Genomic DNA, 53,832 nt, shown 5'->3' with positions numbered 1-53,832 from the left:
ACGCCTCATGGTGGATATTTACCTTTAAATGAAAAAAGCGCTATTCGGCGGCTCTTTGCTCCGATCAACACGAGACACAATTACATTTTTTCAGTATCGACAAAATTTGTTTTGACTGAAGACTATCCTGGTGTTAAACTAAGTACAAATAAGAAGAAAGAGCGAACTGGTTGGTGAAGGTTTGCACATCGGGTGCAAACTGAATCCCAGGTTCGCTCTTTTGCTTACTCAATGCCCCTTATACTTTAGAAAATCGTATATTCGAATCAATTTCTTTACCCCTGATTTTGCCTCGCCGTTGGGACCGGTAAGAATATCGGGATTCTCTGTTAATACCTCACGTAAATATGATTCCATCTTTGTGATGTCGATTTGCGACTCTTCGAGTGTTTGAATATAACGAACTTGTCTTGTTAAACTGTCCGGTTCTTTTTCTAAGACTTCATTGATACTTTTGAATTTGAATTTTTCCCGGTTTTTCTTATTTGTCTGAGTAACAAAATCTTCAAAGGTTTGCTCTTCAAATTTTTTGAACTCCGGCGGAAGAGCAGTCGGGTAATTGCTTATATATTTGAATACTGGCAAGCTGTAGGCCACCTGCTTCAATAAAGTCGGTAATGTTTCTTCCACTAGGAGTTTGGGAGTGTAGTTACCTCTATCGAAAACTACATCAAGAAAAATTTTCTCCGCTGGAATTCCTCTGTACCCTTGCCTTGCAACTTCAAGAATACCAAACCCGATTACCACTTCCGGTTCTTCATCCATTTGTTCTTCACTGAGCGGCATAACCATTATTTTTTCTGTAGGTTTATTGGTCAACGCTAATTCATATATTTCTTGTTTTACTTTTCTAAACATCCGTGTCGCATACTTCGCTTTATTCTCCGCAACAACTTTCAGTAATGGCTCAAAGGAATCAGTCCGCACTTTCGTCATGTTTATCGCTTTACCGTGCCCAAAATCACGACTGTGGGTGGAAACTTCCATTTGTTCAGCATTACTATCCCACTGTACAAATATGAGCCTATTTTTCAGTTTTTCAAGATTATCCTCACTGAGACAATCAACAATCGACTTGATTATCGCTTGAATATTTTCATCATCAAGTGAGTATCCCAAGAAAATTATTGGGTGCTCTACAAAAATTGTCATCAACTTTGCCGCTAAGTAGCTATTCTTCCTCTCAAAATCCTCATAATCGCGGCTATTAATTACAATTGAATCCGGTTTAGTACAGCAACCGTGAATCTTATATATCTCACCGATGCCGTATGTCGGAGAAAAAAGTAACTCTTCCTGCCCTACATATACTGAATAATCCGGGTATAGGCTTTGCAAAAAGCAATCGTAATTTGTGCTAATTACTCCAGCGATCGATTTTTTTCCAATTTCCTTTAGCAGAGTTATTTCTGATAAATACTCGGTAGGTATATCGGTGAGATCTATTGATCGGAAGTGTTTTGAAATTTCAAGTTTAAAGGGTGAAATGCCCTGCTTAATTTCTGACTTGAACTCACTCCGGCTTTCCTCGAAGAGTGCACTTTCAAACCAAATAGTATTGAAATCCCTTTCTATTAAATCAGCAGTACAGGTCATTAGATTGTTTTTTGTTTTACTTTTATGTTGTTCCAAGAGCACTTGAGCAGCCTTGGTTTCATATTTTTCATACGCATAATCCGAGGAGTCAATCATCGATGCGAAATGTCTCAATAAATCGGGCCAATTTTCGGTGGACAGATACCTCAAAGGTAAGCCTGATCCAACGAACAAAAAAGGCAGTGATTCAGATTGCTTTAGAATTTCCTCCAACTGTTTGTTTGCATCCATTCTGGCCACCCCTCGTTCTTCAAACCTACTTTATACAATACAGCTTTATGTAAAATTTTGAAAGATAGGAAGTGGATAATGGTTAAATTTACTTAAATGGCCCTCTTTTATTTTTTTCTATTGTAGGAGATTGCAGCATTTTGCAACCGATTGAACAGAGCATTAACAGGTACCCTATATGTATCTCCGAATTTCAATGCAGGGATCTCCCCTTTGGCTGCTTTCCTCAGAACGGTTGAGTAGACCATCGGGCCTAGTTCTGCGTTTAATATCTCCTGGACCTCATACAAATTTACAAACTGGGTAGCCAGATCGATTTCCATTGGATCTACAGTCGTCTTATGTAGCTGCACTACTTTGGAGAGCAAGTATCGATTCAGTTTCTTTATCTCCGGATCAAGCTCAGCATCCTTATGAAGGATATCCAGCATGGTGGAATAATCGACTCGGAAGAGTTTTGAGAGTTGGTCTGCTGTACAGTAAATAGGCGTCATCTGGAAAGCCTCCTCTTCGAAGACTTTCGTCAACCGGTAGTGAGATGCCTGCAAAAAAAGAGGCCGTTTGGCCTCACTTCTTTGTTTTATAAACCGTATTAAGGAAATCTCGAAGAGTTTCGATTTCTCTATGGTTTAAGATAATACATTTGAAGGAACGTACCCTTCTTCTTCTAAACTATCCGCTTCAAAAATAATCACTTTTTGTCCGACATCATATTCATCGATGTAAGTTGCAACTTTTGCACCTTTCCAGGTATCAAGTACAACAGATTTGGAATCCCTTAACACGTGATCCTCTCCTTTCTTCAATCAATACGTTTTATTCAAACTATCCCCTTTTTATGATTCTTCTTGGCTTCTCTCCGCTTTCTTTCCTTCGCCTCCTTTTCCGCTAAAATTTCCTCTCTATTTTTTACCATTGAATACAAACGTACGTTCGGAATATAATACAAAACACACGTTCTTGAATGGGGATGAGAGTGATGAAATGGATTTATGGTCTCATCGACATGCAAAGCTTTTATGCGTCATGTGAGGCAGCTTCCCGGCCTGAATTCGCATGGGCACGCCGCGAGAATGACGACTCGACTGATCCGCCGCTTGTCGTGTCCGGTGACCCGGAGAGAAGATCCGGCATTATTCTGGCGGCAACGCCCACAGCCAAGAGAGCCGGTATCGAAAATGCCATGCGGCTTGGAGAAGCGCTGCAGCGCTGTCCCGGGGTGATCGTTGTCAAACCCCGGATGCAGTTCTATCTTGAAACCAGTGTTCGCATCCAGCAGGTAATTGAATACATGTTTCCGCTGTATGAACAGTTCAGCGTTGATGAAGCGTTTTTTGCTTTCCCCCATCCGTCAGCGCTGTTTCCCGATCCGGTCGACGCTGCCTGTGAATTAAAGGGGGCTATTTGGGATTTGTTTCGGATTCGCTGCCGGATTGGCCTTGCACACAACAAATGGATGGCAAAAATGACAAACAAACAGGCGAAAACACATCCGGACGGGATTGTCTGGTGGACAGAACGGGATGTCCAAACGAATCTCCACAGTTTGTCCGTCTTCGATATGTGGGGACTGAAGCGCCGGGCAGAAGTTCTGTATTACGAATTCGGCGCTCGAACAATTGGAGATGTTGCACAAATCCCGGAAGTTAAACTGCAACGTCGATTTGGGGTGTGGGGGACGGTGATCCACCGATGGAGTCACGGTCAGGATTTTTCTGCGATGAATCCTGATTCCTATGATGTGCCTCATAAGGGAATCTCACATCGCACCACTTTGCCCAGAGATTTTTATAAGCGTACAGAGATCATTATCGTCATTCAAGAACTATTGGATGAGGTCTGTCGCAGAGCGAGATCTGCAGGTCAGAAAGGCCGGCGTGTGGGTCTCGGCTTGACTTATGAATCACTTCAGGGCGGATTTTACAAAGCGAAAACGCTTAACTTTTGTTCCAATGAATCCCATGATCTGTATCCGTTTTTACTGGAGTTACTTGACAAGTGGTGGACCGGTGACGGTGTGCGAGCCGTCAGTGTTTCACTTGATCTTCTGCAAAAGTCGGATGCACTTCAACTGTCGTTGTTTGAAGATGTGATAAAAAGGAACAGTTTGTCCAAAACGGTTGATGACATACGAACAAAATACGGCGAGACCAGCATCATGCGGGCCGTCAGCCTCCAGGAAGCTGGTCAATTGTTAGATCGGAGCAAAAAGATCGGCGGACATTACATGTAGAAAGGAGTCAAACCTAATGCGAATTACCGACGGCAACATTTTTGAAGCGATGAGACTCGTATTGCCAGAACACAGAGAACGGATGGAAACAATGAAACGTGAGCTGCAGCGGCAAGAGAAACCAGTCCTCAGCGAAGACAAACTGGCGGAGATGAGCGTTCTACTCAGCGAAGCAATTCAAGACGATAGGCTCACTATACTGACCGTGTATCACCCATATGGCAATCAAGAGGTTCGGTTGTATCCGCAGCGAGTAGACCAAGTCACCAATCGGCTGATTGGCGTGGATCCCTTCGGCGACCCAGAATCCGTAAAACTTTCGGATATATTGGATGTAACAATGTAACACTATCCTCATGGAAAAAGAAAAACCAAATTCAGGGTGATCTAATGAAGCCGCACGATGTTATAAGGCTTATGGGTCGGTTCACAGACCAAATAATCGAAGAGGATGATTGGCGCTCAACGAAATGGAAGTGCTCCAAGTGCAAAACAGAATATCACTTCGAACAACCGGCTCCTAACCCGGCCCCATGTAGTTGCGGAAGCATCTTCTTTGAAAAGTGGGAATGAGTATGTGTCGTAACGACATTGACCCGCCTGGATATTGATGCAATAAAAAAGCCCCGTCACGCGGACGGGGTCTTTAAATGCTCTAACCTACCCTGTGCCTCTGCTTCGAGCATCGGGATAGGATAGATCGCATGCTTAATGATGTTTTTCTCTTTGTACTGGATACGAACATCCAGCGAACTCCACTCTTCCTCCATAATGAATACCGCATTCGAGTGAAGTTGCCTTTTTATTTGTACCAGTTCTTCCGTTATCCGATCCGCCACCGGTTGGAATAAGCCGTTCGCCCACATCTCCCCCATTGGCAGGCGTTTGATTGTCGGAACATCGTCTAATATCCACTTTAACATGATGGTTCTCAAAAGTTTCTCTCGTATCAACTCGGTTGCACGTACCATATTGACCCTCACACGAACGAATATATGTTCGTATTATAACACAAAACAACCGCCCCGAATACGATCCATAATCAGGGAATGATTGGTTTCATTGATAACCCACCTCAAACTGGTCAAGATATTAAATCAGGAGGTGCCTGTATGGATGAAAGTATCACCGTGGACGGAAGAGAAATTTGTATCAACGATCGGCTGTTGATGATATGGATTTATCCGCACGGTATAAACGATAAGAAAATTGAAAAACGCTTGGTTCCCGAGAGCGCTCCTGATTGGATCACTCAGACTTTCTACAAAGGGAAACAGCGAATCCTGCTGAATGACCGTGCGACACTCGCATGGGTCGGCAGTTATCCGGGACAAGAGATCCACGTTCCTTTTGATCGACATACACAGGATGGTTATCCCACGGAACTGGTATTCGACTTGGACCCACCGGATAGCGATCATTTTGAATTAACATTAGAAGTGGCACTCAAACTCAAAGAAGTATTAGACTCTCTTGGGTTTGTCAGCGTTCCGAAAACATCAGGTGCCACCGGTTTACAAATTTACGTTCCGATCCAGCCGGAGTACACATTCAAGCAAACCAGACACATCAATAAATTTATTGCTGACTATATGTTGCAGCAAATGCCGGAAAAAATCACTCTGGAAAGAGTAGTCGAAAAGCGCGGAAAGAAGCTGTATTTTGACTATTTGCAACTCTGGGCGGGAAGAACCATGGTAGCGCCCTATTCCGTTCGAGCTAGAACCAACGCAACCGTATCGGCCCCGGTGATGTGGGAGGAGCTTCAGCGGGGATTCGATCCGACGGATTTTACTATCATCAATATGCCGGATCGAATAAGGAAAAAAGGAGACTTATTTAGTCTTGTAACCACAGAAAAACTCACTCAAAGCCTGGACGAAATTCTGGGGTTTCTCCAGAGAAGAGGGTGTATTATATGAAAGTAACTATCTAGAAACAAGCCTACGAAGCAGTTATACTTGAGCTTGAAGTGTCTGACCCGCCACCGATGTATTTACAGATACCGTGTCGAGACTGCAAGGATGGTATCTTTTATATAACTGATGAGGATTTTTTTACTTGTCGGGTGTGCCGTGGAACTGCGAGGCTCTGGGCAAGTATGTATTAAAATAAAAAGAGGGCTAACGCCCTCATGAACAGGTCTTTTCTAACGTCTCGATCTGTCGGCATATTTCATGGAGCCAAGCCGTATCATTTGTCATAGAGGCGACCAAGGAAAGGTTTTCGAGCGTGGCAAGCTTCCAAGCCCTCTTTGCGTTCGCCTCTAAGCAAACAATCATCTCTTTTTGCTCCTCGTCCGTGAGGGGCCTCTTTTTTTGTATCGTCCAGAGCTCCGCCATACGTTGGTGAATCCCCAGCATCAGAATCCAAACACCTCCCCGATTGCGGTCGGCAACAAACTGAACACGATCCACACCACTGTTCCAGCACAAAACAGAATTCCGATCAGACTCATAACTTCGCTGATGACCTTACTAACGATCCACAGTTTGACAAGTTCCTTCAATTGATTCACTCCTTTTCGGTTGATGGTATATATGTATGTAGATGATTTCAAAAGTTGCCTGTCCAGTTTCAAAAAGAAATTCATTTATTTCAATTACCTAAATTAAAAAAGAACCCTATCCGGGCTCCTCCAAGTACACGATATCTTCAACCGGCCTGCCGGTTCTTTTTGCAATACGTAACACCCACTCTAAACTCGGTTGCGTTGTTTGGTTCTCCCAACGATTATACAGCTGTCTTGCAGCCCCTATATATTCAGCAAACTCAATCTGATTCATTCTATGGTCATGCCTGATCTCTTTCAATCGATTTCTGACAGCCACATCCCCCACCTCACTCGGGATATTCGATTTCGTGACTGTCGAATCCTTTGGCGAAAAACGGCGAAAATTGTAGGTGTTCACAATTTAATGTGGACAACATGTGGATACGATGTGGAAAAAGAAACCGGACCATCAGCTTCAAGAAGCAGATGAATCCGGCGTCGTATAGGCGTCAAGTATCTCGCTCAATTCATTGTATTTCTTTTCTAGCTCTTTATATTGCAGCAATAGTTCTTCGTAGGGATTCAGTGGTTTATCGAAGAATTTTAGACCTCCAAATCTTTGATCAGGGTACAAGTTATGATGCGGGTCCAACCACACGACATAAAACCTGTTTTCAATCATAAATCCGTGTACTCTTCCGCCGGAGGAAGAAAGGCGGAATTGGATGCATTTATCCTCTCCCAACTGTTCCAGCATACCTTCGGGAAGATCGTAGATATAAGCTGTTTTCTTCCAATCATGCGGATGCACATCGTAGTGCTGCCTTTGTTGAACCACGAACTCATTTCTGCTTAAACGTGATATCTCCCTGAGGTTCTCAAAAAGATGAAGGAACCAACCACGATCGGTTCCTCCACAATTAAACGCCTGATGTTGGAGATCCAAATAATGATAGTTGAACCAAATTTGGCCCTCATGTAATTTGGATATCTCTTGTTTTCGCTCTTCCGCTAAGAAGTTATGTTTCTTTTTTACGGAAGATTGGGATTGGGCCTTTGGGATTCTACTCAATTTGCCCATTTTCGAGCTCCTTGAGATAGTAATCTTTTATAACCTCGTCTTTGATTCGGTTATTGCACGGAACGTATTCAGGAATACTACCACGAGCCTCCATCCAAGGATCTTCCTTGTGAGTCAGAAATTCCAACTCGTCACCGTCAAGATGACCATAGGAGTCATACACTTCCTGTATGAACTCCATCAGTTCTCCTTCTATCGGAGACTGATCTTCTTGAGGAATTGTCTGCCAGCCAAAGTGCTTGTATTCGCTATATAACCCCGGGTCAACCGGTCCGTGAATCCATGCTTCAAAATTATTTCTAAAGAGACGTTCGCCCTGAAGGGTCAGATGCCACGAATAAGCATAGTAGCAGAGTTTTTGAAGTTTTTTATGTGTCATAGCCTCAAGAGACAGAAACGCCTTGGCTACTTCAAAGATTGTTGTTTTTCCCATTTCCCTCTCCGCCTTCTTGCTTATAAAATCGAAAATCTTCGCCATCTGAGCTCACCGCCTTTTATCTGTGTACCTTATCCTATTAACCAATATAGCCAACAGATGACAGGTCAGATTCATCAGATGTGAAATTTTGTTCGGTATTCATCATACATGAACCCGAACAAATTTTCCATATTGAAATGTTGTTAATATCTTGAGTTTACATATTCGATAAAGATTCATGTTTTTTCCTTCTCGATAGAGATAATACTTTTCTCTTTTATATGACAATATTCGACAGCTGCGAGAGGATGCCTACGTCATAATAACTTGGCCATATGCTCCAACCTTCCCTGTGCCTCCGCTTCGAGCATTGCCATCATAAATACAACTTCGCGTTCATAACCGTTCTCTTTATACTTGATATAAACATCGAGCGGCCGCCATTCTTCCTCCACAATAAAAAAAGCGTTCGAATTGAGGGCGCGCTTTATCTCCACCATCTCATTTGTAAGCTTTTCATGCAGCGGCTGAAGCAATCCTTTCGTCCACATTTCACCCCGCGGGAGCGTTTGCTTGATCTCTTTAGCGTCCTCCAAAATCCACCTTAGCATGATGGTGCGGAGTAACTTCTCGCGCATTAACTCGGTTGCTCTCATGATGATACCTCACAAATACGAATATATGTTCGATTTTGCCACAAAATAAAAAAACCTCCCACCCCGAAGGGCAGGAGGAAAATTCCGTATTATTCGCAAGCAACACCGTCTCCGTCACGATCCAGTGCAGTTCGATAGCCCGGATCACCTCTATGCAAGGGTGCAGCACCGGCTGCTCTTGCTTCCGAGCAGTTTTTATAATAAACATTGCTTGGCTGCGGTTGCGGAGCTGGTGCAGGCTGTGGAGCTGGTTGTGGTTGCTGTTGTGTTTTCGTTGGTTCTTGAGTCGGTTGAGTAGTCGGTCTCTGTACCTCCGGGTGATACCCGTCATCCCGAGCGTAATTCTCGATTGACCAAATACCAACCCCGGCTTTTCGAGCCTTATCCTGGATCGCACGATATTGGTCTACGTACTTCACGTCCGGTGGGTAAACCGCAACTCGCGCAAGCCCTTTTTCTAAAAGTTGCTCCTGAACGGACTTTCCGTCAACATACACATAGAAAAGGAGCCGACCATATTTGTCCCGTTCGGAAACATCTTTCTCCAGTTCTACTTCCTTTCCTGTCAACAGCTCGGAAGAGAATTTCGAGGCTTCTGGCCCAAACGGTTGAACAGGTTTATCAGGATGTTTGGTTTCCGGTGTGTCCACCAGAATCATCCGAACGGTCTCCTCTTTCCCATTTAAGTTTATTTTAAAAGTATCCCCGTCGGTCACCGACAATACTTTCGCTTTAAGTCGGGCAGGATTAACCACAGGAGCACTGGTCTGTGCTTGTGGTGTATTATCGATTGCAGTTGGCTTCGCACTAACTTGCTCTTTTTTCGACTCCACGTTCGCAGTTTGTTTTTCTGTCGGCTGCTCGGAATCATTGACCGCGCCAATAAAAAACAGAATAAACGCTACTAACGAGGCTAACCAGGCTTTTTTGGCTCGGCCATTCTTTTTCACAAGACAAATAAAGCCGTAGACCGCAAGAACAATGAACGCCAAGAAAGATAAAATTCCTAAAGTCATCCACATTTTCTACACTTCCCCCTATCTCATTTATGACAATTCAATCCTATTCGCGATCAATATTGAAATTCCTTCCAAAGAAAAAAGCCCCAGCCGAAGCCGGGGTATACATTATTGTCCCAATGTGTTTTTGGTGCCGCTATGGATTCCCACAGCAATGGCAGCATACAAGAGACCGATTAAACCAGCTCCTACATATCCGTGCTGTTGGGTGTAAAACACGATTCCAAGCGCGATCCCCACACTTGCAATTACCGTTGGTATCCACTTAGTCGGAAACCCTCCGCTTTTGAGCATCAGTCCCAAAAAGATAAGAGCCGGCACAATACCGACTCTTGGGTCTGCAATCACTGCAGCGATATCAAATTCAATCATTTTTTCCACTCTCCTTAATATTTCTTGTCATAGTACCAACCTTTAGACCGCATGAACGTTTCAAACTCTTGTGATGCTTTGCTACCTTCACCAAATCCACCCGTAACGTAGTAGCAAATTTTCGGTTTGGTTGCTTCTTGCTTCGGTTCCATTCCGAAACCGGCACATATGGCGCGGTAATGGTAGCGGGCAAGTTTTTCCCGTTCTTCCGAAGTATCAAAGTGCTGGATGTCGGAGGCGGAGTCAATGAAGCAGGATTCCGTGATAATAGCTGGACACTTGGTCTCCCGAATCACTGCAAAGGTGCTATGCGTGGCTTTCACTCCGCGGTCATACAGCCCTTCTTCTGCTTCGAGGATGTCAACGAAGGTCTGCCCTACTACCCGACCAATGCCAGTTCCATTGTAGTCCAACACTTCTGTTCCGTATGCTTTTCCGTTGAAGGCATTGAAATGAATTGAGACAAAGAAATCACAGTTTTCCCGATTCGCGATCCTGGCCCGTTCAGACAGATCCACGAATACATCTGATGTTCTTGTCATTACAACTTGAAATCGATCGTCAGACAAAAGAATGTCACGCAGTTTCAAAGCTACATTCAGCGTAAGATCACATTCTCTCAAGCCATTCCCGACCGCCCCCGGATCACTTCCGCCATGTCCAGGATCGATACATACTTTCATTTCGATTCTCCTTTCTCTCCCGATTGATGTCGCTGCATTGCTCGGTTCATCTTTGCCTGTAGCTCCGATTCAACTGATTTGAAAATGAACTCCGGGATCCACTTCCCCCAACCGGCTCTGATCGAGTTCGCCGCGAAACTTTGCCACGTGTGGTAAATCAAAGCCAATGTGATTCCGTAAAAAATAACGCCTGGAGTCTGGAATGCCTTATCAAGTAGATTCGCAAATGCTGGGAGGAAAAGCATTACAATGGTTCGTATCACACCATCGATGCCATATTCGGACGAATAGGTGCCGTCTTTTTTAGCGGCCCGGGTTCCAGAAAGCCAATCGAAACCAATCGCACCCGCCAAAATAAGGATCATCAATAAATGATTTGGCCCGTACAATACTTCAATCAATCCTCCTAGTCCGCCACCAATCAAAGCTGCCACCCCCGTTTCGAATTTAAAAATATTGTCCAGGTTTAAAGCCTTCAACATAAAATCACTCCCCTAAATGATTTTGCCTAAGATAGCCCAGCCGTTCCCAACTCTGCCCAATAGAACTTTGTCGTTTGCGGCTGGGGTGTAGCTGGACAAGTAAGGATACTTTCGAGAACTTGCTGTTGTCTCACCATCGAATAGAACTGTTGGACGGCCAGAAGTATATCCGGTTGGGATTGTTCCCAAACGAAAAGCAGGGAAGGTATTCCCCTGCTTGTCATCTGGGTTGAGAATATTAAACAGATCATCGGCATCACTCATATGGTAATCACCCGCCTAATCCGGTGTTTCATTGGAGCTGTAGCTCGAAACTCAAACTCCCATGATACCTCAGAGAATTTCGCTGAAATCCCCAGCTTGGTGTGCTCCAACGTGAATACATCAGAGTCGCTATGAAAAGGCATAATCCCCGTTTCAAACTCCACCGCCTCATACACCTGTGACGCTTCGAACGCTTCCCTCTGTACTAAAGTATCCAACGTCGTCTGATCAGCCGCATCCACTTGTTTTGGATCGGCCATAATTATCCGTCCTCTTGAAACAGTACTCGTTGGGCTGTTGGCATTTGTATTGGTATAAACTGATCGAAGCGGGGACCGATCCGCTTCCGACACGTACAGAACCCATTTATTTGGAATCTTGAACAAATCCAATTCATGCTCGGCACCCGGAAGAATCACACTTTCCTTATCCGTCTTATAGGTGTACTCACTGGCCCGGACGGTTGGGGAGACATACGGCTGTGCAATCGCAAAACCATCATCATCAAACCAAAGGGAGCGATAGTTGATCGCTCCCAATAAGTCATTGATAATTTGAAGTTTTGAAGTTCCGGGCTCCCAGTCACGGTCAGCAGGAAGTGTTTTATCGGTAGCAGTTAGGTTCTGCAGTGTAATTCCGGCATTGTCAAGAAGCGTTTTGACGCGCGTGATATAGTTTGTTCCTGCAACAATTGTGTACCGATCTTCGACTTTATCATCCTTAAGAACCTGTAGCTGGTCGTAAGCTTCGATATTACGGAAGACGGAACTGGTTGCCCCGGCTGATCTTTTGGGGGTGGACAGAAGAAAGACACCTTTCGGAAACTCCGCCCACCCTCCTGACATCCGGAGAAGAACCCAAGGCTTAATTCGATCACTGAGGAAGTTTATACTTCCATCATCTCTGATCTGGAATGTGGCCGTTCGTTTAATCTCGTTGAACACGTTATAAGCGACCTTACTTCCAGGCATGACATTGGTTAGCCAGGCTTTATGCTTGTTCGTATTGTCCAACAGTTCGTATTTGAAAGCCAATTGCCGATTGGCAGCGTGAAGGGCTTTCTTTACGTCATCAGCAGTGTACCCGTTCCTGGAAAGTGAGAGCATCAGACCGCCTCCTCATGATCGATCGCATCGACACGAATCGTGGTCTTTCGTCCCCACATTTGGTCATTCTCAGGAAGTTCAAACACAACCCCAAAGATCTTACGCCCGTTTCCATCTCGGTAGCAGAGGGTCCCAAGTCCGAAAATCAGAGTTTGAAGTTTTGCGTAATCAGAATCCTCTTTACGAAGATCCAGTTGAACCGTTGCCGACTGTTCAGTCATGGTTCCAAACTCCGCAACCGGCAGATCCCGTCCGTCATACTTCATCAGTCCGCCTTCGGGTTTCCAGGTTGAGCTTCTTCCGTCGCCGTCCCACTGGAAGTTGTACAGTGTGCCCACCGGATCCGCAACGTCATGCAGCCACACTCCGGTCAGCGTAATGCTGGAACTTGCAGTCGTGCTATCGGTGTAGGTCGTGTTACTTCCCTGAGCTCTCACATAGTACTCATAAGTGACACCCGAAGCGACCGCATAATCGTTGTAAGTTCCGTTGTTTGCAACTCCCGTTTTGATTCGGGTCCAGGCCGTGTCCCCGACTTTCCTCCGGTAAACATCGTTTCCGGAAACCGTTGGCTGAGCGCCGGTCGGAGTTGGGTTTGTGATTGCGATAGCAATGTATCCGGTCTGTGCAGTGGCCGTGATCGTAGGAGTTGCAGGCGGCGTAAAGGACACCGTGAAAGTATTCGTCACGTAATCGCTCCAAAGACCGTCTGCATTCTTGATTCTCAGGTTCGCAGTGTATGTCGTGTTGTTTGAAAGGTCTGTCCCTACCGTCACCGCTTTATTGGTGCTTACTACGTACCCGGAATCCCACACAACGGTAGACCCTTGTTTGATCTGCAACTGGTAGTTTGTTTGTCCGGAACTAGACCATTGCACCGTTGGTCTTGCTATAGCGACCGTTCCGTTATTTGCCGGGTCCGTGATCGTCGGGTTAGCTGGCTTATCTCCGGCAAAGAAGGTTTGCTGTGCTGAATATGGACCGGAAAGCCCGGCTTGGTCATACGTCCGAACTTGCCATTCAATGGTTCCCCTCGGGAATGTATTGGCCGGAGCGTCCCAATACTGATTCGTCGTTACTTGCGTGACGGTGTTCCATGGATTAGCGGGCGTTGCCTGTAATCTCCACTGGAGATCGAACTTACTCTGTGGGTCCGGTGCGTTCGGGTCGTTGTGTTGCCAAGAAAGACGTTGAACCAATGCCCTGTCAACCGGTGTTCCGTTCGCCGGAGCGAGGTTCGTCGGCGCTGTGGGTGCCGTGTTATGGATAATAGAGAACACGCCGTTGCTTTGATCCCAAGCTCCATAAGCCGATCCGTCATATGCCCGAATCCGTATTAATGCGGTCGAGGTTTGCGGTTTGCTCGTAAAATCGTAGGTGTAACTCGTCGCGCCCGCCGCCGTTAATGCCACAATGTCCGACCAGGTTGCCCCGTTATCCCCTGAATATTGGATTTGGTATTGCAATTGACTTGGTGATTTTGTTGCAAAATTTAATCTTGCACGGAGCGTAGAGTTAACTATTGATCCATAGGAGCCATTGTAATAACGCACTGTACTGCCTGTTTTATCCGCTTGTGAAAGCGAAATGCTGTTGTACGGTGATATATAACCAAAACTTAACGCATACTTTGCGCCCGCTGTTAAGCTAATGCCTACCGAAAGCGGCGGTGGCGTTCCTGTTTGTGCGTGTGATTGGTTAATTCCCCAAACCTCCGTTGTTACATTGTCGTTTGCATCTACGTTATAAATAGACACCCTGTACTGGTCGGGTGAAGTGTATCCGTTCAATTTCCACTCAACGCTATCCAAATAAGTTGAATCGGAAGGAACGGTAAATACTTGCCAAATTTTAGTTACAGTACTAGACAGTCCATTATAAGTAGATTGTGCCAATGTGTATCCCAAATCAACTTCGGGACTTGATTGGTCTGTCGCCCCATTCCATGTAATTGTGTGACTTGCGTTCCACGTTTCGCCGCCGTTTGGTGCGGTTACGGTTGGGGCGGTTGGAGCAGGATTGTACACAACTGTCAGAGTTGGGTAGTAAGTCGAGCTAGTAGAATACTCTTTTGACGCGAAATAGACAGATTGTGATTCCCCCGTGACAGTCCCTACTCTTAAGGCAAATCCGCCGTTAGATGCTTGCCCCCACCATTTATTCACATATCCTTCGAGTCCGTTGAATCGAACCTTTCCGCCACCCGTACCGAAAATCGCCGTGTTGGTGTTTAGATATGTCATTGTGGGCTTATTCCCATTGCTTAATGTTGACTCCGTCCAGTCCGAATTGACGACATAATGATAAATAGTGAAAGAAACAGACGTTTGCGAAAATCGATAGATATCCGCATAGGCGGACGATGCCGGTCCCGTAATAGAAGACAAGTCGAAAGAATAATAAACAGTGGTTACTCCGGAAGTGTTCGCGGACGTACCCAACAGCAATTGTGTATCCGATCCGTGATTTGTCGTACTTGCATCATAATCATTTAAATAAGAATCTTTTCCAACCCCTGTGCCTACGGAACCTATAGTGACAGTTGGGTCAATCATGATTGGATACGTCAGTCCGGTTACATCGGCAACCATATCGATGTATGTTTTCTCATTTTCCCGGCGAATCACTTGGGAAACGTCTCGCCTAGTCCCGTTCGCGTCCTCCAACCATGCAGGCTGTAACTTCAACATTCCTGCTGTCAGATCATCCGCAAGATTCCCGACCACTTCAAATGTGAACTTCGTCGGGGCTTTGTTAGTTTTAAGGTGAAGAGTTTCCTTGATTCCTCGATCGGTAATCTCAAGGCAAACATCTGTATCGTTCCACGGGTCTTGATACACAACACAATTTGTTTTATCCGGCTCCCGATATCCCTGAGAAGGAGAAGTCCCGACCGGCTTGAATGTCAGCTTGTCGGGGCCTTTTCCTATGGTGTATCCTTTTCGGAAGTTCCGGGGGATTGAAGCTGAAAACGGAACTTTCAGGGCGTGGAAGTCCATTAACGCACGATCAAGGGAGTTCTTCTTCTTCAGATCACGAACTTTTGCTTTCTTCTCCCGGAATTCCTGAACCTTACCTTTGTAAACCGGATCTTCGATCTGGTCAAAGTCAGCTTCATCGAACAGATCTGTGTTGATGTTGTGAAGATTCCCTGCCTCGTCCTCATAATGGATGTCGCCTGAATAAATCACAGCTTGATAGGAACCGTCCACGAGAAGGTAATGCTTAGAATTTTTGGTGCGTTTATTCAGGGCTTCACCTATGATTGTTTGGTTCGTTGGCAATTATCTCACCCCCCTAGCTCGTGCCGGTTGTCTGAGTTGATTCTTTAGGATCGGAACAACTGATTCTTGAATAACTTCCTTCACCTGGTCTTTGAAATCAGAGAGTCCATACACAGGTTGATTGAAGGTTATCGGAATCGTAATATGAATACTTTGTCCCGTTTTATCCAATGGGACAACAGAAGCGCCGCGGGGAAGATTCAATAGTTCAGGTCCTTCCTCACCGACAAGGACCGTTCCGGGCTTCGTAACTGTTCCACCGGTTGCCAGGCCTGGGATATCCCGCAGCAGTGCCCCGCTGTCTGGGTCGTAGTCGATGCCCGCCCTAAGTCCCGCCGCTTCCCGTGCTGCGTTTGCCTGGTCGTGAATGGCATCCCTTGCTGCTTGGTCGGTCGTTGCATTCCATTGCTCTCCCAAAGTCTCCAAGGTGGACGAAAGTGAAGACATTGTTGCTGACTGGATGGAAGATCTAATACTCGCCACTATCGATTCAACCTGTGATTTAATGCTGCCAAGTTTTGCGAGTAGTGCAGGAGTTTGGTCATCCAAGGCCTGACCTAGAGATAACATGAACTCAGTACCGCCCTCTTTTGCCTTCTCGACAAGTTCCTGCATTGACTTGACCAATTCGGCTACGATCTCGGCGTTCTTTTTGTCCCACTCTTCCTTGTACTGAGTAAGTTGAACCTGAGTGTTGGCAATTAGTTCACTGATCTTTTGGGCGGTTTGTTCTTTCAGACTCTCCAACTCAGCAGTTGCTTCAGTCGTGGCGAGGGCTTGTTTTTCCTGCCACAAAGTGGCATACTCTGATAACTGTTCATTCGTCAAAGAATTGAGAGCCGTGATCTCTGCTCCAGCACTTGGCCCCATTTGTCGAAGCTGTTCAAGAAGTCCGCCGCTGATTCCACGTTTAGCAAGTTCGGCAATGTTTTTCGCCCAATTTTTGAAAGCATCCAGTTGGCTCCGGAGGTTACTTAACAACCCTTCACCGGAAACGTTTTTCTTTCCGACCGAATCAAACAAGCCAACAAAGTTCGCAAGACTCTTGGAGCGATCCGCCACCGCTTTTTGATACTGATCGTTGAGGTCTCGTATCCCATCAGCAAGCTTCTTATTGGCTTCAGACACCTTCTTTTCGTAATCCTCTTGTGCCTGGGCCAAATCTCTGTTGAACTTGGTCACTACATCGGCAACCTCTTGCTGGAGAGCTCGCATTTGTTTCTTTTGATCTTCAATGGCCTTGTTCGTATCTTCGATCTTATTTTTCAGTTCGACCTGAGCTGCCTGTTCTTTCACGATCTGAAGATACAAATCTTTTGCCTCTTGCGAGTGCTCGCCCAACTCATATGCAACGTCGTTGTGAGCCTGCTTCAGCAATACCAGCCGGTTATTGGAGATTTCCATCTCTTTGTTGAATCTCTGTAGTTCACCCTGCAGCTTGACCAGTTTTGAGATGTTGTTCGCTCCGAACGTCGCCGCGAACTCTGCATTCATTATTTCTAAGTCTGTATTGATTCGTTGCAGTACTTTTCCGACTGCATCTGTTATCGCTTTTGCCATGAGAATGGCAGAGCTGACTGGATTATCTTTGTTTTCCTCCATCCCTTTGGCGAGACCTTCGGCAATATACCGACCATATTCAGCCATAAGACGCGAAGGCGATTTGATTTTGAAGAAGTTCTTTACTGCGTCTGCTACATCTTGGGCAAAGTTATAGGCCATCGTCTTCGCATATTCCCACTTCTCTTGGAATCCTCGAACGATCCCCATGATAAAGTCTCTACCCATTCTTAAGGCGTCGTCTACCCATATAGCGACTCCTACATCGATTTTTTCTTGGATTCTTTTTAAAGAGTCATAAATTTGCTTGGGACCATGGTTCCCAATGGACATCCCAAGATTTCGCATCCATTCAAGTCCTTTTTTATATAAATCGTCACCTGTGCCCTTGATTCCATCGAGAGCTTTATTGATCACACCTTTAAGTGTGGGAAGTAGATCTCCGCCTTTCCAACCTACCGCCTGTTTTAATCCATCCATAAGAGCCCCGCCAAAATCCTTGAACATTTGCCCGGCCTTATCTTTTATCCACGACCCGATATCGATTATTTTTTTGAGAAGCCACTCTGTCATGGTACCGACGAATGGTATCTTACCCAAGGCTTGAGCTATCTTCATTGTCCACTTTGCAGGAGCGAACATGATAGTAATCAGGAGACCCAAGATAACATCCCAGTTCTGCGCAAATATCTCGATCCAAAGAAACGGATCAAGTAGACCTTCTACGAATCCTAGAACGAACCCTGTAGTATATACAACCGCCTTTCTCCCGACTTCCGCCCACTTCACTTGACTGAGTTGATTCGTAAGCCAATCTTCAAACTTTTGGCCAAAGTCGGAAAGGGATTGAAAAGCGCCGCTGATGGTCAGACCAATCTGACGGCCAATATCCTCCCAATCCCCCTGCTCAAGATTCGCCCTGAGTTCGCTGACGTAATCCTTCACTTCCTCCAGCCGGTCTTTCATACTGTCTGGAATCATAGCGGCGAGGGCCCCACTGACACCAGAGGTTTCAATATTCTTTTTAAACTCATCGGTAAAAGCGATTACTGCAGGCATGGCGCTTTTCAGAGATTCGAACAATGGTTGAGTGAGTGCTCCCAGGGTCATGTTCATATTGTCCCGGATCGTACTCATCATCCCGGTAAAAGTCTTGCTCTGCTTGTCCATGGCCCCCGCAAACTTCGTTCCCATTCCCTCAATCAATGCAGGAAGAGCAACGTCCGCCATGAGTTTGCCTTCCTCGGCCATCTTCATGAGCTCCTGCTTGGATTTGCCCAGCTTCTGAGACATGATATCCCAAGCACCGATCCCGCGCTCTGCCAGCTGGTTCATTTCCTCAGCGGACACTTTTCCTTTGGTCAGCATTTGACCGAGAGCCATTGTCACACCTTGGAGAGTTTCCTCGTTCCCGCCAATGGCCGCTACAGCATCCCCAACCGCTTTCAGGTTGGGCATAATCTGTTCAGCGTTAAAGCCCATGGCAAGCATTAACTTGGCAGAATCCTGAATACCCGGGAACTCGAACGGTGTAGTAGCCGCAAACTTTTGGAGGTCGCCAACCATCTTCTTGGCTTTATCCGCGCTTCCGAGCAACGTTTCGAAAGATATCAACGCTTGTTCCATGTTGGCATTAAACTGCACGCCTGTTTTGGCACCCACTGCAGCCAATCCAGTAAGTGCAGCCCCGGCAACTGCAGCCCCGTTCGCCACAACTTGCATTGCCTTTTGTGATGCATCCGAAAATTTGCTGAATACCCGGTCTGCAATGGAACTCGCTTTATCCTGAGCCCTGATGACGATTTCAACGCTATTCTTACTCGCCAATTCCACGACCTCCCCTCATTTGGGCTTCGTACTGCAGTTCGATATCTTGGATAATAAAAAAAGCCGACATAATCTTTGCCGGTTGATCCAGAACCCCTCCCTCATGTGGTAAAGAATTGAACTTCCTGCACATGAGGTAGAGGTCTATATATTCATTCTCGAATTGGCGACCGTTTTTCCAAAAGACGACCGCCTGACTTAGTTTTTTCGTTCAGCTGGTGTTAGGTTGTTCAGTGTGGCAACCTCTTTGTCTATTTTGGTGAATACATCATCGGCAAGTTCCTTTACGGTCTCAACTGAAATCTCCACGGCGTCCTCGCTCCAGGATGTGATAGAAGCGGTAATCATTCGGTATTCAATGTCCTTCAGCTTTTGGAGTACTTCCGGCGGGAACATGCCGTCTTTCGGAACCATTTTCCCATCCCTGTCCTCGTACTCCACGCCTTTCATGAGCTGCATGGTTTCCGTTTCGAATGCATCTTTTTCACCTTTTGAGAGAGTCCGTACATCTACCCAAAGACCGCCCTCAAATTCAATCCGCTTTGCATTCCGTTTCTTCGCAAACAAACTCGACATGTACAACACTCCTTGTGGTATTTTTAGGTAAATAGATTTAAAATATTTACAAGATAAGGGGGTATTAAAATGCAATACTGCAATCATTGTCAAAAAGAAGTTAAAACCAAAGAAAGCTATGGTTGGCAAACTTGGTTGATTGGTTTAGCAACATGGTTAATTGCAGGGCTGTATTTTAAACACGGCGGATGGAGTTTGGCCATTGCGTTTTTAGTTGCCGGCATATCAAGCCGAATATTTAAGGTTCGGCAATGTACTGAGTGCCAAAATAAAATCGGGAAATCCACCTCGGTCGCCGAATTAAATGAAGCCCAAGTATCCGCTAGTTCCGAAATCCTTTTAGATCAACAAAATTCTCAATCTGAAACTACTAAACCAACCACGTTGATTGGCGCTTTTAAAAAGGGTTACGATGAAGCAAAAAATAAACCTCGTTCGGAACAGGAGATTCAAAAAGATCTTACTCAGTTCGAAAAAGAATGGCGAGCTATCTACAAGGAAGATCCGCCTGAAGTTGGAAGACAGTTTATTCTTGAAGGCGGAAAACTCTACGAAGCCCATAAAATTGCTAGAAAAGAAACAGGCAAACCTGCGTCGGCATTAGGATACACGTTACGCAATGCCTTGAAAAACCAATCTGAAAGCAAAGACGAAAGGCACCCCTCGTAATGGGGGGTGCTTTCATCTTTAGTACGTATTCTTCGTGTTGATCAGAGTCACCTTCATTGCGTGAGCAGCAGTGGCATCATACTTCGCCGCACCGTTTACTTGTGCGGTGATTGCTCCTGCACCACCCGCGTTAATCGGGAACGTGGTGTATCGAAGTTTCGGGATGTCGATCGTTAGTTTGTAGTTGTATGTGCCGCTGATGAGTGCACCTACAAGTTCGATCTTTGCAGTTACTTCGTTTTGGTTCCGGAATCGGTTATACTCCGTCAAGTCTTTCGGATCAAATGTGAAGTTGACCGGGAATGAGCGTTTGCCGTTCCTCCAGATTCGATTGATTTCTTTGGTTCCATCTAAGGTTGCCCGGCCTTCCATATTGTTTTCGATACCAAACTCTAAAGTCTGAACGTCCGAATTGGCAGCCGCATTGATCGTGACTGTTGCCTGATGCCACAGGAACGGGTTTGTCGTTTCAAAACTTGGCGTTGTCTTTGCAATCAATGCAAGTTTCTTGGCAATAACATTCATGACTGCCTGCATGATCTTGGTGTCCGTTCCGAACGAGAACATTAAACTGTTCGCCACGGCACCTGCATATTGAAACGCGTTCTCCAGATCCCGGTGAACCTCAAACGTGTAGGGTGGCAAAGCGCAAACGTTGGAGAAGTTAGTCTGGACCGGAGTAAATACATGCTGATACACAGTCGGATTCCCGACTGCATCCGGTTGCGTAGTAACCGGAGCCCCCCAGGCCATACGCAAAATATGACCCAGCACATTCGGGTACACGTCAAAGGAAACGTCACCAGAAATGGTATGAAGCCCCTCAAAAGATGCTCCTTCATCAAACTTCGCGTCCAACGCTTCGGAAATAACTTGTTCGATCTCCTCGGTAAGACTTTCAGAAACAAATTTCAGATAATCCGTAGCTGCTACCGCAGTTCCCCAAGTCGTTTCTTTCCCGAGTCCTACATGAGACAGAGATCCATACGGCATTACTTGTCACCGTCCTTTTCTTTGGATTTCTTTTCAATCACATCAAAAAGCCCGGATTCATGCAGGGATTTGTTAAAATCCACTACATCACCAGGTTTAAAAACTCCGTATCCGGGGATTTCTCGTTCCTCATCCCCTATAAACGTCATTTTTTTCGTCATCAATATGCCTCCTTCACCGTAGCATGTAAGCTTACTTCGGCCATCATGAGAGGGTTGTTTTGGTTTGTCACGGCAAAAATTTCGCCGGTTGCAACGTTTTGAAACAAAACAGTTCCCCCGAGTGTTGGATTGTTTCGAAAGGCTGTTAAGGTACTAACCAAAAGGGTTTTGATATCCGTTTGTGCCTTTTCCGCATCTTGAAGGGGGACATATAAACGGACGATCCACTTCCAAGTAACCTCTTTCCTTCGCGTGGCGTTATCTTCTTGTTCAAACCCATCGAGAAATAGGGTAGCAGCTGGGAGTTGGGTGATGGTTTTTGGCTCGTTGCCGAAGGTTTTCTTAAGCCCTGTGACTGTTTGCAAAGTAGAGACGATATTGGTTTCAATCGCTGTAAGATCTGCCATTTACACCCTCCTTTCTAAAACTTCTCGATGGCTTGACGGACTCCGGCGGCAAAGAGACTTTCGATTTTCCCGCTACTTTGCATACGTTCGATGGTCCCTCGCATATACCGTTTTTCTTTGATGGTGACTTTTTTGGCGAACACCCATTTGCTAATCTTCTTCGGATTTTTCAGGCGCTTGCCACTCTTCCCGACGATCTGACTTCCGGATTGCACTTGGAAAGCAAGCATCTTCGCGCGCTTCGGTTTAATCACGCCGCCGTATTCGTGAATCGCTGCGTATTTCACATCAGAACCTATGATTCCTTTTTTTCCATCTGGACTGATCTCACCCATGATGCTTGCCCGAAGCCGTCCTTTGTCTATTAATTCAATGTCGGTGATCGTTTTCTTGACCTCACCGACAGCTTCTGTGACAACGGCATCCAGACCCATTTTAATTGCCCTTGGAGCTAATTCTTTATGTTGCCGAAGTAATCGGAGGGTGCCAGCATCAGGACGGATCTCAAGATCGATCGGTGCCCTTGCTTTTGTCACCATCAGATCAACACCTTCCTGTGAGGCGATAACAAGGCTTTCACCTGACGCGGCCAATCCTCGGGTCTCATTACAAATCCTTCTCCGAAAGTGGTGGAGAAGTCGGCGATTTCCGTTTTGAAGTAGAACTTCACCAGATGCTTACAAGCAAGTTCCACATCCGAAGGAATCGCGGCATAACCTGCTTGGTAGGTTACTTTGAGATTCAGAATGCCTTTGTCCCACATGGCATTCATCCGCACGACAATACCGGATTCTTTTCGGGTTTTGTATTCCGTTGCGGCGACTACAACATCGTCAATCTTGATCGATGTGATGGAGGAAATCGGATACTGCTTGAGATACAAGTTCTGGCTTCCCGTTCCGTCGTATTCCTCATCTGTGTAGGTAGCCTGTTTCATCTTCCGACGACAGTATTTTTCAATCGCTTCCGATGCCGCGTTAATAAGAAATTCGATAATCGAATCCTTGCTGGTATCGGTCGTGTCAATATCGAGGTAAGATTTGGTCGACGCCAGATCCGTGAGCGCATTTGCGTTAAGGGGCATTTATATCCCTTCTTTCAGATACAAAGGGCCAAGTCAAAAGACTCAGCCCATGTCTGTTTACTTCGTTTCTTCTGGTCCCTGATCCGCTTTGTTTTCGGGAACTGGTTTCTTTTTGGTTTCCTTTGCCCAGCCTTCGTCTAAAAAGACTTTGGCAAGACTTTCCGGCATTTCAGGAGAGGGAACTTCGAAGATATCCCCTTTTTTATAATCATTCACTCGAATGCCGTCAGGAGAACCTGGCATTGACTGGACAATTTCAATCCGCTTTTCACTCACTTGAGATTACCCCCTTACACCGGCATATGCCGTGCATGGCCACGAACCACAACCGCGCTCATCGGAAGGCTTGCGCCAGTTCCAGCAATGGAAGACACAATCACACGGACAAATTTCTTCGATCCGATATATCCCCGCTTATAAACAGTCTCATCGTTCGTGGTGTCAATTGTTGCAGGAAGAGCCCCACCGAGCAGATCGGCAGCTGCCACATCCGTATAGGTCGCATCGTCACTCGATTCTTGGATTTTGATTGTCGCGGTCGGAGTCGTTCCTGCGAACGTACCAAGATCGATAAGGATAGTAGCGCTCTCATATCCTGAGAGATTGACCCCGGTTCCGTTGAGAACGGCAGCTACTGCTTGCGCTCGAATAGATTGAGCAGGAGACACGTTGTTATACAAATCTTTCGTTGCCATTTAGATCACTCCTTAAAGTTAAGTAAATGAAGGGGCCAATAAGGCCCCATTGTTATACAGCTACCTTCAGTTTCTTAATTGCTTCTGCCAGTACCACTTGACCGCCAACGCGCTTCCAACCGAGGAATCCGATCTGACCGCTTGCCGCATGAAGCTCGTTTAAGCGTTGAATTGTGATTTGGATCCGGTCGATGATGGTATATCCTCGACGGAAATCACCGAACACCACCGGATAAGCGTTTGCCGCTACAGCAGGCATGTCTACGCACTCCTCATACGGACGATCCAGGATGGTTGCAGGGGTTGCGGCTCCTGCAATACCCGGCTGCCAAAGGTAGTTGCCTTGACTATCTTTGAACTGACGGACCTTTTTCAGCGTGGAGCGCTTCATGAGCCAAGACGCATTCCGTGCATACGCATCTTTCAGCTCGAAGTACAGAGAAATTAGACTGTCTGCGGTAATGTCCGATGCATTTCCGCTTACAATTTCCCCTATGCTTGTATTGGTAAGAACCCCCTCTGGCTGCCCGATTCCGGAACCGGTGATAAACGCAGTTCCTTCCGCTACGCCAAACTGTTCCTGCATTTCCATCTTAATTTCGGATTCCAGATCGAACACTGCATCTTCTAAAGATTGACGGCTGATTCGGATGTCTGCATACATTTCGTGGGTTGGGATATCTTCCAATCCGTATTTAGTGCCGGTCGTTTCAGTACGAGTTCCACGTTCGGATGTCCATTGTGCGGAATGTGTACCTGTGCGCACCGGGATTTGCACACTCTTTGAAGTCGTTTGACGAACTCGCGCGAGATTGCGGAGGGGCGAGAATTCAACCACACCTTTGATAATCTCACGGATGTACTCCGGAGTGACCAGGTAACCCGCTTGGGTGTCGTTGTCCGTTGCCAATGCCTTAAGTTCAGGCGTCCAAAGGGAACGGTCGATCAGATACTTCTTTTGATCAGGGGTTAGGTCGTTCCCGAGACCGAGATTCTTCAACCCGCCAAAAAGGGCGTTCTTGTACTCGGCATGGAACTCGTTTTCCTGTTCTTTCGCTTCACCGCCGCCAAACACACGGGAACGGGCCAGCTTTTTCTCAATCTCCTGGCCTTTTTTCTCGATTTCATCCAACTTCGTGTTGATATTATCGAGCTGTTCTTTGGTTTCCTGAGTGGCGGCACCAAACTTCTTAATTTCCTCGTCGTGGCGCTTGTCCACTTCTTGGAACTGGGTCCACACGGATTTCATTTCGTCTAACGCTTGTTTTAATTCTGCAGTCATAGTCATTATCGACTCACTCCTTGTTTTTTCATTTGGTCAAGCAGATCCTTCACGAACTGGATTGTTTCCGGGTTCGTTTCGGTAGTGGCGGCTCCATTCGAGTTGAAGTGGTTGCCCGGCTTCAGATCGGCAAGGAGTGCCTTTATAGCAGAAACAGCCTCATCATCCTCTTGGGACGGGGCCGTTGTGCTTTGATTCTTTTTGTCGTCATTGGGGTCTGCTGCATCGAGCAATGATTGTAACGCCGAAATCGCATCTTGCACCAATTTCTTATTTTTGTCACTCAGCACCCGGCCGGCTTTCAGTTCTTTTGAAAGCCATTCAACACTTTTCAAAGCGGGACTGAGATCATCCAAGGTTTGATCCTGTGGTGTTTGGTTTTTCTTTTCTTGTTCGAATTCAGCTCTAGCGGTTTCAAGCTTCTGCAATCCTTCCTTGGTGAACACTCCTGACTCAACGGCTCGCGTCACCCAATCCCGAATCGTTTCTTTGTATGCGTCAATGTCGGTAGCAATGGCATCCTGCTTCGCAGTGATGTTTGTATCCTGCAAGATCCTCCAAATCTCACTTTGCAAGATGTCGTTGTACATCCAGAAGTCACGAAATATGGAGACGCGCTGCAGTTTTCCGTAAAAATCTTTTCTTTCCGTGTTCACGGTGATCACCTCTCTTTCAGGTTCCTTAAGGCTTTTGACGGCCTCCTGCCACTGTTTTAATTCATGTTCCAAGGCAAGGATCAGATCTTCCGATTGCAGCTCCCCTTTTCGGAGGATACGTTCGACCTGTTCCATCCGCTTGGCCAGTTGGTCCGTCGTTTCGAGTGACTTGATACTGGTGACTGGGGTTTCAGAATTCATTCCAAGCGTGACCAAAGAATATTCAAATACTTTCAGTTCTTTCAAGAAACGGCCGCCCTTCTTGTCAGGCTCCGCTTTAATCGTGGCATATCCGAAGGAATGCTCCGTGATGACCTTTTCCTCGATCAGGACCAAAACATCTTTCCCCGTTGTCGTTGGTGCCACTTTGGTTTCGTGATATGCTCCGTAGCTATCTTCCTTTAGTACTAACGGTTTCCCGATCGGATAGAACATATCATGTTGGTAGAGACACTTTATCCGGTTTTTCCCACTCGGTCCCCACTCATTAAAGGACTTCTGAAAAGCTCCGGCTAATACCGTGTCCCCGCCGGAATCCTTGACGTTGAACGAAGAGAAATATCCGGTGAAGATCCCCTGCTTTTGGTCGATATCTTTGACCTCGAAGGGGATGGATTTATATTCGCGGTTCATTGGATCACCTCACAGTCTTGTAAGTTTGGGTACATCTGCACTGCACCAGATTGTCAGCAGACGCTCCATTTGTGCTATCTCCCGGGAAAATGAGTTTTTCACCTTTCACCACAAACGGCTCGTCCAATTTCTTTCGTTGACCATTGGCTTTCTTATGCCACTCCCTCGTCCGTTTTCCGGGAGTAGCCAACCAGTCTTTTTCGAGCTTCAATTCTGTTTGTTCAGCTGCGAAATGGGAACCTGCATTCGAACTGGATATGACTTCCGTTCGGGCTATGAGGGTTGATCGATAGCCCTGAAACTCGTCGTACAGGTCGCTAATTCTCTCTGCGATTTCATCAATGGTTTCGCCTTCCTCAATCGCCTCGTCCACCTCTTGCTTCAGGGCTTCTAAGGTCGTGTCCAAAAGTAAAGGAATTTTACTTCCAACATTTTCTGCTATCCAGGATTTTACCCCTGAAGCAAACACATCGAATTCTTTCGTTTCGCGGAAGACAAATTCGGACTTAAACCCTTCACTCACCCGTTTTCCAAAGTCGGTAATAACATCCACATTGACCTGGGTCATAAACTTTGCCCAAGGTTTCTCTTGCTTCTTGACCACAGAAGAAAGGCGATCTAGCAAACCATCGGTACTGCTTCCGACAGCTTTCAAAATCGCCTTTTTCTCGTCTTTGAACCGTTTTTTAGTTCGTTTTTCAACTGCTTTATACCAACCCGTCCGCGCACGTTCAAAGGCCTTCCAATGTTCCGCGTGCTGCTCGGCAGTTTGCAAGTTGAACACCTTCAAAGACATAGGACCTATAGATTTCGGCTCGTCCTCTTCTGGTTCAGGATTTCCACCAGCTTCACCCTCATCATCTTCCTGATTCATCGGCACCATGCCTGCGGGTATCCATTGGATATCCGCATCCGGTACATCATCCATTCCGAGTTCCAACCGTTCATTAATTTTGGAGAAGGGAACGCCCATCTGCCAGAGAGTTTGCCCTGCTTTCACCTTATCCTCAAACTTCTCTTGCAGGGCTGGAACGTCAGACAAATCCGGCTCCACCCAAAGGTTATCTCCGAACCGCGGTGTAATATCGTGATTAATTCGAGCGCAATCGTCTTCCAATTCAGGGATAAGTGTATCTTCCCATAATGCCTGCTTTGCAGTTTGGTAATTGTTGTAGCTGGAGTATTCATTGAACCCAATTAAGATCGGATCAACTCCAAAGGCGGAACAGACTTCCACCACCCCAAACTTCATGGAAAGCAGAAAGTCCATTTCAACAGGTGTCATGGCAAACGACTGCCACTTAAGTCCCGCTTCCATCAACACTGGCTTTCTCGCATTCGGTGACCCGCTGATCTTCTCTTTGATTTCTTCTTTCAAGCGATCAAACTGCGGATCCGACAAATTGGAATCTGTAGAAAATCCACCTGGAGGAACCGCGCGATTTTCCATCGCGTTTTTGTTCCAATCCCGCGCTTCGTTTAAGGTGTCCACCGTTTTCGCAGCTGCTTGAAGTGGACCCATGCCTAGAAAATCATCACCTGGATCGAACCGTGTAAAGTGGACGATTTCTTCCGGTTCAAACCTTTGAGTTGCTCCGTCGATCGTATACTCATATCCAGAGATAAAATCCGTTCTCGATGGAATAGGTGCAACACGATCTGGACGCAGGGGCCAAATCTCGACAGGTCGTCCTCCTACCTCTACCACGTACCAAAAGTTGTTTCCCGACAGATTCAAATACGTCATGCGGGATTTCGTTAAATAAGTTCCAGGCATTTTGGGGTTCGGTCGCTGCAACAACAGTTCAAGCGGATGCTCATGCACACGTTGCCACTCAACTTTTCGGATCCCGACTTTTTTCCATACCACCAAAGGAACCGAAGCCACTTGGTCAGCTTTTTTCCTTACACACGCATACACCCATGTACATGCTTTATATCCTTCGCGTACCGCCTTATCGGTACTCCAGCTGTTGTAATGCGGCATGCCGTGTTGTGCACCAACTAAAAAAACAGCCCCACGAGAAGCTGCCTTCAGTAACCATTGTGCAATTCGTTCTCGGATCAAACTCTCACCTCCTAACCCAGTTCGCGGATTCTTGGTTTCGGACCAAACACGTCGTTATAGAGTGAGTATCGTTTTGCGTCTTGCGTATGATTGTCTTTATCCTCCGGTTCTTCCTGATGTTGTCCGTCTTTGTTTTGTTTGAAACGGTAGTTTTCGGTTTCCTTAATGGTGTTAGAGGCAGAACGGGCAATGTACAAATTAGGCCGTCCGGTATCGCCTTTCACTTTATATAGAGAATCCACATGACGAATTCCCGGACCTATCGCATTATCCGCAGGTAAAACAGGCAAGTGATAACGTTGATATGTCGATATATCCTCCGGTTCGGACGGGTCCGCCCAGATCTCGGACATTGGATACTTTGTGTTCAGCTCTACGTACCGTTTCACTAAACAGTCCTGCAAATGACCTTGGTTATCGACCACCAAAACATTTTTATGTTGCAGGTAACTTTCCTCAATAATGTAATAATCCTCGTTGGTGCATCCTACCACCAAGAGAACCGCTGGGTCATTCCATCCGTGGTCCATGCCTCCGATGTACCGCTTAAAAATCACTTGTTTTTCCGTACCATCCGGATAACGGACTTTAAAAAGTCGCTTGGCCAGATCGATCGGCTCAATGTCGACCACATGAACATTTCGGTCGAACTCGTCATAGACCTGCCCGTGGAACACGTTGAACTTCGCGAATATCTCCCGTTTGACGTAACGTTCGGGGTACGTTTCGATCATACGCTGGATGTTTTTCTGAAGCTCCGGAATTGGGTTATCAATCGATGTCCAGTAAAAGTTCCGCCATTCAGGATCATTTTGATACCGGTCCTCTTCCAATCCGGCATCGATAAACTGACCCCGCAATACGATGTCTTCCGCAAACCAATTGATTCCCTCCGGTGTAGTCGTCCAGATCGTCCAACCGCCTTTGTCAGCGAGTGAGTAGGACAAATACCCTGACCACACTTCCGGTTTCATCTTGGACGCTTCGTCGAGCCACACACCGGCAAGACCACGACCAACCAGCTTCTTCGGGTTTTCTGCCGATTTGAACCGAATCAGGATGTACCCTTTCAGCCAGATAAAGTTTCCTGACGCGTTCCAGTCTTCGATCATTTCTTCAGGAATCACCAGGGAGAGTTCTTCCTGTTGGATCTCGGACATGTTGTAGTCAGGAGCCACACACCAGTATTCCAAACGCGGTTTTGGCTTTTTAACCTTCTTTCGGTTTTTCGGAGGCTTGTACGGTAGACCTTTACCAGCCTCGATGTCAGCCAGAATATTGTCAAAGAATTTGCGAGCTCCTACATTGGTTTTTCCACCACGTCGACCGCAGTTCATGACCACGTTTCGAGCGTCACATTCCATGACCTCAATTTGTTTGGCATGCGGTGTCCAGTCGGCAAAGGGGTCAACTTGAAGTACTGCCGTCACGTGACCACCTCCGGACGACTACCTGAGTCGGCTGCTTCTCTTTGTCTTCCTGCAACTCTTGGATTTCCAGTTTGGTCTTTTCGATATCAAGCTGCATTTGTTGGATCTTGAGTCGTCGTTCGTCATCTTCCCTGCTCATTTCAAGGAACTGCCGAATGAGAGAACGCAGTTCGGATATCGCCCGGGATTGAGCATTCAGATAAGTGGCGTACTTATCCCAAGGCATTTGGTATTCCCACTCTTCTTCGAGGTAGGTTACTTGAAGATCCACGCCATCACCGTTTCGAACCAATTCCCCATCGGACTTTCTCTTTTTGAGAACCTTCGTGATGTCGTCCTGGTCTCGAACGTACATGATCTTTAAGGCCCGAATGATGGCCATATACTTGATTTCGATCATGTCCCAGATCATATCCGCAGGGGATCGTTCTCCAACCTGGTCGATTATTTCTCTCATTTCGTCATCGTCAGGTAGGTATTTACGAAAGAAGCCATGTGTTACGGCTTTATCATTTCGTGGAGGTCCACCCGGGCCGCCCGAGTTTCCAACGGCATTTTTGTTTCCTCTGGGAGCTCCGCCGCGCTTCTTGTTTGTTGTACAACTTTCCTCTGATTGTTGTACAACATTCCATTTGTCACGTTGCTTCCAAACGGCCACAACCTTTTCGTTTTCGCCAATCATGTCAGCGATTTGCCGGTTGGTGATGTTGCCGCCATGTTCCAGCCAGATTTGATAGGCTTTGTCTCGGTTTGGATTTCGCTGTCGGGGCATTACATCATCACCCACCTCCGTTGTTTGTGTTGGTTTTGTCGAAATCTTTTTGTCCCTTCGACAGAAAAACTGAACATTGATAGACTGATAATATAAAGGAGTTGATTAAATGAAGGTATCTTACCGACAAGCGTACGGCGATTACACAATCGTTGTGCAGGAAATTGTACAAGGCCGCTTCGATCTGTTTGTGTTATTCAACCCACCATATTCTCACAATCAAACCCGATGCGACCTTGAAAGTTACGAGAACGAATTCACTGCAAAACGTGCAGCCGAACAGTTCCCGGCGATGTACGATGTCGCAAAACAAGAAGGATTCCGGTTGATATACGGCGAATTCAGACATCCTGACGGAAGAGAAGTCCATGTTTCATATTCTTTGGATTTAGACCGATCTCCTGACAACTTCAGGCGATTTCTCCAAGGTAAGACCCTATAGCCACCTCGCCGGTGGTTCTTTTTTATGCAAAATAAAAAGCACCCGAAGGTGCTTCTCAAAATTCATTATTCGATTCCACAAAGTCAATTCCGCTAGCGGTAATTTTTGCTTGGTAGGCTGATTTGTGGTAAACCTTGAATTCAGCCAATCCTTTGTCTTTAAGGTATTCATATGCTAATACATGTTCGCTATCCTCATTTGGTTCACGCGGTATTACCTTCGGTTCACCTTTGTGAGTAAAATGGTGTTCATATAGATCCTTGAGCAGTGCTAGTCGTAATTCTTTTCTTTTATCTCCTACATCCATTTTTATCATCCTCCCCCTTACTCATTCTGTAAGTTGGAAAGGAATTCCTTCTAATCCTTCAACATCCTCCGAAAATGCCTATACCTCTCATCCACATGACGATTTGCCTTTTCCATGTGACGGTAATTTCCGTATTTCTCATAAAGAATTCGGTAATAGTTCGCCCGTCTTTCATGCCATTCGTACCAGAAGTTACTCCAGGCTTTCAAAAAGGATTTCATTTCCTTACCACGCTCCACCCTTTATCCCTGACACACCGCAGAAAAGGACATACAACTTTTGTGCCAGCCTCGCTCTTCCAAATGCATCCGGCGCAGGGATGCGACTTCTTTTGTGGTTGAGAAAACACGCTCTCCCACATGCGAAATTGTTCATCAGGAGATAACCTCGCGAACTCTCCATCTTCATGGATCATTTGCTTTTTCCATTCGGAATACTTCACGGGTAGACCCCCTTTTTAAACGCCATCAAAAAGGCCCTCCGACCATTCCGAGGATTCCCTCGATATGATAGAGAGCCGATTTCATGGCGCTTATTATTCGTTACGAGCAATTGCAGCGTTTGCCCAAAACACAACCTGTTCTAAGTTCGTAATGGCAAGCGACTTTTCGCGAGAATTAACGCATAACTCGTCAATGAGATATGCAAACTCTTTCGCTTTTTCTCGGAGAGCCGAATACTTTTCTGGCTGTCCAGGTTTCGGCGCATGATAGGTGAAATTGTTTTCGATTTGCTGGTTCATTCATTGTTTCCCCTCTCAAAATAAAGTGGCCGCCTGCTCCACCTACGCAGACGACCGCGACGGCCACAATTGCCGCCCTTCCTTATATGTAGTATGCGCACCACCGATCCGCTCAAATGCTTGCCGACAGCGGCAAATTACTTGATTGTTTGCCCTCACTCCTTAAAAAGTGAAGGCACCCGGGTAAAGGTGCCTTCGATGTGGGGGTAGGGGGATTCCAAAAGGGTCAATGGGAAACCTTTTGGTCAATTTGCAGGTCATCCCTGCCGTTCGCACCCCGACTCACTCTAAAACCCTGTTGTAAAACAAGGCGTCAACAAGAATGTCAGAGTACCAACGCCGGACCGAACCAGCGGGAAAGGAATCAGGATGACGAATCAGATTTTCACTGGCTGCCCTACTACGATAGTATCACGCTCACAAACAAATGTTCTGCCATTATCCTGCCAAAAGTCTGCCATTTTTTTGCCACAATTTTAAGTTTGATCTGGTTCTTTTATCACTTCCAACTTCAGAGCAAACGCGAGTTTATAGAAGGCCCTTCCCTTGATTCGGTAATACGTCCTCTCACTCATATGCAATCCGTGGTACGTTTCATAGTCTGTCATGTCCGGATCCGTGAGGTATCGCTTCTCAATCACCTCTCGTTCTTTTCGGCCAAGTCGGTATACAGCAAGACGAACCTTCTTCACATGCAACTGGCGGTGCAATTCGGTGTCAACGTTCTTTTGAGCTACATCTTCCGTAGAGCTATGAAAAGCGTTAGTATTCGATGGTGGCGTTTCAGAGTATCCTGGTGTTACTTTCGCCTCATGACCCGGATGAAAACCGATTTGTTCATACAAAAGACACGTTTCCAGTGCCTCCTCTACCCTCTTCCTTGTAGCTTCCCGATCTATTTCCGGCAATTTGAAAGCCAGTTGTCCCATTAAAGCACCACCTTTCCCAGTGTCATTTTCGCCGATCTGTAGCCCATCCCCGTGTCTTGACGCACCTTTGAAACGGACATACAATCACAGTGGCTTGTTCGGAAGCCCACATGCACCCGGAGCAGGGGTGCTTGGTTTCGGGCTTTTTTCTTTTCTTTGCTGGAATCGTAGGGTGTGAGAGTTCCGCGGTGATCGTTATGGCAGATCAGCATTAAGGTGGTTTGTTTCATCACGTTCTCCCTCGCATTCTTGGCATCGGTTTATCAATCGCCGTTCCTCGTCTCCTTCGAAGAAATCCCAACAATCAAGGCAGACGAATTGCAAACTCACGTTTTCTCTCCACTTTCGAACGAATAAATTCTTTCAGCTGTTCGGTGTCTGGGTGGCGTTCGATAAATTTGTTTAGCTGTGCATCCAAGCTATCTTCCGGACAATAGATTCGGGCGAAGTCTTCAAAAGCGGTTACTAGATATCCGATCTCTGGGGTCATCGTTTGACCTCCCCTTTTTTCCCGCCCCAATAACCGTCGTAAACCGTAATCGTATCATCGGTAGCAGGCTCTTTTTGTTTACAGGCAATCGCGTTTTTGGTGATTTTCTTACCATACTTTCCGCCGCCTTGGGCGTAGCAGAAGAACAATGTCCGATGTGAAAACCTAATCGCCTGTATAAATTTACATTCGGAGCAGGTTCCGTTCGGATGGTCCTTTCCCTTTACAAGAGTTTCGGGGAAAAACTCCTCTTGAATCATAACGACCCCTCCTACCACGGCCATGCGGTTCCCATTATCGCTGCAATGACAGCCGTTAAGATCACCGTCATCGCCGCAATTTGAACCCGTTCGATTGTTTTCCGATTCATGCGCTCTTCCCCTTTCCATTTCCCTTCTTTAATTCTGTAAAGCCTCTTGCGAAAACGGATAATACTTTTCTCGCGCTTGTGCTACCACCGCTTTCGCCTCTTGCAAATCGTCAAAATATCCAAGGTGCTTTTCTTTTCCGTTGAGTTTCACTCGTGCCTGCCATTTTCCAACGTCCTTACGCCACATAACCCCTTGTACTCCACTTTTACTGCTTTTATAGGCCCCTTTTAGATTTTGTCTATTCTGCGCCGAAGTCAGGATTCTTAAGTTCGCTTTTCGATTATCAAGAGTGTCATGATTTATGTGATCCACAACCTGACCTTTGCTTGGATTCATCAACAATCTGTGCAATTGGAAGTGTTTTATCTTTCCGTTTTCGAATCTATAACCTCGTACATAGTAAGACTGAGTATGATTGTCAAAGCAGGCATACCAGTTGACAGAGCTGGTTTTCACCAGATCTAAATCATCGGTATCGATTTTTGCTATCAAGCACTCATTAGACCTCTTTCGTTCTAGGAAAATAATCGTGATATCACCATGGATTTCGAAATGGTTTTTCACTCTATTACCTCCTGAGGAAGTTTTTTCGGTTGCAAAAGTTTGTCTATAATCGATAAGTAGTCTACAGGAACTCCGCGGGTTGATGGGATAACGTGACATGTATAATTCAATTCCTCGAAAGATATAGACTTAGGGCCACCTTCTTTTGCTTTATCCCAGGCTTGCACAATCATTTTTGCGGGAACGAAGAATCGAATGTCATGTCTTACAAACTCAATTATCGAAAAGGCGATTGCCCCTTGCTCTAAACAGTCATTCAGATGTTTCACTTGATGTTCATGAAAATTATTAAGTGGGAATCTGTTGACTTCTTTAGTCGATTTTGATTCAAACTGGAGAGCCCGGGCGCGATACACACCCTCATAGTCCACGGTGCTGGCTTTCTCCAAGTGCCCTTCAACTCTGCCATTTCGATGTGTACGAAGAATCTTGACTGGGGTCGGTCGTTTGTTTACGACCGCCCAGCGTTTTTGTCGATACACCGTGTTGGTGTATTCGATCAGGTTTTCCAGACCCATTCCACGGTTAGCTTGGCTCATTCTGCCGCCACCTCCGATTCCGGGATCTCTTCCATCTCCCCGTGCCCAACTGTCGCCAGGTAGTCATCGTCCAGACAAACTGGGCAGCAAACAGCGCTTTGATCCTCATAAGCCTGCTCGACCGCAAAGGTCACGCAGCAATCTTCGCATTCGTATATGTGATACGATCTTTTCATTGGTACACGACCTCCGATTCACTATGATCATCTTCCGGCATAACCCAAATTTCTTCTGCCGACATCAACCAATCGCCCAACAGGTTGGCCATGAGTGTGGTAAGGATGGTTTCTGCAATCGCCCGAGCTGCTGCCGGTGGTACGGCGTTTCCGATCCACTCCCTGCATTTGGCGTCGCTGCCTCCTTCCAGTTGAAACGGCCGTCCGTCTGACAAATGGGTAGGAAATCCTTGAAGCATCGCCAGCTCGTATGTTGTTAGCGGTCGGTGCCAGGTTCCGTCCTCTGCAATAATCACCCAAACGCCGTTTTCGGTATCTTGTGGAATTCTCGGATCGGCGACCGCCGTTGCTCCTGCGTGAATATCCCCTGCACCTATGACAGTCTTCGCTGGCTCGTCCCATGATTGAACGCCGTATGAGCCGGAACGAGGTCTACAGTCGAGTCGAGGATCGGCTACACAAAGGCCTCCAGAACTGGGTCCTGTCCCGCTTGCCACTGTACCGGATACTTCGTTCCAATTTGTTATTTTAAAGGCGTGGTTAAATTTCGGCCCGTTCTCCCCGACCCTTGGGTCATTAATACAAGGTGCCCCATTGTTTGGTCTATGTGCGCCCGTTACGGTATTAGCCGATTCCTCCCATTTGCTTACCCGGTAGATCGCCCCATGGGTCCCTTCCTTGAATCCGGTTCGTGGATCGGCAATCGATACCGGAGCATTCATGATCCTCCCCGCAGACCGGATTGTCTGTGAAGGTTGATCCCACCCCTGTACCCCGTATCCACTCGGGTACATCGACTCCAGGGTAAGGCGCGGATCTGAAACTGCTGCAACACCATTGCTTCCACCGAACCTTGCACTCCCTGTGACCGCCCCGCTCGGTTGATTCCAGTCTGCGACACCCAATGCTCCGACCCTTGGAACGTGAGTGATCCGGTACTTTTGCCATTCCACTTTTTCAAGGTCCCGCCAATCTCCCTCAGCTGGTATCAGGGCCAGGCGTACCCAAGTTTTCCACTGCAACCGGGGCAATCGGTGCATCGGCCCGCCTGCAGGATCGTCTGGTAACGGCAGCGGTCCCAAAACCTCCCCGATGGTACGGACCCGCTTTTTAGGAGGTTTATAGACAAACGGCATCACTTTACGCTCATTACGCGCTATCAGCAGATACCGCTTTCTATGTTGCGCCAGTCCTCCGATCTCCCCGCAATCATGGCTGCCTTCGTGTACTGCGTACCCGTAAGATTTCAGCAGGGACTTTATTTCATCCAGCAATTCGGCTCCCCTGGTCGTGATCCTAGTCACGTTCTCGAGCAGAAAAAGTGCTGGAAGATCATGTTCGAAAGCGTCCAGGCACAACTTGATACCTCTCACTGTCAGTTTGTTCAACGCCTGATACTTTTTCGTTTTTGCCGACTTCTCTGGAAGAAGTCCACTGAATCCTTTGCAAGGAGGGCTGGTAAACACTACATCCGGGGCCACCCCGTTACAAGCCCGCCAGATATCGTATGGCTCGACTTCTCTCCAATCGGCCGGCGGCTCTATCCCGTGGAAGTCGATATATTGCTCCCTGGAGAACAGATCCATGCACGCTGCCGGGGAACCCGTGATAGTTTCATAGTTTCGGCAAACATCGGGGTCAGCATCAATGCCGAGGACGTTTTCAATCTCCCCGACTATTCCCCGATACTCTTGTTTTGCCTGTTTGAATCCCAAAGACCCACCGCCTATTCCGCAAAATAAATGCAGTGCTTTAAACTTCATTCCACCAACTCCTTTGCAAACAACGTCAACTGTATCGGCTCTGGATCAGCTTCGCGCACCCAACCGCTATCAATCCAACTCTTGAAGATGTGTTTTCGGAACTGCGGGAATACTGGTTGACCGGCTTTACGGTGATTATCGCTCCATATCCAGTGAGTCTTGGCCTCAACCATTTCTACGGAGGGATCAATATAGACTCTGCCCATCCCACTGCTCACACCCCGCACATCCCTTCACATTCGTTCACGAATAGGTCCAGTTCCAATTGATCTTCCTGGAGATCCACTTCATCTAGCGGTTTCCCCGACCGGTGCAAATATGCCTCTCCTTTGAATCTAGGCAACTTACGAATCGCATTATCTATTTTCACTGCATCCGACCATGCTTCAGGATCTCTTCGTTTCATATCTAACCATTGGCGGTCACTATGGAATGGACACCCAATACAGGATGACTTTGGCGGTTCCGGGTATCCGTTTTTTCTCATCCAGGCGAGACAATCAGACCGCGTCATCCTCTGATCGATCAGTGGGTATCGATGTATGATCCAAGGGACCCGACTTGGCTTCATGCGTTGCACTTCGTCCAGCGAAATTCCCATGTGGAGATTGACTTTTTCCTTGATTCGTTGCCGAGGATAGTATCCCAAACGTTCCCGAATTTCCTTGTGGATCGGTTCAATCTTGTATTCCTTTGTGCATTGCCTGCGGGACATTCCGATTTCGCCGTCTTGGTTCCGAACATAGATGGGAATAGATACAAATCGCGCTCTTTTGCCTTCGACCGATAGGAGTATGTCCTCTCGGATGTTGCCCTTCATGGTTCGATAGACCGGGATTCCGTGCTTTTCAGATTCGGCCACCAGCCACCGAAGGTGATTGTAGACACTCTCTGGCTCCCACCCGGTATCCGAAAAAACTGCAAAGTCAGGTTTGAAGTCTAACTCCCCCTTGCAGGCCATTAGGAGTAGCGTCGTGCTTTGTACTCCGGCGCCCAAACTGATAACGTTCACTCCCACCTTACCACCTGACGTATTCTCAGTTTCTTGATCCACTGATACAGAGCAAATTTCTGAATACCTAACAGTTGCGCCACCACATCCATGCTGGTGTGATTCCGGTTCAACTCCTCAACGACAATCTCTCGGATTGGCTTGCCATGGATCTTTTCTAACAAGGCCATCTTGGGCGGTTTGGCTTGATAGCAATCAGCGCTGCAGTATCCCTGCTTACGCTTGTACCCGTGCCCCCGCGGAAGACGTGTTCCGCAGTTCAAGCAGTTTTTTGACTCCAAGAGCATTTGCCTGATGACTTCCCTTTCGTCTGCGGTATTTAGGCGATAGCCATGAAAGTGAATTTTAGGTGTAGCTCCCATTGCTCACCCTCCCCTCTCGAATCGCATACAGAACCCGGTACAATTCCTCAAGTGTGGAATTCCGGTCTTTGATCACATACATGGCTTGGGCGTAGGTCATGAAGCAACATCACTCCCCATTCCTCTAAGTTCCCTGATGAGACGCTCCAAACGGTTGTATAACTTGATGGCACTCCGGAACTCCCCAGACTCAGAATTCAATTTCTCGATCTTCTCTGCACCTCTTACAAGACGTTCGAGTAGACCTGCGTATTCAAGTGGGGTCACATACTTCATGGTGACTTCCATCACCTTGTTGATCTCGGCCACATTCATCTGTCCGATTTCTCTTTTGTCGCCCAAAGCGTAAATGATTCGCTCGTCGATTTGCTTAGGCTTATACTCGAGCAAGGCGAAAAGTTCGATCAGCTGCATGCGAAGCGTTTTGATATCCGCGCTCATTTCAACCCCGCCTTTCGGAGTTTATCAAGGTATTCTGATTTCACCTTTTTTTGTTTTGGCCGAAACAGCGGTTTTTGCTCTCCTGTTTCAGGTTTGTTATTGGCTTGGGCCTGCAGATCCCGCCTGTAATCGGCAATGGTTTTAATATTTCGGACTGTCCAAGCATCGAGGATACGCCAAAGGTATTTGGGGTATTCAGCCTGATTGTTCCGTGCATCCTCAAGAGCTAGGAGAATTAACTCAATCTCCATTCCCTCATCGAGATAGCTGCCTATCATCTCAAAATGGGACTGTTTCATCGTTGTGCAAAATGTTTGTTCGAATTCTTGGCGAATTGTTTCCCAAGCATCCGGAATTGACTCCCGCGCGCGCGCGTTTAACTTACCTTCTAGCTTACTAACTAACTTACTAACATTAGTGTCAGGGAAGTTGTCAGGCAGGTTGTCGGTGAAGTTGTCGGCAAACCTGTCAGGGAAGTTGTCGGGAAAGTTGTCAGCCACGCTGACAGGTTCCTTGACAACCCTTTTTTGAATAGCAGAAACTAAGTCGAATTCTAAGGTGTATATGCCTTCCGACTTCCCTCGTGATGGAGGCTTGTAATGAAAGAGTCCTGCCTGAGAAACTTTGTGCCTTACATTGTTTAGGGATTCCCGATTCTTGAAGCCTGCTTTGTAGATGAGCTCGGTATTGGTCATCACGAATGTTCTTGCCCAGGCCAGCTTCATACTTTTGCGCCACAGTGCTAAAAGCAGGGTTAGTCCTTCAGGCCCGAACATTTCGAGTCCACCAATATTCTCAAGCTGATCTAACAGGTCTTCCAAGGTTGGTTGCTTACCGATGGGAATCCCCTCCTTTCTCAGTTATTTGTTCGTTAATTTAATCTGGTTGTAAGTCGGATTTATGGTACCAATCATGCCCAAACACTTTTCGGCAAAGAATGTTGACTGCCTCACGAGCACATGTATAAGGGCTTTTCCAAATCTCGCTGCCAGCAAATCTTAGAACGGCAAAACCTTCAGATTGCAAAAAACGATCTCTTGGTTTGTCTCTCTTTGCTTGATCTTTCGTTTTCTCGTGAAAATCATGACCATCGCATTCTACGATTACGCTTGCTATCTTTTTGACCGGGTACTCACTGCGATCGACGATGTGCAACATAAAGTCCACACGATAGTCTCCAATTTGTACTTGTTTCTCAAACCAAAGCGGAAGATCCGGATTGCAACGAACCTCTTCCATCAAAGCTAAAACCATAAGCTGTTCAATTGGGGACTCGCATCCCTGCAACTGAGAGTACAGCGTCCACTTATAAAACATCACCAGATCATTTAACATATCGGATACTTTGGGATCTAGCTCTCCGATACGCTCCATTTCCTGTTGTAACAAACGGGAAAAATATGAACTCAAGGCAACTTCGACTCCTTCGCCGTTTCTTTATGAGAAGTAACCCGCCCGCCATATGTACGGGCGGATTATGTTTTGAGTGGTTAAGCAATAATCACAAGCTTTCTAGATTGAATTTCCGTTTCCAACTGACGTTCTAGATACGCCTTTATATTTTTCATTGCCTGGAGTTTCCACGCGCCGCCATCCGCTTCAAACAGTGCACATTTCGGGCCGGATTGCATACGGAAGATGAACTCGCTTTCCGGTTGATCCACTTCGACGAATGTTCGATAAGGCTTTAAAACGACGGGATTCGGAACTACTACGTTTGCTACAGTGGCCACTCCAGTTTTGGCAACCACTGATTGAGAAACGCCATTATCGCCAATCGTGCTGACAGCTTCCTCTTTGATGTTTCCGACAACCTTTAACATGATGTCGCGGTCTTCGTTTTTCACGAAGCAAGACTGAAGTTTGATGTTGAAGTCCTCTGTGTCATACCACCGATCAAACGAGAAAGAAGGAAGCATCGCACTCGCTTTAATAAACTCATCCCTATTGCTGTCACGATTGATTGAGGTGAAAGCAATAACTTCTGTCGGGCTTTTTATATGTACCATCAGCGGGTAGTCGCCATCAAACTTCGACTGAAGATAATCGAACAATCCAGAAAGACTATGGACTTGAATGGTTGCTGGAGTAGGTTCCTCAACTGCGTAAATCTTTTGAGTAGAGAAAATACGATTCCCCACATTTTCAATCCGCGTATTACCAAGGCCAATCAAATACTCAAGAGCTTCTCTAATCATCGAAAATCCCTCCTAGATTTGTAGTTATTATTTGAAGCGGACGACCTTGTTCCCCTTGTCATCAGCTACTTCACCATCAGCATCGATAAACATCTGCCCTTTGACTCCGGATTTCAATTCGGCCCCCACGACAGATCCAGTGTTGTCGTAGTCCATAACGATCTTTGTTTCGATTTCTCTGGCAGGTGCAACGACCGTTTTTGTTTGAATGCTTACATTGGCAATGTCGCGCTTTTCATCTGCTTTCACTGTTACCGTGAGTGTAATTTTTCTTGCCTTTTTGGGGTCTGTGTTCGGGTCTGCGATGTTTTCAAGAACCTTTTTCAGTTCAAGGTTGAATCTTTCAGCAACTGCACCATCCGCAAAATTGGTCAAATCGATCATCAGTACCATCCTCCTTGTATTTGATAGGTATACACTCGGACAAATTGACATAGCTTATAATGGGAAGTCCGTTTGTCGGATAAAAAAATTATTTCACCCCCTCCGGTTTCTCCCTTATAAATCTCCCTAATTTCAGGGTTGTTCTGAAATCCTGGTCACAGTTCCAACACTCCACCAATTGGGTCACTACGAACTCCTTCTCCCTCTGATCGGGAACCAATTGAGGAAACGAACAATGGGGGCAAAATAGGAGCAAGGTGCCTGTATTATTCATCCGGCTCCCCCTCATTCGCTTGACTTTCAATGAGCTTTTTACCGCAACCCCGACATTTCAGGTGTGATTAGGTATCCCGGCAGACCTGGTAGCTCTACAGCTTTTGCCAACCTTACTTTCATCGCTGTGATACGCGGATCGCTCATTCGGAATCACCTTCCACCGGCTCCATATCAACCGGATAGTCATAACAACTTTGGCAAACACCAGGTGTATCGCTTTCTCGCAATGGTTCGCTAAATGGATTCATAAATAGCTCCGATTTCTAGCCCACAGCAGATACATTCTTTCATCACTCATTCCCCTTCCCTTCACACTTTCAATCGTTCTCTAACCTCACGAAGGTATTTAGCAAGGTCTCTCAATTGATCCTCAACATCTCCGCAGTCTTCCGTATCCGCAATATGTTCCAATTCGCTTGCAGCCGACCAAATACACTCCTCAATCTGACTTACTTCTCTTTTGATTTCGCTGATTTGATTTATGAGATCTTGAAGTTCATCTTCCATTTCAAAAAGATCTTGGTATAAACTCGTTCTTGCCATCTATAACCCTCGCTTTCGTTATTGACGTTTCGCAACAAAAACCTGCTTCCCGGTCAGCCCTGACCGGAGTGTTAAACGCCTCCTCAACAGTCCATCCTCGTTTTAATCTGTGTTGCAGAGCGTAATAACTCATACCCAAATCTTCCGCCCAATGCTTTAGAATTTTCGTTTCGCCTTGATACGAAATGAACTTGCACTTTCTGGTGTTCTCAGACTGCTTACTTTTAGGTATCCATTTGCAATTGGATGGTTCATAGTTTCCGTCAACATCTATCCGTTCTAATGTAAGCCCTTCTTCATATCCGTTCTCGTAGGCCCATTTGTGAAACGCTTCGAATTTTAGCCAATCATCGCATACCGAAATTCCTCGACCGCCATAATTACAATAGGACGGATCGTCCTCCGAAAGGCACCTACGTTTCATGGAACTCCACACTTTATACAACTTTGTAAGATACTGACCGTGTGTCCTACGCCCTTTTCCGAGGTTACTTGAACAACCACAACTCGTTCTTTTACCAGATTTCAATTCATATCCGCTAACAGGTTTTTCTTTGATTTTTCCGCAGTCACATCTACATACCCAAAGATTCCCGTTATTAGATTTAACAACCGAAATCACCGTCAACTTACCGAACTTTTGACCAATAAGGTTGAGTGGAGCTGGCATATAAATCACCTCTCATGTGCAACGTAGACAACTTTGCCGGTCAACGCCTGGATTTCTCGCTTGAACATTTCTTCGTTGGAGTTGGTGCTAGATAAATGCAAAAGCCATATTTCCTGCACCTTTGACAGATCGTTCGCCAAGAGGAAGTCTTTCACATGCTCCAGACTGAAATGCGATTTCAGTAGCCGTGGTTTCAACGATGCAGGAACACGTCCTGCAGCTATGTTCTCGTTCAGGATCTGGATGCTGTAGTTGCACTCCACCATAATGTGAGTTAATCCCGGGAACCGATATCGAATGTAATAGGTGTCCGTTGCGAAGAGTAGTTTCTCCCCGGCCTGATTCAAAAGCAGAAACCCAAGCGGCTCCGCTGCATCGTGCTCAACGTCAAACGGCATGACCGTCCACGTTCCAAGTTTGAACTGCTTTTTGGCCTCTATCCGCTTTACACGGTGGCCGGAAAGTCCAATAGCAGTAAACGTTCCATGGGAAGCGTATACGTAGATTCCGGCCTTCATCACTTCCCCAGCGGCCTTGCTGTGGTCTAGATGTTCATGGGACAGCAATACGCCAGCTAGACCAGACACACGGAAACCCATCGCCTGTCGAATTTTTTTTAGTGGAAGTCCACACTCGATAGCCACTGTAGTTGTCCCATCGCTAATGGTGTAAAAGTTGCCGCTGCTCCCGCTTGCGTGACTCACAATCTCAATCACGTCTACAGACCTCCATCGGAGTGTTAAAAGCTCTTTCAACAGACCAACCAATCCGCAGTCGGCTTCGTAGCGTGTAATAATTAAGTCCAAGTTCTCTAGCCCATTCAGCAAGACTCTGCCTTTTACCACGATAAGTCGCCATTTTGGATCTACGCGTGTTGTTGGTTTGTTTGAGTTGAGTCACCCATCGGCAGTTATTCGGTTCGTAGTTTCCGTTATTGTCAATGCGATCGATGCTGTGACCCTCCTTATAACCATTGGCCAACGCCCATTTGTAAAAGCACTCGAAATCGGACCACTCATCGCAAACAGTGATTCCCCTACCGCCATAATGGTGATAATGCTCATGGTTTTGGTTTGTACAGCGCTGCCGCATCTCAATCCAGATGTAGTGGAGTTTAGTTCCAGATTGTCCGTGAGTGCTTTTGTTCCTGGCTGCCTGGTCTCGCTTGTAGCAGCCGCAACTCTTTGTATTTCCGCTTTCAAGATGCGAAAACCGGACCTCTTTCCTTTCCCCACAATCACACTCACAGAGTACGTAGCGCCCTGGCCTCGTCGTTTTGGCTTCACCAATAACGACATATCGCCCATACCGTTTTCCCGGTTCAATTGTGGTCAACTTACCCACAACTCCACCCCCATGGTATAATCTCGATCATCAGAATCCAGGGCCTCCGGCGGATGTTGAAACCGGTTCTTTGTCGAATATTGTCTGTTGCGATCCGGTTGTATCGTCATCAACGAATTCATAGTCCGCATCGATCAGTTCGCTGTTCGCATTTTCCGCGATTTCTGCTTCGACTTCCGCTTCAGCAATCACATCGTCTTGGCGGTTAAAGTGACGCATGATCAGGCTGCTGTCATCGCTTGAATTGAGATACCTTTTGCAGGCTCGGTTAATGACCGTTTTCTTTGCCATCTCTTGCCTGAACTCGTCGTGGGTACTTCCTTGTTTCTCTACTTCCTGATCTTTGCCCCACATCTGAGACTTTGACCAAGCCTTACGGATTTCATTCATTGTCATAAGTTCGTAGTAAACCTCTCCATCCGAAAGAACAATGGTTGCATAGGCCCCGATGATCTTATCTTTGTCGATATTCCCGAATTTTTGTTTGTGTCTAAGATTTGTGATACGGCCATTGAGAATCTCGTAATCTACTTCATCACCTTCGTAAATCACAGCAGCATCGATGCTCTTGGCTCCTGTCACCCGTTTCGTAACGGCCATCGTTCCAAAATAGCTACGTTGAAAGACAAGCTGCTTTCCATAAGCGATGAAGTATCCTTGCTTTTTCATTGGGTTAAGCCCTTGAACAACCATATCCAGCAACGCATTCGCAATACTATCCTTTGTGCAAGTCTGCAATACAGGTCTTTTGTCCCGGTCTAATGTACTTTGCAGAATCAACCAAGCGCTTTTCATCGCGTTATCCGGGCTGTAGTTGGCGGGGAAGTGGATTTCCCCTCGTTCCTGAAACTCCCGAACTTTTGCCGCCACGACATCGACGGTGTCCTTTTTTACCAAAGCAAGTTGATTGCTCATTTATAAAGCCTCCTATTCCGCCTTCTTTGTGCCAGAGATAATATTTTCAAGACCAATTTCCTTGACGAGCTTTTCACCGATGGATGCTTTGACTGAGTCGTTGATATATTTCTTGATCTCATCATTGACCTTTTTCACAATGTCGTCGGACATTCGCTTGGTTTCCTTATCAAGACGCTGATCAATAAACCAATCCAACCGAGTGTATCTTTCGCCCCAAGAGTTTCTATCTGTTGGTCTTCCTTCTTTGTCCACGACTTGAGTAAGCCACTTATCAGCTTTCTTCTTGATCAAATCAAGGATATTAATGTTTTCTATGACGGTATCGCCCCACTCATCGGTGATAGTCACTCCCTTTTCAAGGAAGTTTTCATAAGTCTCAGTTACCAGTGAATCTATCTTCTGTTCGATGATCTTTTCTGTTTTTTCCGCAATAGACTGCATTGTTTCTTCCGAAATTCTCTCGACAACCGCATCCACAATCCTTTCTTTGATCTCATCATCAATGGAGTTGTCATGCAGCCAATCTATATCGACTGAGATATTGAACTTCATTAAACTGCCTCCCTCATGGTTTGATTTGAAGTTTCCACCCGCAACTGCTTGTCCTTCTCACTGACAACCAGCGAGATTACCTGACAACTCATCTCCGGCAACCTCACCACGGATTCTCGGTTATCAATCCAGACCGGGGCAGACATTCCGTAAAACCCCTGTAAAGTCGAAATGACATCCATGCCAACTTGAATCTTCCCTGCTGAATTGAGGCTGCTATATGGGACTCCATTCACAAGAACCTCGCAGCAGTCCTCAATCCCTCCGTTTATGAGTTGATTGAACAATTTAAAGCGAGCGTAACGGAATTTGCTATTGATCTTCTCTTCAAGCAGGTTGACCTTCGTCCGGATGAATTCTTCCGTGAGATAAAGCTCCTGATCAAGACGCTCATATTCAGAAGCGAGTGCTTTCTCCTGTTTTTTGAGCTCATCAATCCGTTGCTCAATTGTTCGAACCTGGGCGAATTTCGCTTTTTCTTGCTCCATGGATTCGGCTTTTGCTCTCAGTTCGGCGATTTCTTCTTGGACTCTTGCGACCGCCTCCTGCACCGATGCGCGGAGTTGTCGGATTTCCTGCTCGATAGCCGCCGCTTCTTGCTTCATGGCGATGTAGGATGGATCAGCTTCGACATCCGATATGCCTGCTTGCAAATCGTTCAGTTCAGATTCGGCCGTGCGAAGTTCTGATTCTTTGGCTGCCTGTTGTTGCTTCAGCATGTCGATCTGTTTCGAAAGGTTTTCATTTTCCTCTTCCAGACGCTTCTTTTCTGTTGCGGCCGCCTTCCCTTTAGTTGTGATCTGCTCCAAACGTTCCGCTTTGCGACGATTAAAGTCGGCCAGTGCTTTATCATGAGCCACTCTGACCTGCTCTTCTGGCAGTGCTTGACCGCATGTTGGGCAGTTCGTGTCATGATGGTGTTCAAAGGTTTTACCATTTACTTCATGCCATTGCTGACGGAGACTGTCTGCTTCAAATCGATAGTCACCAATACGTTGACTGTTCCGGTCGATTGTCCAGAGTTTGTCGCTGATTTGCCGTTCCAGATCGCTGTATTGACCTTTGAGAGTGGATACTTCTTGCCGTTTGGCGGCAACCATCTCCAATGTATCCGCCTGCAGCCGGTTCTTGATCTCCAGCAGTTCCCCTTCAATCTCGCGCAGCCGCTTCTCCTTCACCGCGATCTGACCGCCGGAACGTACACGGAACGCTTCAGCTTCTTTGCTGGAGATTATGTCTCGCAGTTCACCAATGCTGGCTTCAAAAAACCGTTCCCCTTCATCCGGAAGTTCTGGCATCGACCGCTGGACCTCGTCGATCCGCACCGGAATTTTCTCCAGTTCTTTGTTGATCTCGGCACGTTTAGCCGCAATTATCTTCCGATGATCCTCGATGCTTCGGCCATTCAAGATGTCCGGCAACCTTGTTAGTTCGTTGTTACTGGAGATTACTTCATCATCGGAAATGTCGCCACAGACCTGGAGCAGAATCTTTCGGCGGTCCTGCCATTTCAAAACTTCGTTAAAATAGGTCGGGCTGGTCAGGAGCTTGAAAACATCCTCGCTGACGATCTCATCCACACGATCTTTATACTCTTTTTGCTTAACTGGCACCCCATCAACGAAGTAATCCGTGGTGTGCCCAGAGAATTCAGAGGTTGCGGATCCGCGTTTTTTGGTCCACTTCTCGCTAAACACTTTGCGTAATGTGACCTGCCGTCCGTCAACCGACAGAACGCCCTCGACCTCATGCTCCAGTCCATGCAAGACGTTCCCGTCTTTGTCCAGTGTCTTAATTTCGAAGTCCTTTCGATTGGAGCTGTCTTTGTCGAACAGGAGCCATGTAAAAGCATCAAAGAGTGTCGTTTTTCCAACCGCATTGTCACCGTAGATGGTGACATTGCCGCCGTTCGTTTCCAGTGTGAATTCGCGAATCCCTTTGAAGACTCGGAGAGAAAGGTCTAACAGACTAATTGATTTCACGGTTATACCCCCGTTTGAATTGAAATTCGATTTCGTGCTATACTTTCTTAAAGTGATTTTTTCACTGGGCCTTTTCAATTGTCGGGATCAAAAGGCCTTTTCCTTTTCCATCTGCTCCAGCACAAGCCGTTGCCGCCATGCTTCCATCGGACACAAAGTACAAATGGTTCTCTCTTCACTGGCGTAAATTCCGCATCGGCTGCATGCCAGGTTCAAAAGTTCGATCCGTTCGTCCACTCATTTCCCTCCTTGTCTTTGGATCTGATGCATTCGAAGTTCCGCTTGCAGTCGGACCCTACGTTCTTCTTTCGGCAGTGAACGCCACCACATTCTGAGATCGATACTCATTTTCCTCACGCTCCCACATGCATTTCTTCTAAGAATTGATCTAATTTCATTACCCGGTGCCATCCCTTACCTGCTACATACATGCCGATAAATTCTTTGGAATCGGTCAGCTCTGCAATCTTAAGTACTTCTAAAAAGCTTGGTTCTTCTTTCCCGGTCTCAATACGAGAAATCCGAGAGCGATCGACGATTAAATGATCAGCGACATCTTGTTGACTCAACCCCTTTGTCTCCCGGCACATCCGTAACAACGCGCCGATATTGCTTGCTTGCAACTTTTTCCACCCCCTATGTGTGTATTTCTCACAAGAACCCCACTTTTTTGTGGTTCATTTGCTTGCTATGATTCAGATGTACCCCGCAACACCACCCCTTCTGAAAGATCGATCTTACCTTAATGCCATCTGGCAAACCTCTCTTGTCAGGTGGCACATTCCTCTCACCAAACCTTTGGCCAGTCATTGATATACTCGATGCACTGTTCTTCCGTATCGCAAGAATGTACCACGACATCTCCGATCAATACGAGCCAGCCAAGTACGGGATCGTTTGTATACCGGATAGGCATTACACATATCTCCTTTCCGCACCAAGTTTTTTCATGGTGAAATCTTCCCAGCAGTCTTCGTGGATGCATTCCCCTTCTTTTGTACGGAAGTACATCTCCTCCACGTAAATCTCGTCTTTGCAGTGATCACATCCGCCTGTGATTTGCGATGGCCGTGGGTCATTTGGCAATAGCCACTTGTCATGTGCGCTAAGCATTTAAACATCACCCCCTTGTCAGGCTTGTCCCCTCCCGCCAACCGGCGGTTACTTACGATTGAAAAACTCTACTAGCATTTGAATCAGATCCGAACTGAGAAAGCATCTGTTGAAATGACGTCGGCTGCCAGTCTTGTAAATGAACTCCTCTACGACTTCTGCAGTGTATTTGTTCGCAAGGATGGCTTTTCGAACGAAAAAGCTGTCGAGTTCGTAAATTTGATCGTAGAGCACTTCATCAAGACGAGACTTGTTTTCGATTACCCATTGCACATCTTGGAACTCTTCCTGCTTCGGCAATGCGATTGTTTGGTTCATGCGCTTTTACCACCTTTCAAATGATTTCGATTACGAAGCCTGCTCTTTTTTCTGTAGCTCAGCATTCTGCTTCAGTTTGTTGGCAGCCGGAACGAAAACTGTCAGAAGCAGTTTTTTCACTTGTTCCACAGACTTTTGCATAGACTCTTACCTCCCCCTTTACCGTGATCCGGTTTACTGTATGGCAACGGAGAAGAAGTTTCTTGCACTCTACACAACGGATATCAACCATTTCACCCCCTCCTCTCATGCGTAGAGAAAAACTCTATGCGGAATCGTGTTCCACTGAAGCTTCGACTTCTTTTTCATTGGAGCCACTTGGCGATTCCAGAACAATCCGTAAAGCCTGAACCATCTTTTCCATATCCGGCTCGTAGATTTCTTGGAATTTGATTCCGGGCGGGTCTTTAGGCATTTAGATCACCTCACTTAACTCTGTAGAGTTTGGGCTGTTTCGGTTCTGGCGGTTCACCCTCGTTTTCGATAAACAAATCCACAATCAATCCCACGCAGGAGTCGCACAGAAAGATTTGTTTGCCGCATCCATTGTTTCGAAACGTCGTGTCCGCCGTATTCTCGCAAAGTAAGCATTCTTGCATTCTTTTCCCACCTTTTAAGAACTCTTTACTTTCAAAGAACCAATCGACAGTTCCTTAACGATGGTTGTGTAAATCTCTTTCAGGCGCGGATCGGATTCAATAACATCCATCCTTGTTGTGTTGTCGATCTTGGTTTTCGTCGCTCCGCTTTCTTCGAGCCTCACCTTCAGGTTGCGGAGACGAGTATTCAGATCGCAGCGCCCGCGTTCTTCAAGTAACCGGTAACTTTCATTTCGTAAATCTTGGTAGTTTCCACCTAACCGGAAAGCCGCACCATTAAGTAAAGAGTTAATTGATTTGCGCCAATCGTCGTCGCGTTGGAGGAATGTTTCTTGGATGGTTTCAACCGTCGTCTTCACCTCTGCCAGTTCCTCTTTGGTCTTAGCTGCTTCGATCTCCAAATTTGCAACAGCCTGCCCAATGTAGTGGAACATCTGCATTTGCGGACTGAGCCGGGAAACGTCGATCATTTGTGCCTTGTAATCTTTCTCAACCTTGATGAAATATTTCCGGGCCTTACGACCCTGTTCGTTGTTCTCGACCATGCAGAATTCTTTTGCGACATCCAATTTGATGATGTATTCAGTTGTCGGGCGGCCTCCGGTACTTTTTCCCGAAATTGTGAAAAAGTCTTCACCGTTAACAAAGCCATATTTTTCAATGCGTCTTTCTATCCATTGAGAGAATTTGTCGCCAACTTCCAAGAACTCATGAAGTTCTCGACCGTCTACAACTTTATTCCCCAAATCTGTTTCATAAACCGGAATCAGTTCGTTGGTGATCAGCTTCATCGAAATCATTCCCTTCAAGGAATTTCCACCTTCTGTATTGAATTGGTTATAAGTCCAACCATCAAAGGAGGTATTGAATTGTCAGAACAAAAAATCCCAAAAACACTTGAAGGTCGTAAAGATTTAAAAGCATTAACCATTAATTTGTTTGGAGGACTCATGAAGTCCATTCAAAACGGTACAGAATCATTGCCTGCACACCCAGACCATTCAGCGATAATCGTTACGAATTTCGGAATTATCACTGCTGATGTTGAGCACATCGACACCGAAGAACTCGGTACACCAGTCGGTGCAGATCAGATGAAGCTCAATACGATCAACATGCTAGTGAAATTCCGGGACGAAGCTCTTAAAGAATGGGAAAATGAGATCGGTCCCGAAAACGCAAGATTGACCAATGATACTTCGATTGTTTTGTTAAAGAACGCGACGCTTAGACCATTCGCAAACCCTGAAGCGCGGTTTGATTTTGATCAATTAGCTCTATTCGCAGACCAAATCGTTGGTTTTACCGGTGGCGAAAGTTCTGAGTGATCTTTGAATTGTTTCTAGACTTTCTTCATTTACATGTATTGGTGGTTGGACAAAAGTGATTTCCTTAGCCGTCGTTGCAGCGGCGGCTTCCTTTCCAAAAACCTTCATTACCCTCTCCGCTTTCTCCAAAATCCGATCCAGCTGCGCTTCGATTTCATTCAGTTGCGATTTGAACTGGTCCGCGTCCAAATGTAAAGTCACTTTCAGTTCGCCCGCTTTGTTTTCCATCCAATTCACCCCCTAGGCCGATGTGGCGGATTGTTCGTCGTATTTTGCTAAATCAGCAAAATTTTTTTCAAAAAAAAGGTCATCGATACTGCAATTGATTTCTCTTGCTAAGATTGGCAGATGATCTGCTTTGAATGCATAGTCGCCTTTCTCGTATTTCATATACGTAGATGCGTTTTTAAACCCTAGCGCATCCGCCAGATCCTGCAACGTCTTGTTCAATTCATTTCTTCGGTTGGCAATATAAGACAGGTTTATCTTTCTCACTAGATGCCCTCCTTTCTTTGCTGATTCAGCAAACCTTCTGTCTAAAATATACTTTGCTGTTTCAGAAAAGTCAATACGTTTTTTGTTGTTTTAGCAAAAATATTTTTTCTGTTGCAGAAAAGTGGTATGATTTTGCTAATATGGAAAGTTGGTGAACTGGCCTGTGTTAATCGGTGAGAAAATAAAAAACTTAAGAGAAGCACGTGGTTGGACGCAGATATATTTGGCAGAAAAAATCGGGATGAATAACAGCGTTCTTTCCCGGATTGAAGCAGGCAAACGACCTGTTGAAGATCACGAGATTAAACAGTTTGCCGATGTCTTTGAAGTATCTACCGACTATCTGCTTGGCCGCACTACCGAAATAGCTCGTGAGGATCGAACGAATTACACCCTTGGACAACCTTCCGACCTCTCTCCTGAAGACCTCGAGATACTCGAAATGATTAAAAATGACCCGGAAATCGATTTGTTCTTTAAGGATTTCAAAGACGCTCCAGACGAGCACAAGCGGGACCTCATCAAGATATGGAAAGCACTCCACGGAGAGAAAAAGTAACCGACTTTGTACGCCTTCCATGATTTGACCCGAACTAAGGGGACTGAAAAGAGGAACATCAACGGGATCTGATTAAGATTTGGAAGGCTTTGCATGGGAAGGAACAAAAGTAAAATATAACAAAAACCGTATTAAGTAGGTTTTTATAATATTTTGTATTTGTTCAGTAATTTTTGAGAAGAGTCGAAAACCAAGGCAGTAATAGGGGAGAATTTTTTTAGGAGGACAAGCTGTCGCATGCAAATTGTTACGGCGAACAGAGCCATAGGCGAAATTAGAAACGGTTGTACTAAACCATACAATGTTTTATGCGGCGGAGAAACTTTCGTGGTTAAGTTCATGCAGAACCCGGAAGGGGTTCGTGTACTTGCTAATGAATTTATTTGCTCAAAGCTTGCAGAAATGCTTCAACTCCCGATCCCTACCCCTGCCATAATTGAAGTAAGACAAACCTTTATTGAAGATCATGGAAACGAAGTCGCAAATCATGTGGGCGAGTCGATAACCGCGGGTAATCACTTTGGAACCAAAAGACTGAAAAAAGCATATCAAGTAACCAGCGCTGAAATGTTACACATGGCAAAAAATATACATGTAGTACCTGAAATTTTATTGTTTGATCACTGGATTCATAATTCCGATCGAGATCGAAACGGTGGCAACCTACTGTTTGACGCAGTCCGAATGGAGGTTGTCATTATTGATCATACTCACGCGTTTGATTTGGGTCCTCTTTGGAATGCGACTCAACTAAAACAAAGATTGAATGATCAATTCTCAATATTTGATACTTCTGGATACGTATATAAAAAGTTGGTCCCTTATATTCGTGGTAATCGACCATTTCATTCCATTCTCGACAAAATGTCACGACTGACAAGAGACGATTTGTGGAATATTATAAAGAGTGTACCCGAAGAATGGAATGTCTCCGAAGAAGACAAAATTGCTCTTCATTCATATCTTTGGAACCGCTTAAATAGAATCGAACAGGTATTGCCACTGTTAAAACCGGTACTACCTTACTGGAAAGGAGGGACATGAAGTGGAACGCCTATGTAAGTTCGCTGTTCTCCGGTATATTCCTGATGAGATCCGTGAAGAGTTTATAAATATTGGTTTAGTGTATCATTCGCCCGAAGACGGTTTTATGGAGCTCGCTTTAACATCAAACTTCTCTAGACTTACTAACTTTGATGACGAAGTCGATCTTAAGTTCTTAAAGTTAGTTTTAGAAGGTGTAAAGAGTGAATTCTCGCAAACGACCGTTGACGGACCGTCCCTTCGTGAAGTAAACGATTGGAATTACCTTGAAAAAGCAACTTCAATATATGTTAACCAACTTCAGTTCTCGCCGATCCAGGTAATTAGAAGTAATGATATACAAAAGGATTTCCGTGATCTCTTTAGGACATACGTGTATTTTGATGTTCATAAAAAGAAGAGAATAACAGAAGATGAAGTTAAGAGTATAATGAACCGTGTTTTAAGGGAAAAAGATGTATTTTCAAAGCTTCAAAGATCGGTAAAAGTTGAAATTGGATCAGAGGAAGTCGAACTTGATTACACCTACCAAGCACACAATAGAACAAAATTAATTAAAGCATTCTCCTTTGACTATACTCCTAAAGGCAGCTCAAATGCTCCACTTACAGCAAAAGAATGGGTTTACAACTTTAATAG

74 protein-coding genes (1 of these 74 cut by a window edge) are annotated in these 53,832 nt (G+C 46.0%); 9 read left to right on the top strand and 65 right to left on the bottom strand.

Annotation, left to right across the window (positions count from 1 at the left end; translation table 11 throughout):
- Positions 1-228 precede the first annotated feature (228 nt).
- The 3 genes from ACFO8Q_RS15450 to ACFO8Q_RS15440 all read right to left on the bottom strand — a co-directional run bounded on the left by ACFO8Q_RS15450 (position 229) and on the right by ACFO8Q_RS15440 (position 2,612).
- A complete protein-coding gene (locus tag ACFO8Q_RS15450) occupies positions 229-1,827 on the bottom strand; it encodes an SIR2 family protein (protein ID WP_380026709.1) in 1,599 nt (532 codons plus the stop codon).
- A 107-nt stretch (positions 1,828-1,934) separates the two neighbouring features.
- The gene (locus ACFO8Q_RS15445) at positions 1,935-2,321 is read right to left on the bottom strand and encodes a DNA-binding protein (RefSeq protein WP_380026708.1); all 387 of its coding nucleotides are present in this window, start codon (positions 2,319-2,321) and stop codon (positions 1,935-1,937) included.
- A gap of 135 nt (positions 2,322-2,456) precedes the next feature.
- The gene (locus ACFO8Q_RS15440; RefSeq protein ID WP_380026707.1) at positions 2,457-2,612 is read right to left on the bottom strand and encodes a hypothetical protein; all 156 of its coding nucleotides are present in this window, start codon (positions 2,610-2,612) and stop codon (positions 2,457-2,459) included.
- Positions 2,613-2,806: 194 nt separating this feature from the next.
- On the opposite strand from ACFO8Q_RS15440, the gene ACFO8Q_RS15435 reads away from it, so the two are divergent.
- Together ACFO8Q_RS15435 and ACFO8Q_RS15430 are read left to right on the top strand one after the other, a co-directional pair.
- Positions 2,807-4,060 carry a DNA polymerase IV gene (locus tag ACFO8Q_RS15435; protein ID WP_380026706.1) on the top strand — a complete coding sequence of 418 codons (1,254 nt, stop codon included), beginning with the start codon at positions 2,807-2,809 and terminating at the stop codon, positions 4,058-4,060.
- A 16-nt stretch (positions 4,061-4,076) separates the two neighbouring features.
- On the top strand, positions 4,077-4,406 hold the full coding sequence (locus ACFO8Q_RS15430) for a YolD-like family protein (protein WP_380026705.1): 330 nt from the start codon (positions 4,077-4,079) through the stop codon (positions 4,404-4,406).
- A gap of 283 nt (positions 4,407-4,689) precedes the next feature.
- On the opposite strand, the gene ACFO8Q_RS15425 is transcribed toward ACFO8Q_RS15430, so the two are convergent.
- Positions 4,690-5,031: a YhjD family protein gene (locus tag ACFO8Q_RS15425; protein WP_380026704.1), complete on the bottom strand. Its 342-nt coding sequence runs from the start codon at positions 5,029-5,031 to the stop codon at positions 4,690-4,692.
- A gap of 141 nt (positions 5,032-5,172) precedes the next feature.
- Between ACFO8Q_RS15425 and ACFO8Q_RS15420 the strand changes: the two genes are divergently transcribed.
- Entirely contained in the window at positions 5,173-5,982 is an 810-nt protein-coding gene (locus ACFO8Q_RS15420; RefSeq protein WP_380026703.1) for a DNA polymerase domain-containing protein, read from the top strand.
- 210 nt (positions 5,983-6,192) lie between these two features.
- Here ACFO8Q_RS15420 and ACFO8Q_RS23955 read toward each other — a convergent pair whose 3' ends face one another.
- The 15 genes from ACFO8Q_RS23955 to ACFO8Q_RS15350 form a co-directional block, all read right to left on the bottom strand.
- Positions 6,193-6,423 carry a DUF7667 family protein gene (locus ACFO8Q_RS23955; RefSeq protein ID WP_465251891.1) on the bottom strand — a complete coding sequence of 77 codons (231 nt, stop codon included), beginning with the start codon at positions 6,421-6,423 and terminating at the stop codon, positions 6,193-6,195.
- A complete protein-coding gene (locus ACFO8Q_RS15415; RefSeq protein ID WP_380026702.1) occupies positions 6,423-6,569 on the bottom strand; it encodes a hypothetical protein in 147 nt (48 codons plus the stop codon). The genes ACFO8Q_RS23955 and ACFO8Q_RS15415 overlap by 1 nt, the downstream gene beginning before the upstream one ends.
- A 115-nt stretch (positions 6,570-6,684) precedes the next feature.
- Positions 6,685-6,891, bottom strand: coding sequence for a helix-turn-helix transcriptional regulator (locus ACFO8Q_RS15410; protein ID WP_380026701.1), 207 nt, complete (start codon positions 6,889-6,891; stop codon positions 6,685-6,687).
- Between the two features lie 138 nt (positions 6,892-7,029).
- Positions 7,030-7,635 carry a hypothetical protein gene (locus ACFO8Q_RS15405; RefSeq protein ID WP_380026700.1) on the bottom strand — a complete coding sequence of 202 codons (606 nt, stop codon included), beginning with the start codon at positions 7,633-7,635 and terminating at the stop codon, positions 7,030-7,032.
- Positions 7,619-8,113 (bottom strand): Panacea domain-containing protein, encoded by a 495-nt coding sequence (locus tag ACFO8Q_RS15400; RefSeq protein WP_380026699.1) that lies wholly within the window; start codon positions 8,111-8,113, stop codon positions 7,619-7,621. The genes ACFO8Q_RS15405 and ACFO8Q_RS15400 overlap by 17 nt, the downstream gene beginning before the upstream one ends.
- A 257-nt stretch (positions 8,114-8,370) precedes the next feature.
- Entirely contained in the window at positions 8,371-8,709 is a 339-nt protein-coding gene (locus tag ACFO8Q_RS15395) for a YhjD family protein (RefSeq protein ID WP_380026698.1), read from the bottom strand.
- An 89-nt stretch (positions 8,710-8,798) separates the two neighbouring features.
- Positions 8,799-9,731: a thermonuclease family protein gene (locus ACFO8Q_RS15390; RefSeq protein ID WP_380026697.1), complete on the bottom strand. Its 933-nt coding sequence runs from the start codon at positions 9,729-9,731 to the stop codon at positions 8,799-8,801.
- Positions 9,732-9,836: 105 nt separating this feature from the next.
- Positions 9,837-10,100: a phage holin family protein gene (locus ACFO8Q_RS15385; RefSeq protein ID WP_380026696.1), complete on the bottom strand. Its 264-nt coding sequence runs from the start codon at positions 10,098-10,100 to the stop codon at positions 9,837-9,839.
- 14 nt (positions 10,101-10,114) lie between these two features.
- Entirely contained in the window at positions 10,115-10,783 is a 669-nt protein-coding gene (locus tag ACFO8Q_RS15380; protein WP_380026695.1) for an N-acetylmuramoyl-L-alanine amidase family protein, read from the bottom strand.
- On the bottom strand, positions 10,780-11,265 hold the full coding sequence (locus tag ACFO8Q_RS15375; protein ID WP_380026694.1) for a phage holin family protein: 486 nt from the start codon (positions 11,263-11,265) through the stop codon (positions 10,780-10,782). The genes ACFO8Q_RS15380 and ACFO8Q_RS15375 overlap by 4 nt, the downstream gene beginning before the upstream one ends.
- 12 nt (positions 11,266-11,277) lie before the next feature.
- Positions 11,278-11,529 (bottom strand): hypothetical protein, encoded by a 252-nt coding sequence (locus ACFO8Q_RS15370; RefSeq protein WP_380026693.1) that lies wholly within the window; start codon positions 11,527-11,529, stop codon positions 11,278-11,280.
- Positions 11,526-12,635 (bottom strand): hypothetical protein, encoded by a 1,110-nt coding sequence (locus ACFO8Q_RS15365; RefSeq protein WP_380026692.1) that lies wholly within the window; start codon positions 12,633-12,635, stop codon positions 11,526-11,528. The genes ACFO8Q_RS15370 and ACFO8Q_RS15365 overlap by 4 nt, the downstream gene beginning before the upstream one ends.
- Positions 12,635-15,919: a hypothetical protein gene (locus ACFO8Q_RS15360; protein WP_380026691.1), complete on the bottom strand. Its 3,285-nt coding sequence runs from the start codon at positions 15,917-15,919 to the stop codon at positions 12,635-12,637. The genes ACFO8Q_RS15365 and ACFO8Q_RS15360 overlap by 1 nt, the downstream gene beginning before the upstream one ends.
- Positions 15,920-19,306 (bottom strand): tape measure protein, encoded by a 3,387-nt coding sequence (locus ACFO8Q_RS15355; protein ID WP_380026690.1) that lies wholly within the window; start codon positions 19,304-19,306, stop codon positions 15,920-15,922.
- Between the two features lie 198 nt (positions 19,307-19,504).
- Positions 19,505-19,882 carry a hypothetical protein gene (locus tag ACFO8Q_RS15350; protein WP_380026689.1) on the bottom strand — a complete coding sequence of 126 codons (378 nt, stop codon included), beginning with the start codon at positions 19,880-19,882 and terminating at the stop codon, positions 19,505-19,507.
- Between the two features lie 69 nt (positions 19,883-19,951).
- Between ACFO8Q_RS15350 and ACFO8Q_RS15345 the strand changes: the two genes are divergently transcribed.
- Positions 19,952-20,551: a hypothetical protein gene (locus ACFO8Q_RS15345; RefSeq protein WP_380026688.1), complete on the top strand. Its 600-nt coding sequence runs from the start codon at positions 19,952-19,954 to the stop codon at positions 20,549-20,551.
- An 18-nt stretch (positions 20,552-20,569) separates the two neighbouring features.
- Here the strand turns inward: ACFO8Q_RS15345 and ACFO8Q_RS15340 are convergent, their stop codons facing one another.
- From ACFO8Q_RS15340 to terS, 12 genes are read right to left on the bottom strand one after another with little or no spacing between them, the layout of a single operon-like run.
- Positions 20,570-21,544: a phage tail tube protein gene (locus ACFO8Q_RS15340; RefSeq protein ID WP_380026687.1), complete on the bottom strand. Its 975-nt coding sequence runs from the start codon at positions 21,542-21,544 to the stop codon at positions 20,570-20,572.
- Positions 21,544-21,705, bottom strand: a complete 162-nt coding sequence (locus tag ACFO8Q_RS15335) for a hypothetical protein (RefSeq protein ID WP_380026686.1) — start codon at positions 21,703-21,705, stop codon at positions 21,544-21,546. Before ACFO8Q_RS15335 ends, ACFO8Q_RS15340 begins: the two co-directional genes overlap by 1 nt.
- Positions 21,705-22,112: a hypothetical protein gene (locus ACFO8Q_RS15330; RefSeq protein WP_380026685.1), complete on the bottom strand. Its 408-nt coding sequence runs from the start codon at positions 22,110-22,112 to the stop codon at positions 21,705-21,707. Before ACFO8Q_RS15330 ends, ACFO8Q_RS15335 begins: the two co-directional genes overlap by 1 nt.
- 14 nt (positions 22,113-22,126) lie before the next feature.
- Positions 22,127-22,651, bottom strand: coding sequence for a phage virion morphogenesis protein (locus ACFO8Q_RS15325; protein WP_380026684.1), 525 nt, complete (start codon positions 22,649-22,651; stop codon positions 22,127-22,129).
- The gene (locus tag ACFO8Q_RS15320; RefSeq protein ID WP_380026683.1) at positions 22,651-23,196 is read right to left on the bottom strand and encodes a head-tail connector protein; all 546 of its coding nucleotides are present in this window, start codon (positions 23,194-23,196) and stop codon (positions 22,651-22,653) included. The genes ACFO8Q_RS15325 and ACFO8Q_RS15320 overlap by 1 nt, the downstream gene beginning before the upstream one ends.
- 57 nt (positions 23,197-23,253) lie before the next feature.
- Positions 23,254-23,472 carry a hypothetical protein gene (locus tag ACFO8Q_RS15315; protein ID WP_380026682.1) on the bottom strand — a complete coding sequence of 73 codons (219 nt, stop codon included), beginning with the start codon at positions 23,470-23,472 and terminating at the stop codon, positions 23,254-23,256.
- 14 nt (positions 23,473-23,486) lie between these two features.
- The gene (locus tag ACFO8Q_RS15310; RefSeq protein ID WP_380026681.1) at positions 23,487-23,891 is read right to left on the bottom strand and encodes a hypothetical protein; all 405 of its coding nucleotides are present in this window, start codon (positions 23,889-23,891) and stop codon (positions 23,487-23,489) included.
- Between the two features lie 52 nt (positions 23,892-23,943).
- Positions 23,944-25,179, bottom strand: a complete 1,236-nt coding sequence (locus ACFO8Q_RS15305; protein WP_380026680.1) for a phage major capsid protein — start codon at positions 25,177-25,179, stop codon at positions 23,944-23,946.
- Positions 25,179-26,462 carry an HK97 family phage prohead protease gene (locus ACFO8Q_RS15300; protein WP_380026679.1) on the bottom strand — a complete coding sequence of 428 codons (1,284 nt, stop codon included), beginning with the start codon at positions 26,460-26,462 and terminating at the stop codon, positions 25,179-25,181. Before ACFO8Q_RS15300 ends, ACFO8Q_RS15305 begins: the two co-directional genes overlap by 1 nt.
- A 4-nt stretch (positions 26,463-26,466) precedes the next feature.
- Entirely contained in the window at positions 26,467-28,530 is a 2,064-nt protein-coding gene (locus ACFO8Q_RS15295; RefSeq protein ID WP_380026678.1) for a phage portal protein, read from the bottom strand.
- Positions 28,531-28,541: 11 nt separating this feature from the next.
- Entirely contained in the window at positions 28,542-29,960 is a 1,419-nt protein-coding gene (locus ACFO8Q_RS15290; protein WP_380026677.1) for a terminase large subunit domain-containing protein, read from the bottom strand.
- On the bottom strand, positions 29,938-30,732 hold the full coding sequence (gene terS / locus ACFO8Q_RS15285; RefSeq protein WP_380026676.1) for a phage terminase small subunit: 795 nt from the start codon (positions 30,730-30,732) through the stop codon (positions 29,938-29,940). The genes ACFO8Q_RS15290 and terS overlap by 23 nt, the downstream gene beginning before the upstream one ends.
- Before the next feature lie 109 nt (positions 30,733-30,841).
- On the opposite strand from terS, the gene ACFO8Q_RS15280 reads away from it, so the two are divergent.
- The gene (locus tag ACFO8Q_RS15280) at positions 30,842-31,174 is read left to right on the top strand and encodes a hypothetical protein (protein ID WP_380026675.1); all 333 of its coding nucleotides are present in this window, start codon (positions 30,842-30,844) and stop codon (positions 31,172-31,174) included.
- A gap of 55 nt (positions 31,175-31,229) precedes the next feature.
- Here the strand turns inward: ACFO8Q_RS15280 and ACFO8Q_RS15275 are convergent, their stop codons facing one another.
- From ACFO8Q_RS15275 to ACFO8Q_RS15120, 32 genes are all read right to left on the bottom strand, one after another.
- Positions 31,230-31,481 carry a hypothetical protein gene (locus ACFO8Q_RS15275; RefSeq protein WP_380026674.1) on the bottom strand — a complete coding sequence of 84 codons (252 nt, stop codon included), beginning with the start codon at positions 31,479-31,481 and terminating at the stop codon, positions 31,230-31,232.
- Between the two features lie 535 nt (positions 31,482-32,016).
- Positions 32,017-32,223, bottom strand: a complete 207-nt coding sequence (locus ACFO8Q_RS15270) for an Acb2/Tad1 domain-containing protein (protein WP_380026673.1) — start codon at positions 32,221-32,223, stop codon at positions 32,017-32,019.
- A 476-nt stretch (positions 32,224-32,699) separates the two neighbouring features.
- A complete protein-coding gene (locus tag ACFO8Q_RS15265) occupies positions 32,700-33,152 on the bottom strand; it encodes an ArpU family phage packaging/lysis transcriptional regulator (RefSeq protein WP_380026672.1) in 453 nt (150 codons plus the stop codon).
- Positions 33,152-33,382 (bottom strand): hypothetical protein, encoded by a 231-nt coding sequence (locus ACFO8Q_RS15260; RefSeq protein WP_380026671.1) that lies wholly within the window; start codon positions 33,380-33,382, stop codon positions 33,152-33,154. The genes ACFO8Q_RS15265 and ACFO8Q_RS15260 overlap by 1 nt, the downstream gene beginning before the upstream one ends.
- Positions 33,383-33,456: 74 nt before the next feature.
- The gene (locus ACFO8Q_RS15255) at positions 33,457-33,642 is read right to left on the bottom strand and encodes a hypothetical protein (protein ID WP_380026670.1); all 186 of its coding nucleotides are present in this window, start codon (positions 33,640-33,642) and stop codon (positions 33,457-33,459) included.
- Positions 33,639-33,902, bottom strand: coding sequence for a hypothetical protein (locus ACFO8Q_RS15250; RefSeq protein ID WP_380026669.1), 264 nt, complete (start codon positions 33,900-33,902; stop codon positions 33,639-33,641). The genes ACFO8Q_RS15255 and ACFO8Q_RS15250 overlap by 4 nt, the downstream gene beginning before the upstream one ends.
- A 138-nt stretch (positions 33,903-34,040) precedes the next feature.
- Positions 34,041-34,577: an HNH endonuclease gene (locus ACFO8Q_RS15245; protein WP_380026668.1), complete on the bottom strand. Its 537-nt coding sequence runs from the start codon at positions 34,575-34,577 to the stop codon at positions 34,041-34,043.
- Entirely contained in the window at positions 34,574-35,116 is a 543-nt protein-coding gene (locus ACFO8Q_RS15240) for a Holliday junction resolvase RecU (RefSeq protein ID WP_380026667.1), read from the bottom strand. The genes ACFO8Q_RS15245 and ACFO8Q_RS15240 overlap by 4 nt, the downstream gene beginning before the upstream one ends.
- Positions 35,113-35,292 (bottom strand): hypothetical protein, encoded by a 180-nt coding sequence (locus ACFO8Q_RS15235; protein ID WP_380026666.1) that lies wholly within the window; start codon positions 35,290-35,292, stop codon positions 35,113-35,115. Before ACFO8Q_RS15235 ends, ACFO8Q_RS15240 begins: the two co-directional genes overlap by 4 nt.
- Positions 35,289-37,055, bottom strand: coding sequence for a DNA cytosine methyltransferase (locus ACFO8Q_RS15230; RefSeq protein WP_380026665.1), 1,767 nt, complete (start codon positions 37,053-37,055; stop codon positions 35,289-35,291). Before ACFO8Q_RS15230 ends, ACFO8Q_RS15235 begins: the two co-directional genes overlap by 4 nt.
- Positions 37,052-37,273, bottom strand: coding sequence for a hypothetical protein (locus tag ACFO8Q_RS15225; protein ID WP_380026664.1), 222 nt, complete (start codon positions 37,271-37,273; stop codon positions 37,052-37,054). Before ACFO8Q_RS15225 ends, ACFO8Q_RS15230 begins: the two co-directional genes overlap by 4 nt.
- Positions 37,270-38,067 (bottom strand): adenine nucleotide alpha hydrolase family protein, encoded by a 798-nt coding sequence (locus ACFO8Q_RS15220; protein WP_380026663.1) that lies wholly within the window; start codon positions 38,065-38,067, stop codon positions 37,270-37,272. The genes ACFO8Q_RS15225 and ACFO8Q_RS15220 overlap by 4 nt, the downstream gene beginning before the upstream one ends.
- Entirely contained in the window at positions 38,064-38,429 is a 366-nt protein-coding gene (locus ACFO8Q_RS15215) for a hypothetical protein (RefSeq protein ID WP_380026662.1), read from the bottom strand. Before ACFO8Q_RS15215 ends, ACFO8Q_RS15220 begins: the two co-directional genes overlap by 4 nt.
- 96 nt (positions 38,430-38,525) lie before the next feature.
- A complete protein-coding gene (locus ACFO8Q_RS15210) occupies positions 38,526-38,870 on the bottom strand; it encodes a hypothetical protein (RefSeq protein ID WP_380026661.1) in 345 nt (114 codons plus the stop codon).
- Complete coding sequence (locus tag ACFO8Q_RS15205) at positions 38,867-39,691, bottom strand: DnaD domain protein (protein ID WP_380026660.1); 825 nt, start codon at positions 39,689-39,691, stop codon at positions 38,867-38,869. Before ACFO8Q_RS15205 ends, ACFO8Q_RS15210 begins: the two co-directional genes overlap by 4 nt.
- 55 nt (positions 39,692-39,746) lie before the next feature.
- Positions 39,747-40,280 carry an endonuclease domain-containing protein gene (locus ACFO8Q_RS15200; protein ID WP_380026659.1) on the bottom strand — a complete coding sequence of 178 codons (534 nt, stop codon included), beginning with the start codon at positions 40,278-40,280 and terminating at the stop codon, positions 39,747-39,749.
- A gap of 80 nt (positions 40,281-40,360) precedes the next feature.
- Complete coding sequence (locus ACFO8Q_RS15195; protein ID WP_380026658.1) at positions 40,361-41,068, bottom strand: hypothetical protein; 708 nt, start codon at positions 41,066-41,068, stop codon at positions 40,361-40,363.
- Positions 41,069-41,095: 27 nt separating this feature from the next.
- Entirely contained in the window at positions 41,096-41,452 is a 357-nt protein-coding gene (locus ACFO8Q_RS15190) for a replication terminator protein (RefSeq protein ID WP_380026657.1), read from the bottom strand.
- 585 nt (positions 41,453-42,037) lie between these two features.
- Complete coding sequence (locus ACFO8Q_RS15185) at positions 42,038-42,271, bottom strand: hypothetical protein (RefSeq protein WP_380026656.1); 234 nt, start codon at positions 42,269-42,271, stop codon at positions 42,038-42,040.
- Between the two features lie 675 nt (positions 42,272-42,946).
- Positions 42,947-43,657 carry an MBL fold metallo-hydrolase gene (locus tag ACFO8Q_RS15180; protein ID WP_380027024.1) on the bottom strand — a complete coding sequence of 237 codons (711 nt, stop codon included), beginning with the start codon at positions 43,655-43,657 and terminating at the stop codon, positions 42,947-42,949.
- A gap of 180 nt (positions 43,658-43,837) precedes the next feature.
- On the bottom strand, positions 43,838-44,266 hold the full coding sequence (locus ACFO8Q_RS15175) for a hypothetical protein (protein ID WP_380026655.1): 429 nt from the start codon (positions 44,264-44,266) through the stop codon (positions 43,838-43,840).
- 49 nt (positions 44,267-44,315) lie between these two features.
- Positions 44,316-45,200, bottom strand: a complete 885-nt coding sequence (locus ACFO8Q_RS15170; protein WP_380026654.1) for a recombinase RecT — start codon at positions 45,198-45,200, stop codon at positions 44,316-44,318.
- Positions 45,201-45,212: 12 nt separating this feature from the next.
- On the bottom strand, positions 45,213-45,755 hold the full coding sequence (locus ACFO8Q_RS15165) for a hypothetical protein (protein ID WP_380026653.1): 543 nt from the start codon (positions 45,753-45,755) through the stop codon (positions 45,213-45,215).
- On the bottom strand, positions 45,755-47,737 hold the full coding sequence (locus tag ACFO8Q_RS15160; RefSeq protein ID WP_380026652.1) for an AAA family ATPase: 1,983 nt from the start codon (positions 47,735-47,737) through the stop codon (positions 45,755-45,757). The genes ACFO8Q_RS15165 and ACFO8Q_RS15160 overlap by 1 nt, the downstream gene beginning before the upstream one ends.
- A gap of 87 nt (positions 47,738-47,824) precedes the next feature.
- On the bottom strand, positions 47,825-47,974 hold the full coding sequence (locus ACFO8Q_RS15155) for a hypothetical protein (protein ID WP_380026651.1): 150 nt from the start codon (positions 47,972-47,974) through the stop codon (positions 47,825-47,827).
- Positions 47,975-48,090: 116 nt separating this feature from the next.
- Entirely contained in the window at positions 48,091-48,360 is a 270-nt protein-coding gene (locus ACFO8Q_RS15150; protein ID WP_380026650.1) for a helix-turn-helix domain-containing protein, read from the bottom strand.
- Positions 48,361-48,524: 164 nt separating this feature from the next.
- Positions 48,525-48,653 (bottom strand): hypothetical protein, encoded by a 129-nt coding sequence (locus ACFO8Q_RS15145; protein ID WP_380026649.1) that lies wholly within the window; start codon positions 48,651-48,653, stop codon positions 48,525-48,527.
- Entirely contained in the window at positions 48,653-48,850 is a 198-nt protein-coding gene (locus ACFO8Q_RS15140; protein WP_380026648.1) for a hypothetical protein, read from the bottom strand. Before ACFO8Q_RS15140 ends, ACFO8Q_RS15145 begins: the two co-directional genes overlap by 1 nt.
- A 48-nt stretch (positions 48,851-48,898) precedes the next feature.
- Complete coding sequence (locus tag ACFO8Q_RS15135; protein ID WP_380026647.1) at positions 48,899-49,168, bottom strand: hypothetical protein; 270 nt, start codon at positions 49,166-49,168, stop codon at positions 48,899-48,901.
- 265 nt (positions 49,169-49,433) lie between these two features.
- Positions 49,434-49,583 carry a hypothetical protein gene (locus tag ACFO8Q_RS15130; protein WP_380026646.1) on the bottom strand — a complete coding sequence of 50 codons (150 nt, stop codon included), beginning with the start codon at positions 49,581-49,583 and terminating at the stop codon, positions 49,434-49,436.
- Positions 49,584-49,593: 10 nt separating this feature from the next.
- Positions 49,594-49,767 (bottom strand): hypothetical protein, encoded by a 174-nt coding sequence (locus ACFO8Q_RS15125; RefSeq protein ID WP_380026645.1) that lies wholly within the window; start codon positions 49,765-49,767, stop codon positions 49,594-49,596.
- A 14-nt stretch (positions 49,768-49,781) separates the two neighbouring features.
- Entirely contained in the window at positions 49,782-50,567 is a 786-nt protein-coding gene (locus tag ACFO8Q_RS15120; protein WP_380027022.1) for an antA/AntB antirepressor family protein, read from the bottom strand.
- 69 nt (positions 50,568-50,636) lie between these two features.
- Here ACFO8Q_RS15120 and ACFO8Q_RS15115 point away from each other — a divergent pair, with 69 nt between their 5' ends.
- Positions 50,637-51,095 carry a hypothetical protein gene (locus ACFO8Q_RS15115; RefSeq protein WP_380026644.1) on the top strand — a complete coding sequence of 153 codons (459 nt, stop codon included), beginning with the start codon at positions 50,637-50,639 and terminating at the stop codon, positions 51,093-51,095.
- Here ACFO8Q_RS15115 and ACFO8Q_RS15110 read toward each other — a convergent pair.
- On the bottom strand, positions 51,045-51,323 hold the full coding sequence (locus ACFO8Q_RS15110) for a hypothetical protein (RefSeq protein WP_380026643.1): 279 nt from the start codon (positions 51,321-51,323) through the stop codon (positions 51,045-51,047). The two genes, ACFO8Q_RS15115 and ACFO8Q_RS15110, sit on opposite strands and share 51 nt — an antisense overlap.
- 12 nt (positions 51,324-51,335) lie before the next feature.
- Positions 51,336-51,590, bottom strand: a complete 255-nt coding sequence (locus ACFO8Q_RS15105) for a helix-turn-helix transcriptional regulator (protein ID WP_380026642.1) — start codon at positions 51,588-51,590, stop codon at positions 51,336-51,338.
- Between the two features lie 163 nt (positions 51,591-51,753).
- On the opposite strand from ACFO8Q_RS15105, the gene ACFO8Q_RS15100 reads away from it, so the two are divergent.
- From ACFO8Q_RS15100 to ACFO8Q_RS15090, 3 genes are all read left to right on the top strand, one after another.
- Positions 51,754-52,149, top strand: a complete 396-nt coding sequence (locus ACFO8Q_RS15100; RefSeq protein ID WP_380026641.1) for a helix-turn-helix domain-containing protein — start codon at positions 51,754-51,756, stop codon at positions 52,147-52,149.
- A 237-nt stretch (positions 52,150-52,386) separates the two neighbouring features.
- Positions 52,387-53,193 (top strand): HipA family kinase, encoded by an 807-nt coding sequence (locus tag ACFO8Q_RS15095; protein ID WP_380026640.1) that lies wholly within the window; start codon positions 52,387-52,389, stop codon positions 53,191-53,193.
- 1 nt (position 53,194) lies between these two features.
- A protein-coding gene (locus tag ACFO8Q_RS15090) for a DUF3037 domain-containing protein (protein WP_380026639.1) crosses the window boundary here: on the top strand, positions 53,195-53,832 show its 5' portion. 208 nt of this gene lie beyond the right edge of the window; only the first 638 of its 846 coding nucleotides appear in the window; its start codon is at positions 53,195-53,197; its stop codon lies off the right edge, out of view.

The sequence above is a fragment of the Effusibacillus consociatus genome, assembly GCF_042652925.1.
GTDB classification, from domain to species: domain Bacteria; phylum Bacillota; class Bacilli; order Tumebacillales; family Effusibacillaceae; genus Effusibacillus; species Effusibacillus consociatus.
The sequence above is the reverse complement of the archived record's forward strand: the minus strand, read 5'-3'. Positions and strand labels throughout refer to the sequence as shown.

Excerpts from the sequence above, each read along its gene's own strand:
- ACFO8Q_RS15450 (WP_380026709.1), bottom strand. The coding sequence starts at position 1,827 with ATGGATGCAAACAAACAGTTGGAGGAAATTCTAAAGCAATCTGAATCA.
- ACFO8Q_RS15445 (WP_380026708.1), bottom strand. The coding sequence starts at position 2,321 with ATGACGCCTATTTACTGTACAGCAGACCAACTCTCAAAACTCTTCCGA.
- ACFO8Q_RS15435 (WP_380026706.1), top strand. The coding sequence starts at position 2,807 with ATGAAATGGATTTATGGTCTCATCGACATGCAAAGCTTTTATGCGTCA.
- ACFO8Q_RS15430 (WP_380026705.1), top strand. The coding sequence starts at position 4,077 with ATGCGAATTACCGACGGCAACATTTTTGAAGCGATGAGACTCGTATTG.
- ACFO8Q_RS15425 (WP_380026704.1), bottom strand. The coding sequence starts at position 5,031 with ATGGTACGTGCAACCGAGTTGATACGAGAGAAACTTTTGAGAACCATC.
- ACFO8Q_RS15420 (WP_380026703.1), top strand. The coding sequence starts at position 5,173 with ATGGATGAAAGTATCACCGTGGACGGAAGAGAAATTTGTATCAACGAT.
- ACFO8Q_RS23955 (WP_465251891.1), bottom strand. The coding sequence starts at position 6,423 with ATGCTGGGGATTCACCAACGTATGGCGGAGCTCTGGACGATACAAAAA.
- ACFO8Q_RS15405 (WP_380026700.1), bottom strand. The coding sequence starts at position 7,635 with ATGGGCAAATTGAGTAGAATCCCAAAGGCCCAATCCCAATCTTCCGTA.
- ACFO8Q_RS15400 (WP_380026699.1), bottom strand. The coding sequence starts at position 8,113 with ATGGCGAAGATTTTCGATTTTATAAGCAAGAAGGCGGAGAGGGAAATG.
- ACFO8Q_RS15395 (WP_380026698.1), bottom strand. The coding sequence starts at position 8,709 with ATGAGAGCAACCGAGTTAATGCGCGAGAAGTTACTCCGCACCATCATG.
- ACFO8Q_RS15390 (WP_380026697.1), bottom strand. The coding sequence starts at position 9,731 with ATGTGGATGACTTTAGGAATTTTATCTTTCTTGGCGTTCATTGTTCTT.
- ACFO8Q_RS15385 (WP_380026696.1), bottom strand. The coding sequence starts at position 10,100 with ATGATTGAATTTGATATCGCTGCAGTGATTGCAGACCCAAGAGTCGGT.
- ACFO8Q_RS15380 (WP_380026695.1), bottom strand. The coding sequence starts at position 10,783 with ATGAAAGTATGTATCGATCCTGGACATGGCGGAAGTGATCCGGGGGCG.
- ACFO8Q_RS15375 (WP_380026694.1), bottom strand. The coding sequence starts at position 11,265 with ATGTTGAAGGCTTTAAACCTGGACAATATTTTTAAATTCGAAACGGGG.
- ACFO8Q_RS15370 (WP_380026693.1), bottom strand. The coding sequence starts at position 11,529 with ATGAGTGATGCCGATGATCTGTTTAATATTCTCAACCCAGATGACAAG.
- ACFO8Q_RS15365 (WP_380026692.1), bottom strand. The coding sequence starts at position 12,635 with ATGCTCTCACTTTCCAGGAACGGGTACACTGCTGATGACGTAAAGAAA.
- ACFO8Q_RS15350 (WP_380026689.1), bottom strand. The coding sequence starts at position 19,882 with ATGTCGAGTTTGTTTGCGAAGAAACGGAATGCAAAGCGGATTGAATTT.
- ACFO8Q_RS15345 (WP_380026688.1), top strand. The coding sequence starts at position 19,952 with ATGCAATACTGCAATCATTGTCAAAAAGAAGTTAAAACCAAAGAAAGC.
- ACFO8Q_RS15340 (WP_380026687.1), bottom strand. The coding sequence starts at position 21,544 with ATGCCGTATGGATCTCTGTCTCATGTAGGACTCGGGAAAGAAACGACT.
- ACFO8Q_RS15335 (WP_380026686.1), bottom strand. The coding sequence starts at position 21,705 with ATGACGAAAAAAATGACGTTTATAGGGGATGAGGAACGAGAAATCCCC.
- ACFO8Q_RS15330 (WP_380026685.1), bottom strand. The coding sequence starts at position 22,112 with ATGGCAGATCTTACAGCGATTGAAACCAATATCGTCTCTACTTTGCAA.
- ACFO8Q_RS15325 (WP_380026684.1), bottom strand. The coding sequence starts at position 22,651 with ATGGTGACAAAAGCAAGGGCACCGATCGATCTTGAGATCCGTCCTGAT.
- ACFO8Q_RS15320 (WP_380026683.1), bottom strand. The coding sequence starts at position 23,196 with ATGCCCCTTAACGCAAATGCGCTCACGGATCTGGCGTCGACCAAATCT.
- ACFO8Q_RS15310 (WP_380026681.1), bottom strand. The coding sequence starts at position 23,891 with ATGGCAACGAAAGATTTGTATAACAACGTGTCTCCTGCTCAATCTATT.
- ACFO8Q_RS15305 (WP_380026680.1), bottom strand. The coding sequence starts at position 25,179 with ATGACTATGACTGCAGAATTAAAACAAGCGTTAGACGAAATGAAATCC.
- ACFO8Q_RS15300 (WP_380026679.1), bottom strand. The coding sequence starts at position 26,462 with ATGAACCGCGAATATAAATCCATCCCCTTCGAGGTCAAAGATATCGAC.
- terS (WP_380026676.1), bottom strand. The coding sequence starts at position 30,732 with ATGCCCCGACAGCGAAATCCAAACCGAGACAAAGCCTATCAAATCTGG.
- ACFO8Q_RS15280 (WP_380026675.1), top strand. The coding sequence starts at position 30,842 with ATGAAGGTATCTTACCGACAAGCGTACGGCGATTACACAATCGTTGTG.
- ACFO8Q_RS15275 (WP_380026674.1), bottom strand. The coding sequence starts at position 31,481 with ATGGATGTAGGAGATAAAAGAAAAGAATTACGACTAGCACTGCTCAAG.
- ACFO8Q_RS15270 (WP_380026673.1), bottom strand. The coding sequence starts at position 32,223 with ATGAACCAGCAAATCGAAAACAATTTCACCTATCATGCGCCGAAACCT.
- ACFO8Q_RS15265 (WP_380026672.1), bottom strand. The coding sequence starts at position 33,152 with ATGGGACAACTGGCTTTCAAATTGCCGGAAATAGATCGGGAAGCTACA.
- ACFO8Q_RS15260 (WP_380026671.1), bottom strand. The coding sequence starts at position 33,382 with ATGAAACAAACCACCTTAATGCTGATCTGCCATAACGATCACCGCGGA.
- ACFO8Q_RS15255 (WP_380026670.1), bottom strand. The coding sequence starts at position 33,642 with ATGACCCCAGAGATCGGATATCTAGTAACCGCTTTTGAAGACTTCGCC.
- ACFO8Q_RS15250 (WP_380026669.1), bottom strand. The coding sequence starts at position 33,902 with ATGATTCAAGAGGAGTTTTTCCCCGAAACTCTTGTAAAGGGAAAGGAC.
- ACFO8Q_RS15240 (WP_380026667.1), bottom strand. The coding sequence starts at position 35,116 with ATGAGCCAAGCTAACCGTGGAATGGGTCTGGAAAACCTGATCGAATAC.
- ACFO8Q_RS15235 (WP_380026666.1), bottom strand. The coding sequence starts at position 35,292 with ATGAAAAGATCGTATCACATATACGAATGCGAAGATTGCTGCGTGACC.
- ACFO8Q_RS15230 (WP_380026665.1), bottom strand. The coding sequence starts at position 37,055 with ATGAAGTTTAAAGCACTGCATTTATTTTGCGGAATAGGCGGTGGGTCT.
- ACFO8Q_RS15215 (WP_380026662.1), bottom strand. The coding sequence starts at position 38,429 with ATGGGAGCTACACCTAAAATTCACTTTCATGGCTATCGCCTAAATACC.
- ACFO8Q_RS15210 (WP_380026661.1), bottom strand. The coding sequence starts at position 38,870 with ATGAGCGCGGATATCAAAACGCTTCGCATGCAGCTGATCGAACTTTTC.
- ACFO8Q_RS15195 (WP_380026658.1), bottom strand. The coding sequence starts at position 41,068 with ATGATTAGAGAAGCTCTTGAGTATTTGATTGGCCTTGGTAATACGCGG.
- ACFO8Q_RS15190 (WP_380026657.1), bottom strand. The coding sequence starts at position 41,452 with ATGATCGATTTGACCAATTTTGCGGATGGTGCAGTTGCTGAAAGATTC.
- ACFO8Q_RS15185 (WP_380026656.1), bottom strand. The coding sequence starts at position 42,271 with ATGGCAAGAACGAGTTTATACCAAGATCTTTTTGAAATGGAAGATGAA.
- ACFO8Q_RS15170 (WP_380026654.1), bottom strand. The coding sequence starts at position 45,200 with ATGAGCAATCAACTTGCTTTGGTAAAAAAGGACACCGTCGATGTCGTG.
- ACFO8Q_RS15165 (WP_380026653.1), bottom strand. The coding sequence starts at position 45,755 with ATGAAGTTCAATATCTCAGTCGATATAGATTGGCTGCATGACAACTCC.
- ACFO8Q_RS15145 (WP_380026649.1), bottom strand. The coding sequence starts at position 48,653 with ATGCCTATCCGGTATACAAACGATCCCGTACTTGGCTGGCTCGTATTG.
- ACFO8Q_RS15140 (WP_380026648.1), bottom strand. The coding sequence starts at position 48,850 with ATGCTTAGCGCACATGACAAGTGGCTATTGCCAAATGACCCACGGCCA.
- ACFO8Q_RS15135 (WP_380026647.1), bottom strand. The coding sequence starts at position 49,168 with ATGAACCAAACAATCGCATTGCCGAAGCAGGAAGAGTTCCAAGATGTG.
- ACFO8Q_RS15130 (WP_380026646.1), bottom strand. The coding sequence starts at position 49,583 with ATGCCTAAAGACCCGCCCGGAATCAAATTCCAAGAAATCTACGAGCCG.
- ACFO8Q_RS15125 (WP_380026645.1), bottom strand. The coding sequence starts at position 49,767 with ATGCAAGAATGCTTACTTTGCGAGAATACGGCGGACACGACGTTTCGA.
- ACFO8Q_RS15120 (WP_380027022.1), bottom strand. The coding sequence starts at position 50,567 with ATGATTTCGATGAAGCTGATCACCAACGAACTGATTCCGGTTTATGAA.
- ACFO8Q_RS15110 (WP_380026643.1), bottom strand. The coding sequence starts at position 51,323 with ATGGAAAACAAAGCGGGCGAACTGAAAGTGACTTTACATTTGGACGCG.
- ACFO8Q_RS15095 (WP_380026640.1), top strand. The coding sequence starts at position 52,387 with ATGCAAATTGTTACGGCGAACAGAGCCATAGGCGAAATTAGAAACGGT.